The 57,671-nt window shown below is 50.9% G+C and carries 47 protein-coding genes and 1 pseudogene (2 of these 48 running past the window's edge); 18 read left to right on the top strand and 30 right to left on the bottom strand.

Annotated elements, in window-relative coordinates; translation table 11 throughout:
* Positions 1-233, bottom strand: partial view of a bifunctional 23S rRNA (guanine(2069)-N(7))-methyltransferase RlmK/23S rRNA (guanine(2445)-N(2))-methyltransferase RlmL gene (gene rlmKL / locus ACK8NJ_RS15165; protein WP_001086527.1) — the start only. It extends 1,876 nt beyond the left edge of the window; the window shows 233 of its 2,109 coding nt (coding positions 1-233); it begins with the start codon at positions 231-233; its stop codon lies beyond the left edge, outside the window.
* Positions 234-476: 243 nt separating this feature from the next.
* On the opposite strand from rlmKL, the gene ycbX reads away from it, so the two are divergent.
* Positions 477-1,586, top strand: coding sequence for a 6-N-hydroxylaminopurine resistance protein YcbX (gene ycbX / locus ACK8NJ_RS15170; RefSeq protein ID WP_411961766.1), 1,110 nt, complete (start codon positions 477-479; stop codon positions 1,584-1,586).
* Here the strand turns inward: ycbX and zapC are convergent.
* Both zapC and pyrD read right to left on the bottom strand, forming a co-directional pair.
* Positions 1,583-2,125, bottom strand: coding sequence for a cell division protein ZapC (zapC, locus tag ACK8NJ_RS15175; RefSeq protein WP_001295353.1), 543 nt, complete (start codon positions 2,123-2,125; stop codon positions 1,583-1,585). The genes ycbX and zapC overlap by 4 nt on opposite strands.
* Before the next feature lie 173 nt (positions 2,126-2,298).
* Positions 2,299-3,309 (bottom strand): quinone-dependent dihydroorotate dehydrogenase, encoded by a 1,011-nt coding sequence (pyrD, locus tag ACK8NJ_RS15180; RefSeq protein ID WP_001305914.1) that lies wholly within the window; start codon positions 3,307-3,309, stop codon positions 2,299-2,301.
* Positions 3,310-3,545: 236 nt separating this feature from the next.
* On the opposite strand from pyrD, the gene ssuE reads away from it, so the two are divergent.
* The 5 genes from ssuE to ssuB are packed head-to-tail and all read left to right on the top strand — an operon-like array spanning position 3,546 to position 7,781.
* Positions 3,546-4,121, top strand: a complete 576-nt coding sequence (gene ssuE, locus ACK8NJ_RS15185; RefSeq protein ID WP_001263932.1) for an NADPH-dependent FMN reductase — start codon at positions 3,546-3,548, stop codon at positions 4,119-4,121.
* Positions 4,114-5,073: an aliphatic sulfonate ABC transporter substrate-binding protein SsuA gene (ssuA, locus tag ACK8NJ_RS15190; protein WP_411961767.1), complete on the top strand. Its 960-nt coding sequence runs from the start codon at positions 4,114-4,116 to the stop codon at positions 5,071-5,073. The genes ssuE and ssuA overlap by 8 nt, the downstream gene beginning before the upstream one ends.
* Positions 5,070-6,215, top strand: coding sequence for an FMNH2-dependent alkanesulfonate monooxygenase (ssuD, locus tag ACK8NJ_RS15195; protein ID WP_411961768.1), 1,146 nt, complete (start codon positions 5,070-5,072; stop codon positions 6,213-6,215). The genes ssuA and ssuD overlap by 4 nt, the downstream gene beginning before the upstream one ends.
* A 10-nt stretch (positions 6,216-6,225) precedes the next feature.
* Entirely contained in the window at positions 6,226-7,017 is a 792-nt protein-coding gene (gene ssuC, locus ACK8NJ_RS15200; RefSeq protein ID WP_000235203.1) for an aliphatic sulfonate ABC transporter permease SsuC, read from the top strand.
* Complete coding sequence (ssuB, locus tag ACK8NJ_RS15205; RefSeq protein WP_001090509.1) at positions 7,014-7,781, top strand: aliphatic sulfonates ABC transporter ATP-binding protein; 768 nt, start codon at positions 7,014-7,016, stop codon at positions 7,779-7,781. Before ssuC ends, ssuB begins: the two co-directional genes overlap by 4 nt.
* 42 nt (positions 7,782-7,823) lie before the next feature.
* On the opposite strand, the gene pepN is transcribed toward ssuB, so the two are convergent.
* Positions 7,824-10,436 carry an aminopeptidase N gene (pepN, locus tag ACK8NJ_RS15210; protein WP_000193814.1) on the bottom strand — a complete coding sequence of 871 codons (2,613 nt, stop codon included), beginning with the start codon at positions 10,434-10,436 and terminating at the stop codon, positions 7,824-7,826.
* A gap of 265 nt (positions 10,437-10,701) precedes the next feature.
* Between pepN and pncB the strand changes: the two genes are divergently transcribed.
* The 4 genes from pncB (at position 10,702) to aspC (ending at position 16,539) form a co-directional block, all read left to right on the top strand.
* Complete coding sequence (gene pncB / locus ACK8NJ_RS15215) at positions 10,702-11,904, top strand: nicotinate phosphoribosyltransferase (protein ID WP_001305916.1); 1,203 nt, start codon at positions 10,702-10,704, stop codon at positions 11,902-11,904.
* Between the two features lie 168 nt (positions 11,905-12,072).
* Entirely contained in the window at positions 12,073-13,473 is a 1,401-nt protein-coding gene (asnS, locus tag ACK8NJ_RS15220) for an asparagine--tRNA ligase (RefSeq protein WP_000117881.1), read from the top strand.
* 602 nt (positions 13,474-14,075) lie between these two features.
* Entirely contained in the window at positions 14,076-15,164 is a 1,089-nt protein-coding gene (ompF, locus tag ACK8NJ_RS15225) for a porin OmpF (protein WP_000977917.1), read from the top strand.
* A 184-nt stretch (positions 15,165-15,348) separates the two neighbouring features.
* Positions 15,349-16,539: an aspartate transaminase gene (gene aspC, locus ACK8NJ_RS15230; protein WP_000462687.1), complete on the top strand. Its 1,191-nt coding sequence runs from the start codon at positions 15,349-15,351 to the stop codon at positions 16,537-16,539.
* 49 nt (positions 16,540-16,588) lie between these two features.
* On the opposite strand, the gene gloC is transcribed toward aspC, so the two are convergent.
* The 7 genes from gloC to cmoM all read right to left on the bottom strand — a co-directional run bounded on the left by gloC (position 16,589) and on the right by cmoM (position 27,349).
* On the bottom strand, positions 16,589-17,236 hold the full coding sequence (gloC, locus tag ACK8NJ_RS15235) for a hydroxyacylglutathione hydrolase GloC (RefSeq protein WP_001109453.1): 648 nt from the start codon (positions 17,234-17,236) through the stop codon (positions 16,589-16,591).
* A 26-nt stretch (positions 17,237-17,262) separates the two neighbouring features.
* A complete protein-coding gene (locus ACK8NJ_RS15240; protein ID WP_001295932.1) occupies positions 17,263-17,811 on the bottom strand; it encodes a YcbK family protein in 549 nt (182 codons plus the stop codon).
* 180 nt (positions 17,812-17,991) lie between these two features.
* Positions 17,992-19,839, bottom strand: a complete 1,848-nt coding sequence (gene ldtD / locus ACK8NJ_RS15245; RefSeq protein WP_001558916.1) for a L,D-transpeptidase — start codon at positions 19,837-19,839, stop codon at positions 17,992-17,994.
* A 260-nt stretch (positions 19,840-20,099) separates the two neighbouring features.
* Positions 20,100-24,560 carry a chromosome partition protein MukB gene (gene mukB, locus ACK8NJ_RS15250; RefSeq protein ID WP_000572670.1) on the bottom strand — a complete coding sequence of 1,487 codons (4,461 nt, stop codon included), beginning with the start codon at positions 24,558-24,560 and terminating at the stop codon, positions 20,100-20,102.
* A complete protein-coding gene (gene mukE, locus ACK8NJ_RS15255; protein WP_001602111.1) occupies positions 24,560-25,264 on the bottom strand; it encodes a chromosome partition protein MukE in 705 nt (234 codons plus the stop codon). The genes mukB and mukE overlap by 1 nt, the downstream gene beginning before the upstream one ends.
* Entirely contained in the window at positions 25,245-26,567 is a 1,323-nt protein-coding gene (mukF, locus tag ACK8NJ_RS15260; protein WP_001288850.1) for a chromosome partition protein MukF, read from the bottom strand. The genes mukE and mukF overlap by 20 nt, the downstream gene beginning before the upstream one ends.
* Positions 26,564-27,349 carry a tRNA uridine 5-oxyacetic acid(34) methyltransferase CmoM gene (gene cmoM / locus ACK8NJ_RS15265; RefSeq protein WP_001298300.1) on the bottom strand — a complete coding sequence of 262 codons (786 nt, stop codon included), beginning with the start codon at positions 27,347-27,349 and terminating at the stop codon, positions 26,564-26,566. The genes mukF and cmoM overlap by 4 nt, the downstream gene beginning before the upstream one ends.
* Positions 27,350-27,484: 135 nt before the next feature.
* Here cmoM and elyC point away from each other — a divergent pair, with 135 nt between their 5' ends.
* Entirely contained in the window at positions 27,485-28,264 is a 780-nt protein-coding gene (elyC, locus tag ACK8NJ_RS15270) for an envelope biogenesis factor ElyC (protein WP_001558914.1), read from the top strand.
* On the opposite strand, the gene ACK8NJ_RS15275 is transcribed toward elyC, so the two are convergent.
* The 11 genes from ACK8NJ_RS15275 to ycaL all read right to left on the bottom strand — a co-directional run bounded on the left by ACK8NJ_RS15275 (position 28,241) and on the right by ycaL (position 40,621).
* Entirely contained in the window at positions 28,241-29,134 is an 894-nt protein-coding gene (locus tag ACK8NJ_RS15275) for a YcbJ family phosphotransferase (protein WP_000436922.1), read from the bottom strand. The two genes, elyC and ACK8NJ_RS15275, sit on opposite strands and share 24 nt — an antisense overlap.
* A gap of 153 nt (positions 29,135-29,287) precedes the next feature.
* Positions 29,288-30,034: a 3-deoxy-manno-octulosonate cytidylyltransferase gene (kdsB, locus tag ACK8NJ_RS15280; protein ID WP_000011618.1), complete on the bottom strand. Its 747-nt coding sequence runs from the start codon at positions 30,032-30,034 to the stop codon at positions 29,288-29,290.
* On the bottom strand, positions 30,031-30,213 hold the full coding sequence (gene ycaR, locus ACK8NJ_RS15285; protein ID WP_000350058.1) for a protein YcaR: 183 nt from the start codon (positions 30,211-30,213) through the stop codon (positions 30,031-30,033). The genes kdsB and ycaR overlap by 4 nt, the downstream gene beginning before the upstream one ends.
* Before the next feature lie 51 nt (positions 30,214-30,264).
* Positions 30,265-31,497, bottom strand: a complete 1,233-nt coding sequence (gene ycaQ / locus ACK8NJ_RS15290) for a crosslink repair DNA glycosylase YcaQ (RefSeq protein WP_000056536.1) — start codon at positions 31,495-31,497, stop codon at positions 30,265-30,267.
* Between the two features lie 36 nt (positions 31,498-31,533).
* Positions 31,534-32,520 carry a tetraacyldisaccharide 4'-kinase gene (gene lpxK, locus ACK8NJ_RS15295; RefSeq protein ID WP_001558912.1) on the bottom strand — a complete coding sequence of 329 codons (987 nt, stop codon included), beginning with the start codon at positions 32,518-32,520 and terminating at the stop codon, positions 31,534-31,536.
* On the bottom strand, positions 32,517-34,265 hold the full coding sequence (gene msbA, locus ACK8NJ_RS15300; protein ID WP_000551266.1) for a lipid A ABC transporter ATP-binding protein/permease MsbA: 1,749 nt from the start codon (positions 34,263-34,265) through the stop codon (positions 32,517-32,519). Before msbA ends, lpxK begins: the two co-directional genes overlap by 4 nt.
* Positions 34,266-34,301: 36 nt before the next feature.
* Positions 34,302-36,566 (bottom strand): ComEC family protein, encoded by a 2,265-nt coding sequence (locus tag ACK8NJ_RS15305; RefSeq protein ID WP_411961769.1) that lies wholly within the window; start codon positions 36,564-36,566, stop codon positions 34,302-34,304.
* Positions 36,567-36,772: 206 nt separating this feature from the next.
* The gene (ihfB, locus tag ACK8NJ_RS15310) at positions 36,773-37,057 is read right to left on the bottom strand and encodes an integration host factor subunit beta (protein WP_000167336.1); all 285 of its coding nucleotides are present in this window, start codon (positions 37,055-37,057) and stop codon (positions 36,773-36,775) included.
* A 159-nt stretch (positions 37,058-37,216) separates the two neighbouring features.
* The gene (gene rpsA / locus ACK8NJ_RS15315; RefSeq protein WP_000140327.1) at positions 37,217-38,890 is read right to left on the bottom strand and encodes a 30S ribosomal protein S1; all 1,674 of its coding nucleotides are present in this window, start codon (positions 38,888-38,890) and stop codon (positions 37,217-37,219) included.
* Between the two features lie 110 nt (positions 38,891-39,000).
* Positions 39,001-39,684, bottom strand: a complete 684-nt coding sequence (gene cmk / locus ACK8NJ_RS15320; protein WP_000125016.1) for a (d)CMP kinase — start codon at positions 39,682-39,684, stop codon at positions 39,001-39,003.
* 172 nt (positions 39,685-39,856) lie between these two features.
* Positions 39,857-40,621: a metallopeptidase YcaL gene (ycaL, locus tag ACK8NJ_RS15325; protein WP_001353317.1), complete on the bottom strand. Its 765-nt coding sequence runs from the start codon at positions 40,619-40,621 to the stop codon at positions 39,857-39,859.
* Between the two features lie 188 nt (positions 40,622-40,809).
* Between ycaL and ACK8NJ_RS15330 the strand changes: the two genes are divergently transcribed.
* Positions 40,810-42,156, top strand: coding sequence for an IS4-like element IS4 family transposase (locus ACK8NJ_RS15330; RefSeq protein ID WP_024195936.1), 1,347 nt, complete (start codon positions 40,810-40,812; stop codon positions 42,154-42,156).
* A 72-nt stretch (positions 42,157-42,228) separates the two neighbouring features.
* Here the strand turns inward: ACK8NJ_RS15330 and aroA are convergent, their stop codons facing one another.
* The 3 genes from aroA to ACK8NJ_RS15345 all read right to left on the bottom strand — a co-directional run bounded on the left by aroA (position 42,229) and on the right by ACK8NJ_RS15345 (position 45,562).
* Entirely contained in the window at positions 42,229-43,512 is a 1,284-nt protein-coding gene (gene aroA / locus ACK8NJ_RS15335; protein ID WP_411961770.1) for a 3-phosphoshikimate 1-carboxyvinyltransferase, read from the bottom strand.
* Positions 43,513-43,582: 70 nt separating this feature from the next.
* A complete protein-coding gene (serC, locus tag ACK8NJ_RS15340) occupies positions 43,583-44,671 on the bottom strand; it encodes a 3-phosphoserine/phosphohydroxythreonine transaminase (protein WP_134317092.1) in 1,089 nt (362 codons plus the stop codon).
* A 198-nt stretch (positions 44,672-44,869) separates the two neighbouring features.
* Positions 44,870-45,562, bottom strand: coding sequence for a DUF421 domain-containing protein (locus ACK8NJ_RS15345; protein WP_000642849.1), 693 nt, complete (start codon positions 45,560-45,562; stop codon positions 44,870-44,872).
* 129 nt (positions 45,563-45,691) lie between these two features.
* Between ACK8NJ_RS15345 and ycaO the strand changes: the two genes are divergently transcribed.
* The 5 genes and pseudogenes from ycaO to ACK8NJ_RS15370 all read left to right on the top strand — a co-directional run.
* Complete coding sequence (ycaO, locus tag ACK8NJ_RS15350; protein ID WP_411961771.1) at positions 45,692-47,452, top strand: 30S ribosomal protein S12 methylthiotransferase accessory factor YcaO; 1,761 nt, start codon at positions 45,692-45,694, stop codon at positions 47,450-47,452.
* Between the two features lie 405 nt (positions 47,453-47,857).
* The gene (focA, locus tag ACK8NJ_RS15355; RefSeq protein WP_000642546.1) at positions 47,858-48,715 is read left to right on the top strand and encodes a formate transporter FocA; all 858 of its coding nucleotides are present in this window, start codon (positions 47,858-47,860) and stop codon (positions 48,713-48,715) included.
* Between the two features lie 54 nt (positions 48,716-48,769).
* Entirely contained in the window at positions 48,770-51,052 is a 2,283-nt protein-coding gene (gene pflB / locus ACK8NJ_RS15360) for a formate C-acetyltransferase (protein ID WP_001292810.1), read from the top strand.
* A gap of 191 nt (positions 51,053-51,243) precedes the next feature.
* Positions 51,244-51,984, top strand: coding sequence for a pyruvate formate lyase 1-activating protein (pflA, locus tag ACK8NJ_RS15365; protein WP_000111043.1), 741 nt, complete (start codon positions 51,244-51,246; stop codon positions 51,982-51,984).
* A gap of 97 nt (positions 51,985-52,081) precedes the next feature.
* A pseudogene (locus ACK8NJ_RS15370) lies at positions 52,082-52,192 on the top strand (LysR family transcriptional regulator); the annotation flags it as partial.
* Here the strand turns inward: ACK8NJ_RS15370 and ACK8NJ_RS15375 are convergent.
* On the bottom strand, positions 52,193-53,623 hold the full coding sequence (locus tag ACK8NJ_RS15375) for an APC family permease (protein WP_000918506.1): 1,431 nt from the start codon (positions 53,621-53,623) through the stop codon (positions 52,193-52,195).
* Between the two features lie 209 nt (positions 53,624-53,832).
* Positions 53,833-54,981, bottom strand: a complete 1,149-nt coding sequence (locus ACK8NJ_RS15380) for an MFS transporter (RefSeq protein ID WP_411961772.1) — start codon at positions 54,979-54,981, stop codon at positions 53,833-53,835.
* A 314-nt stretch (positions 54,982-55,295) separates the two neighbouring features.
* On the opposite strand from ACK8NJ_RS15380, the gene ycaC reads away from it, so the two are divergent.
* Complete coding sequence (ycaC, locus tag ACK8NJ_RS15385) at positions 55,296-55,922, top strand: isochorismate family cysteine hydrolase YcaC (RefSeq protein ID WP_000165876.1); 627 nt, start codon at positions 55,296-55,298, stop codon at positions 55,920-55,922.
* Positions 55,923-55,956: 34 nt separating this feature from the next.
* Here ycaC and dmsC read toward each other — a convergent pair whose 3' ends face one another.
* The 3 genes in view from dmsC to dmsA are tightly spaced (at most 10 nt apart) and all read right to left on the bottom strand, a layout consistent with a single transcriptional unit that may run on beyond the window.
* Positions 55,957-56,820 carry a dimethyl sulfoxide reductase anchor subunit DmsC gene (gene dmsC / locus ACK8NJ_RS15390; protein WP_000534637.1) on the bottom strand — a complete coding sequence of 288 codons (864 nt, stop codon included), beginning with the start codon at positions 56,818-56,820 and terminating at the stop codon, positions 55,957-55,959.
* 1 nt (position 56,821) lies between these two features.
* On the bottom strand, positions 56,822-57,439 hold the full coding sequence (gene dmsB, locus ACK8NJ_RS15395; protein ID WP_000213098.1) for a dimethylsulfoxide reductase iron-sulfur subunit DmsB: 618 nt from the start codon (positions 57,437-57,439) through the stop codon (positions 56,822-56,824).
* A 10-nt stretch (positions 57,440-57,449) separates the two neighbouring features.
* Positions 57,450-57,671 carry the 3' portion of a dimethylsulfoxide reductase subunit A gene (dmsA, locus tag ACK8NJ_RS15400; RefSeq protein WP_000850305.1) on the bottom strand. The gene runs 2,223 nt beyond the window's last position, so 222 of the gene's 2,445 nt are visible here — the last part of the coding sequence; its start codon lies off the right edge, out of view; it ends in the stop codon at positions 57,450-57,452.

Raw genomic sequence — 57,671 nt, forward strand, 5'->3', positions numbered from 1 at the left:
GCCTGAACACCGAGATAGAGGTCTAAATCGCTGTAAACCTTACACTCGCCCAGCGGCAACATAATACGCGAGGCCAGGCGGCTCCACATCAGGCTCTGGTAAACAAGCCGTGTGTCGCCCTTGAAATGGACCCCACCCTGAACCACCTGGCATTCAACGGCCCCCAGGTTTTCCAGTTCAGTTTTTAACAGCTCTTCCAGCCCACGGGCCGTACTGGCAAACAGAGAATTCATATCGTCACTTTTACTCTAAGAGCCTACCGCAGTAGGCGTAATTGTTGCAGTCAGTCTGGACATGGACAGCGCGGAGAAACCGGAGCGTACACAAGTACGGGAGGATTTCGAGCACTTCCCTGGGCCAAACTGACAAATAAAATAGCCTAATGGGACAGGCGCTAAGAAAATTGTTGCGCATTATAGCTAATAAGCGCGTCATGTCATAAAGTTGAGGGCTTATTTTCATTTGAGGACCGCACCGTGGCGACATTAACCCGGCTTTTTATTCATCCTGTTAAATCGATGCGCGGCATTGGTCTTACACATGCTCTGGCAGATGTCAGTGGTCTGGCCTTCGATCGCATCTTTATGATCACGGAACCTGACGGTACGTTTATTACCGCTCGCCAGTTTCCGCAAATGGTACGGTTTACTCCTTCACCTGTGCATGATGGCTTGCATCTCACCGCACCAGATGGCAGTAGCGCATATGTTCGTTTTGCTGATTTCGCCACACAAGACGCACCAACCGAAGTTTGGGGCACACATTTTACCGCGCGAATTGCACCAGACGCGATCAACAAATGGCTAAGTGGATTTTTCTCCCGCGAAGTGCAGTTGCGCTGGGTGGGGCCACAAATGACGCGGCGCGTGAAACGCCACAACACTGTACCCCTGTCATTTGCTGATGGCTATCCTTACCTTCTTGCTAACGAAGCCTCGTTACGTGATCTCCAACAACGTTGTCCGGCCAGTGTAAAAATGGAGCAATTCCGCCCCAATCTGGTGGTTTCCGGCGCGTCAGCCTGGGAAGAAGATAGCTGGAAAGTGATTCGCATTGGTGATGTGGTGTTTGATATGGTTAAACCTTGTAGCCGCTGTATTTTCACCACCGTCAGTCCAGAAAAAGGGCAAAAACATCCGGCAGGCGAACCATTAAAAACATTGCAATCTTTCCGCACTGCCCAGGATAACGGCGATGTCGATTTTGGTCAGAATTTAATTGCCCGTAATAGCGGCGTAATTCGCGTTGGCGATGAGGTGGAAATTCTGGCAACGGCTCCGGCTAAAATTTACGGCGCAGCCGCCGCTGATGATACCGTCAACATCACGCAACAACCGGACGCAAATGTAGATATTGACTGGCAGGGACAGGCATTTCGTGGAAATAACCAGCAGGTGTTGCTGGAGCAATTAGAAAATCAGGGAATTCGTATCCCTTATTCTTGCCGTGCGGGCATTTGTGGAAGTTGCCGTGTTCAGCTTTTAGAAGGCGAAGTCACGCCGCTGAAAAAATCAGCAATGGGCGATGATGGCACCATTCTTTGCTGTAGCTGTGTACCGAAGACTGCGCTTAAGCTGACGCGTTAGACTGCCTGTTCGAGGCTGAAGCTGTCAACATTAACCTGCGGTTTCAGCCTGTCGTTCATGATTTTGATGGCGTCGCCCAGCTGCATCGCGCGACCCGCAATAACAACGCAGGGTTGTGCCAGCAGGCATAGTGCGGCATTTTCGCCAGATTCAACGACCAGCAAATTGACTTGCTCGTGAGTATCGCTCAACCAAACGCAGGCCGCATCGCCCGGCATGGGCACCCACATTTCTCCATGGGAAACAAAATGCCAGCTTTTCGGCATTTGCGGTTTGAGATAACGAATTGCTACCAGTGCATTCAGCACCAGTTCGGCTTTTTGTTCTTTAGATAAATTAAAATCGCGGCACTTTTCTTCAAACGAGAAATAGAGCGCAGCATCGTCAACGCAAAAGCCTGCGGGAGAAAAGGCATCTGGAGTCAACATTTTGCGCGCAAAACGTGAGCGAAATAGCATACCATTGGCTAAATCGAGCATCATTCGATCGTGCTCTTCATCGTAATACCAACGCCAGTTATCGTCTGGTTTAATTCGCATTTGCCTCTCCCCTACCCTATAAAACCGCAGCAACACAATCCATTGTCGCTTCGCTTAATAACCTCAACAATAAAAGTACAAAATGTCTAAATAAGCAACAGTGATGAATATAAAACAACCAGGGCTTAAAATAAAGCCCTGATTATCTTATAAAGAGGAATTCGAAGAAATAATTAGATATGGGTAACGATTTCTTTAATCAGCGGCGGACCTTTAAAAATAAAACCAGAATAAATTTGCACCAGTGAGGCCCCCGCAGCAATCTTTTCACGCGCAGCGATAACCGAGTCAATGCCGCCAACACCGATGATCGGTAAGCGACCGTTTAATTCCTGTGACAAGCGGCGAATAATTTCTGTGCTTTTTAACTGAAGCGGACGACCACTTAAGCCACCGGTTTGATCACAATTTTTCATTCCCTGAACCAGAGAACGATCGAGCGTGGTATTGGTTGCAATAACGCCATCAATATTATGGCGAACTAAACTATCGGCAACCTGGATCAATTCTTCTTCAGAAAGATCCGGCGCGATCTTCACTGCGATCGGCACATATTTATGGTGCATCGCTTGCAAATCATTTTGCTTATTTTTAATCGCGGTTAAGAGATCATCCAGCGCTTCGCCATATTGCAGTGTGCGTAGTCCTGGGGTATTCGGCGATGAAATATTGATGGCGATATATCCCGCATAAGCATAGATTTTTTCCATACAAATCAGATAGTCATCTTTACCCTGCTCCACCGGCGTATCTTTATTTTTGCCGATGTTAATACCCAGGACGCCATCATAATGGGCTTTTTTTACGTTCTCTACGAGGTTATCAACGCCAAGATTATTAAAGCCCATACGGTTGATCAAACCTTCGGCATCTACCAGACGAAAGAGACGCGGCTTGTCATTACCTGGCTGTGGACGTGGCGTGACGGTACCGATCTCGATCGATCCAAATCCCATCGCGCCTAACGCGTCAATGCACTCCCCGTCTTTATCAAGACCGGCTGCCAGACCAAGCGGATTTTTAAACGTCAGGCCCATGCAGTTAACAGGTTTCGCAGGCACTTTCTGCCGCACCAGTGCTTCAAACGGCGTTCCTGTAATACGGCGTAATTGCTGAAAAGTAAACTCATGAGCGCGCTCTGGATCGAGCTGGAAAAGGGCTTTACGAACGAAGGGGTAGTACATGAACTCTCCTGGATTCCCGGTGTGCAAACCGGGGGCGTATTATGTGCGAGTTCGGACCAAAAGGGAATTGACCTGTGGCAATAAATAGCAAACGTTTTCTTATTGCGCTTTTTTTATGCTTTTTTTGGCTTTTCTTCCTCAGATAAATCATTTCGACTCGCGGGCCACCTCTGTCAGACTGACCGAATTGTTATCAATGTTAACAAAACAAGAACAATTGGTTATAAGGAGAGAGTATGCGTGTCATCACCCTGGCGGGTAGTCCTCGCTTTCCTTCTCGTTCCAGCTCCTTGCTGGAATATGCGCGGGAAAAACTAAATGGCCTGGATGTAGAGGTTTATCACTGGAATCTGCAAAACTTCGCCCCGGAAGATCTGCTTTATGCTCGTTTCGATAGTCCGGCACTCAAGACCTTCACCGAACAACTGCAACAGGCCGATGGACTGATAGTCGCTACACCTGTGTATAAAGCCGCCTATTCCGGCGCGCTGAAAACCCTGCTCGACCTGCTGCCAGAACGCGCTTTGCAAGGCAAAGTGGTACTGCCACTGGCGACGGGCGGCACGGTGGCTCATCTGCTGGCGGTCGATTACGCCCTTAAACCAGTTTTAAGTGCGCTGAAAGCCCAAGAGATCCTGCACGGCGTGTTTGCCGATGACTCGCAAGTAATTGATTACCACCACAAACCCCAGTTCACGCCAAATCTGCAAACCCGTCTTGATACCGCGCTGGAAACTTTCTGGCAGGCATTGCACCGTCGGGATGTTCAGGTTCCTGACCTTCTGTCTCTGCGAGGTAATGCCCATGCTTAAGATCATTCAACTGGCGCTGGCGGGATTACTTAGCGTCTCTACGATTGCGGTTGCTGCAGAATCCTCGCCTGAAGCGTTACGTATAGGCTATCAGAAAGGCAGTATTGGTATGGTGCTGGCAAAAAGCCACCAGTTACTGGAAAAACGCTATCCGCAAACCAAAATCTCCTGGGTGGAGTTCCCCGCTGGCCCACAGATGCTGGAGGCGTTAAACGTTGGCAGTATTGATCTCGGCAGTACCGGAGATATTCCGCCAATCTTTGCCCAGGCTGCCGGAGCTGATTTGGTATATGTGGGCGTCGAGCCGCCGAAGCCCAAAGCCGAAGTGATTCTGGTGGCAGAAAATAGCCCGATCAAAACCGTAGCCGATCTTAAAGGTCACAAAGTTGCCTTTCAAAAAGGTTCCAGTTCGCACAATCTTTTACTACGCGCACTACGCCAGGCCGGGCTTAAGTTTACCGATATACAACCCACTTACCTGACACCCGCTGATGCCCGCGCCGCGTTCCAGCAAGGTAACGTTGACGCTTGGGCTATCTGGGATCCCTACTACTCCGCTGCTTTATTACAGGGCGGCGTGCGGGTGTTGAAAGACGGCACCGATCTCAATCAAACCGGATCGTTTTATCTGGCAGCCCGTCCGTATGCAGAAAAAAACGGCGCAGTTATTCAGGGTGTACTGGCAACCTTTAGTGAGGCCGATGCGTTAACCCGCAGCCAGCGCGAGCAAAGCATCGCCTTATTGGCAAAAACGATGGGCTTACCGGCCCCAGTGATTGCCTCGTATCTGGATCATCGCCCTCCCACCACCATCAAACCGGTTAACGCCGAAGTTGCCGCCTTACAGCAGCAAACGGCAGATCTGTTTTATGAAAACCGTCTGGTGCCGAAAAAAGTCGATATCCGCCAGCGTATCTGGCAGCCCACTCAACTGGAAGGAAAACAATTATGAGTCTGAATATGTTCTGGTTTTTACCGACCCACGGTGACGGGCATTATCTGGGAACGGAAGAAGGTTCACGCCCGGTTGATCACGGTTATCTGCAACAAATTGCGCAAGCGGCGGATCGCCTGGGCTATACCGGTGTGCTGATCCCAACGGGGCGCTCCTGCGAAGATGCGTGGCTGGTTGCCGCGTCGATGATCCCGGTGACGCAACGGCTGAAGTTTCTTGTCGCCCTGCGTCCCAGTGTAACCTCTCCTACCATTGCCGCCCGCCAGGCCGCCACGCTTGACCGTCTCTCGAATGGTCGTGCGTTGTTTAATCTGGTCACAGGCAGCGATCCACAAGAGCTGGCAGGCGACGGCGTGTTCCTCGACCATAGCGAGCGCTACGAAGCCTCGGCGGAATTTACCCAAGTCTGGCGGCGCTTATTGCTGGGGGAAACCGTCAATTTCAACGGTAAACATATTCATGTGCGCGGAGCCAAACTACTCTTCCCGCCGATTCAACAGCCGTATCCTCCGCTTTACTTTGGCGGATCGTCAGATGTCGCCCAGGAGCTGGCGGCAGAACAAGTTGATCTCTACCTCACCTGGGGCGAACCGCCGGAACTTGTTAAAGAGAAAATCGAACAAGTGCGGGCGAAAGCTGCCGCGCATGGACGCAAAATTCGTTTCGGTATTCGTCTGCATGTGATAGTTCGTGAAACTAACGATGAAGCGTGGCAGGCCGCCGAGCGGTTAATCTCGCATCTTGATGATGAGACCATCGCCAAAGCACAAGCCGCATTTGCCCGGACGGATTCCGTAGGACAACAGCGAATGGCGGCGCTACATAACGGCAAGCGCGACAATCTGGAGATCAGCCCCAATTTATGGGCGGGCGTTGGCTTGGTGCGCGGCGGTGCCGGGACGGCGCTGGTAGGCGATGGTCCGACGGTCGCTGCGCGAATCAACGAATACGCCGCGCTTGGCATCGACAGCTTTGTGCTTTCAGGCTACCCGCATCTGGAAGAAGCGTATCGGGTTGGCGAGTTGCTGTTTCCGCATCTGGATGTTGCCATCCCGAAAATACCCCAGCCACAACCGCTGAATCCGCAAGGCGAAGCGGTGGCGAATGATTTTATCCCCCGTAAAGCCGCGCAAAGCTAAGGAATAAATAATGGCAACGCCAGTGAAGAAGTGGTTATTGCGCGTTGCCCCCTGGTTTTTACCGGTGGGCATCGTGGCGGTGTGGCAACTGGCCTCCTCAGTTGGCTGGCTGTCGACGCGTATTTTGCCCTCTCCGGAAGGAGTGGTGACGGCGTTCTGGACGCTCTCCGCCAGCGGCGAATTGTGGCAGCATCTGGCGATCAGCTCCTGGCGGGCGTTGATTGGCTTTTCAATTGGCGGATCGCTGGGGTTGATTCTGGGACTGATAAGCGGACTGTCGCGCTGGGGAGAAAGGCTGCTGGATACCTCAATTCAGATGTTGCGCAACGTGCCACATCTTGCGCTGATCCCGCTGGTGATTTTGTGGTTTGGCATTGATGAATCCGCAAAAATCTTTCTGGTGGCGCTCGGCACGCTATTCCCCATTTATATCAACACCTGGCACGGCATCCGTAATATCGATCGCGGTCTGGTGGAAATGGCGCGTAGCTATGGATTATCCGGCATACCGCTGTTTATCCATGTGATCCTGCCTGGTGCCCTGCCCTCAATTATGGTCGGCGTGCGTTTTGCGTTGGGCCTGATGTGGCTGACGCTGATTGTTGCCGAAACCATTTCTGCCAATTCCGGCATTGGTTATCTGGCGATGAATGCGCGGGAGTTTCTGCAAACGGACGTGGTGGTTGTCGCCATTATTCTTTACGCCCTGCTCGGCAAACTTGCTGACGTCAGTGCGCAACTGTTAGAGCGGCTCTGGTTGCGCTGGAACCCGGCTTATCATTTGAAGGAGGCCACGGTATGAATACTGCTCGTCTGAACCAGGGCACACCATTGTTGCTCAATGCAGTAAGCAAACATTACGCGGAAAATATCGTTCTGAACCAACTGGATTTACATATTCCGGCAGGTCAGTTTGTGGCGGTGGTGGGCCGCAGCGGTGGTGGCAAAAGTACCCTGCTGCGCCTGCTGGCAGGTCTGGAAACGCCAACCGCAGGCGACGTGTTAGCGGGCACCACACCGCTGGCTGAGATTCAGGAAGACACGCGAATGATGTTTCAGGATGCGCGTCTGCTACCGTGGAAATCGGTGATTGATAACGTTGGGTTAGGCCTTAAAGGTCAGTGGCGCGATGCCGCGCGTCGGGCGCTGGCTGCGGTAGGACTGGAGAATCGCGCCGGGGAATGGCCTGCCGCACTTTCTGGCGGGCAGAAACAGCGTGTGGCGCTGGCAAGAGCGTTGATTCATCGACCGGGTTTATTATTGCTTGATGAACCGCTCGGGGCGCTGGACGCCCTGACTCGGCTCGAGATGCAGGATTTGATTGTGTCACTTTGGCAGGAGCACGGCTTTACCGTACTGTTGGTGACGCATGATGTGAGCGAAGCGGTAGCAATGGCTGACCGGGTGTTATTAATTGAAGAGGGAAAAATTGGTCTGGATTTGACAGTGGATATCCCCCGTCCGCGTCGATTAGGGTCGGTGCGATTAGCGGAGCTGGAATCGGAAGTGTTGCAAAGGGTGATGCAGCGTGGTGAATCTGAAACTCGCCTGAGAAAACAGGGGTAAGTTCTCCGAATGGCGGTGCTATTGCCGCCATTCGGTTATTTATCAAGCCAGTGCTTTAGTTATCTTCTCGTACAGATCGCCAGAGAGATTTTCCAGCCCTTTCAACTGCTCCAGCGCCGCGCGCATTTTCTCCTGACGTTTGGCATCGTAACGTTTCAGGCGAATCAGCGGCTCAATCAGGCGTGAAGCCACCTGCGGGTTACGGCTGTTGAGGTCGGTAAGCATTTCCACCAGGAACTGGTAACCGCTGCCATCTTCGGCATGGAACGCTGCCGGGTTGCTGCCCGCAAACGCACCAATCAACGAACGAATACGGTTCGGGTTGCTCATGGTAAATGAGCGATGCTGCAACAGGCCACGCACCGTCTCCAGCACATTCGCCGCCGGGCTGGTGGCTTGCAGGATAAACCATTTATCCATCACCAGACCATCCTGATACCACTTGTCGTCGTACTCCTGCATCAGCGCGTCACGGCAAGGCAGCTGTGCAGCAACCGCCGCAGAAAGCGCTGCCAGCGCATCGGTCATATTGTTTGCTTCATGGTATTGCTTGCTCACCAGCACGTCAGCCAGATGCGTTTCACCAAAAGCAAGGAAGCGCAGGCAGGCATTACGCAGAGTGCGTTTTGCAATATCTTCATGCTCAACACGGTACTCGCTCTGGTAATTCGCGTTGTAAATAGCCAGTAGCTCATCCGCCAGTTCAGTCGCCAGAGTACGAGTGAGTGCTTCGCGTACTTCAGCAATAGCAATCGGGTCGATGATATCGAACAGTTCTGCCATTTCATTGACGGAAGGCAGCGTCAGGATTTCTGCCGCCAGTGCCGGATCAATCTTCTCATCAAGCAGTACCGCGCGGAAAGCATCAGCCACATGCACCGGCAGAGACAGCGGCTGACCTTGCTGATGACGCGCGACGTTCAGCTTGATGTAGGTTGCCAGCAGGCTTTGCGCCGCATCCCAGCGGGAGAAATCATTACGCGCATGACGCATCAGGAAGGTCAGTTGCTGATCGCTCCACTTATATTCCAGTTTCACTGGCGCAGAGAATTCGCACAACAGCGCAGGCACAGGCTGGAAGTAGACATTATCAAAGACAAAGGTCTGTTCCGCCTGGGTGACGTTCAGCACCGAATTGACCGGATGACCGCCTTTCTGCAACGGGATCACTTTGCCTTCGTTATCATACAGTTCGATGGCAAACGGAATATGCAGCGGCTGTTTTTCTGCCTGATCCGGCGTAGCTGGCGTGCGCTGGCTGATGGTCAGGGTGTACTGCTCGGTTTCCGGATTGTAGTCGTCTTTGACGGTCACAACCGGCGTACCGGACTGGCTGTACCAACGGCGGAAATGGGAGAGATCGACATTTGACGCATCTTCCATTGCCTGAACAAAATCGTCGCAGGTTGCCGCGCTGCCATCATGGCGCTCGAAATAGAGCTGCATCCCTTTCTGGAAGTTTTCTTCGCCCAGCAGGGTGTGGATCATGCGAATCACTTCCGCGCCCTTCTCGTAAACGGTCAGGGTGTAGAAGTTGTTCATCTCAATGACCATATCCGGGCGGATCGGGTGCGCCATCGGGCTGGCGTCTTCCGCAAACTGCAATCCGCGCATGGTGCGCACGTTGTTGATACGGTTTACCGCGCGAGAACCAAGGTCAGAGCTGAATTCCTGATCGCGGAAGACGGTTAAACCTTCTTTCAGGCTGAGCTGGAACCAGTCGCGGCAGGTCACACGGTTACCGGTCCAGTTGTGGAAATATTCGTGACCAATAACACGCTCAATATCGAGGTAATCTTTATCGGTGGCGGTGTCGGTACGGGCCAGCACATATTTGGAGTTAAAGATATTCAGACCTTTATTCTCCATTGCGCCCATATTGAAGAAGTCCACCGCGACGATCATATAGATGTCGAGGTCATACTCCAGGCCGAAGCGTTCTTCATCCCATTTCATGGAGTTTTTCAGCGAGGTCATCGCCCACGGCGCGCGGTCGAGGTTGCCGCGATCGACGTACAGCTCCAGCGCCACTTCGCGACCAGAACGCGTGGTGAAGGTGTCGCGCAGCACGTCGAAGTCGCCTGCAACCAGCGCAAACAGGTAGCACGGTTTCGGGAACGGGTCCTGCCACTGTACCCAGTGACGTCCGTTTTCCAGTTCGCCTTGCGCAACGCGGTTACCGTTGGAAAGCAGGAAGGGATATTTGGTTTTATCGGCAATAATTTTGGTGGTAAAACGCGCCAGCACGTCCGGGCGGTCGAGATAATACGTAATATGGCGGAAACCTTCGGCTTCACACTGGGTGCAAAGCGCATCGCCTGACTGATAAAGCCCTTCCAGCGCGGTATTCGTCGCCGGGCTAATTTCATTAACGATCTTAAGCGTAAAACGCTCCGGCAAATTACTGATGACCAGTGCGCCCTCTTCTTCTTTCCAGGCGGTCCACGGCTCATCATTAATATGAACAGAAACCAGTTTAAGATCTTCGCCATCAAGACGAAGCGGAGCATCTGATGCACCATGACGGACAGCCTGGCTGACCGCGGTAACGACCGTTTTTTGCGCGTCCAGGTCAAAGGTCAAGTCAATATCAGTAATCTGGTAATCCGGCGCACGATAATCGTGACGGTATTTGGCTTGTGGCTGTTGAGTCATAAATAACCTTTAGCATCTTTTATAGAGTCTGGTGTTCAGTCTATTCCTGTTGCGTAAATCGCGCTATGCAGAATCTTCATCTTTTCAGGTACAAACGCCTTTATTGCTACATTTTTATAACATGCACCGCGTAATGCCATCGACCAGAAAGGTGGCATATGGTGTGATCGGGGTTCAATAAATTGCGAAACAAGGTATACTCCAGCAGTTCCTGAAGATGTTTATTGTACTAAACGCTCCTGTACGAGGACGCTACTGCGCACCTATGACACAATTCGCTTCTCCTGTTCTGCACTCGTTGCTGGATACAGATGCTTATAAGTTGCATATGCAGCAAGCCGTGTTTCATCACTATTACGATGTGCATGTCGCGGCGGAGTTTCGTTGCCGAGGTGACGATCTGCTGGGTATTTATGCCGATGCTATTCGTGAACAGGTTCAGGCGATGCAGCACCTACGCCTGCAGGATGATGAATATCAATGGCTCTCAGCCCTGCCTTTCTTTAAGGCCGACTATCTTAACTGGCTACGCGAGTTCCGCTTTAACCCGGAACAAGTCACCGTGTCCAACGATAATGGCAAGCTGGATATTCGTTTAAGCGGCCCGTGGCGTGAAGTCATCCTCTGGGAAGTTCCTTTGCTGGCGGTTATCAGTGAAATGGTACATCGCTATCGCTCACCGCAGGCCGACGTTGCGCAAGCCCTCGACACGCTGGAAAGCAAATTAGCCGACTTCTCGGCATTAACCGCCGGTCTTGATATGTCGCGCTTCCATCTGATGGATTTTGGCACCCGCCGACGTTTTTCTCGTGAAGTACAAGAAACCATCGTGAAACGTCTGCAACAGGAATCCTGGTTCGTGGGCACCAGCAACTACGATCTGGCGCGTCGGCTTTCCCTCACGCCAATGGGAACACAAGCACACGAATGGTTCCAGGCGCATCAGCAAATCAGTCCGGATCTTGCCAACAGCCAGCGAGCTGCACTTGCTGCCTGGCTGGAAGAATACCCCGACCAACTTGGCATTGCATTAACCGACTGCATCACTATGGATGCTTTCCTGCGTGATTTCGGTGTCGAGTTCGCCAGCCGCTATCAGGGCTTGCGTCATGACTCCGGCGACCCAGTTGAATGGGGTGAAAAAGCCATTGCACATTATGAGAAGCTGGGAATTGATCCACAGAGTAAAACGCTGGTTTTCTCTGACAATCTGGATTTACGCAAAGCGGTTGAGCTATACCGCCATTTCTCTTCCCGCGTGCAATTAAGTTTTGGTATTGGGACTCGCCTGACCTGCGATATCCCCCAGGTAAAACCCCTGAATATTGTCATTAAGTTGGTTGAGTGTAACGGTAAACCGGTGGCGAAACTTTCTGACAGCCCTGGCAAAACTATCTGCCACGATAAAGCGTTTGTTCGGGCGCTGCGCAAAGCGTTCGACCTTCCGCATATTAAAAAAGCCAGTTAATATCATCAGGGAGCTAATCGGCTCCCTTTTTTTACCTTTAATTCCGAAATCTTTCGCTGCATTTGCGAATTCTGCTTGTCTGATTGCAGATGCCAGGTAACATAGGTATCCCCCCATTTACGGGTGGACAAGTGTTTATTTTTTCCGACTATTAACAGAGAGAATATTATGAGCGTTGTGCCTGTAGCCGACGTACTCCAGGGCCGCGTAGCCGTTGACAGCGAAGTCACCGTGCGCGGATGGGTACGTACCCGCCGAGATTCAAAAGCTGGCATCTCCTTCCTCGCCGTTTATGACGGTTCCTGCTTTGATCCTGTACAGGCTGTCATCAATAATTCTCTGCCCAATTACAATGAAGACGTCTTGCGTCTGACCACCGGCTGCTCGGTCATTGTGACGGGTAAAGTCGTGGCGTCGCCGGGCCAGGGGCAACAATTTGAAATTCAGGCCAGCAAGGTTGAAGTTGCTGGTTGGGTTGAAGATCCAGACACTTACCCGATGGCGGCAAAACGCCACAGCATTGAGTATCTGCGTGAAGTCGCTCACCTGCGTCCGCGCACAAACCTGATTGGTGCCGTCGCGCGCGTTCGCCATACGCTGGCGCAGGCGCTGCATCGCTTCTTTAACGAGCAGGGATTCTTCTGGGTTTCAACGCCACTGATTACTGCGTCTGATACCGAAGGGGCTGGCGAAATGTTCCGCGTTTCTACGCTGGATCTGGAAAACCTGCCGCGTAACGATCAGGGCAAAGTGGATTTCGACAAAGACTTCTTTGGTAAAGAGTCTTTCCTGACCGTATCTGGCCAGTTGAACGGCGAAACCTACGCTTGCGCATTATCCAAAATTTATACCTTCGGCCCGACTTTCCGTGCTGAAAACTCCAACACCAGCCGTCACCTGGCGGAATTCTGGATGCTAGAGCCGGAAGTGGCGTTTGCTAACCTGAACGATATCGCGGGTCTGGCTGAAGCCATGCTGAAATATGTCTTCAAAGCGGTTCTCGAAGAACGCGCTGACGACATGAAATTCTTCGCTGAACGCGTAGATAAAGATGCCGTTTCACGTCTGGAACGCTTCATTGAAGCCGATTTTGCGCAGGTGGATTACACCGACGCAGTGACCATTCTCGAAAACTGTGGCAGGAAGTTTGAAAACCCAGTTTACTGGGGCGTTGATCTCTCTTCTGAGCATGAGCGTTATCTGGCGGAAGAACACTTTAAAGCACCGGTAGTGGTTAAAAACTATCCGAAAGATATTAAAGCGTTCTATATGCGCCTTAACGAAGACGGTAAAACCGTTGCGGCTATGGACGTTCTGGCTCCGGGCATCGGTGAGATCATTGGTGGCTCCCAGCGTGAAGAACGTCTGGACGTGCTGGACGAGCGTATGCTGGAAATGGGCCTGAATAAAGAAGATTACTGGTGGTATCGCGATCTGCGTCGCTACGGTACTGTTCCGCATTCAGGTTTCGGTCTTGGTTTTGAACGCCTGATTGCTTACGTAACTGGTGTGCAAAACGTGCGTGATGTGATTCCGTTCCCACGTACTCCGCGTAACGCCAGCTTCTAATTTAGCGTCTTCAAGAGCCAGCACCCGCTGGCTCTTTTTTTATCCTTTCTGTCAAGTTATCTGTTTGTTAAGTCAAGCAATCTATTTACAACCCCGCCATAACGATCATCCTGTTACGTAATATTACATTGCAACATTTACGCACAAAAAATAACCAGCATTCTTATTGCGGATTAGTTTTTTCTTAGCTGATAGCACAATTTTCATACTATTTTTTGGCATTCTGGATGTCTGAATGAGGATTTAGTGCCAGGTCGATAAAGTTTCCATCAGAAACAAAATTTCCGTTTAGTTAATTTAAATATAAGGAAATCATATAAATAGATAAAAATTGCTGTAAATATCATCACGCCTCTATGGAAATATGACGGTGTTCACAAAGTTCCTTAGTTTTTACTTTTAGTTACATATTTTTTCTTTTTGAAACCAAATCTTTATCTTTGTAGCACTTTCACGGTAGCGAAACGTTAGTTTGAATGGAAAGATGCCTGCAGACACATAAAGACACCAAACTCTCATCAATAGTTCCGTAAATTTTTATTGACAGAACTTATTGACGGCAGTGGCAGGTGTCATAAAAAAAACCATGAAGGTAATAAATAATGATGAAGCGCAATATTCTGGCAGTGATCGTCCCTGCTCTGTTAGTAGCAGGTACTGCAAACGCTGCAGAAATCTATAACAAAGATGGCAACAAAGTAGATCTGTACGGTAAAGCTGTCGGTCTGCATTATTTCTCCAAGGGTAACGGTGAAAACAGTTACGGTGGCAATGGTGACATGACCTATGCCCGTCTTGGTTTTAAAGGGGAAACTCAAATCAATTCCGATCTGACCGGTTATGGTCAGTGGGAATATAACTTCCAGGGTAACAACTCTGAAGGCGCTGACGCTCAAACTGGTAACAAAACGCGTCTGGCATTCGCGGGTCTTAAATACGCTGACGTTGGTTCTTTCGATTACGGCCGTAACTACGGTGTGGTTTATGATGCACTGGGTTACACCGATATGCTGCCAGAATTTGGTGGTGATACTGCATACAGCGATGACTTCTTCGTTGGTCGTGTTGGCGGCGTTGCTACCTATCGTAACTCCAACTTCTTTGGTCTGGTTGATGGCCTGAACTTCGCTGTTCAGTACCTGGGTAAAAACGAGCGTGACACTGCACGCCGCTCTAACGGCGACGGTGTTGGCGGTTCTATCAGCTACGAATACGAAGGCTTTGGTATCGTTGGTGCTTATGGTGCCGCTGACCGTACCAACCTGCAAGAAGCTCAACCTCTTGGCAACGGTAAAAAAGCTGAACAGTGGGCTACTGGTCTGAAGTATGACGCGAACAACATCTACCTGGCAGCGAACTACGGTGAAACCCGTAACGCTACGCCGATCACTAATAAATTTACAAACATCAGCGGCTTCGCCAACAAAACGCAAGACGTTCTGTTAGTTGCGCAATACCAGTTCGATTTCGGTCTGCGTCCGTCCATCGCTTACACCAAATCTAAAGCGAAAGACGTAGAAGGTATCGGTGATGTTGATCTGGTGAACTACTTTGAAGTGGGCGCAACCTACTACTTCAACAAAAACATGTCCACCTATGTTGACTACATCATCAACCAGATCGATTCTGACAACAAACTGGGCGTAGGTTCTGACGACACCGTTGCTGTGGGTATCGTTTACCAGTTCTAATAGCACACCTCTTTGTTAAATGCCGAAAAAACAGGACTTTGGTCCTGTTTTTTATATGCCTTCCAGAGCAATCTCACGTCTTGCAAAAACAGCCTGCGTTTTCATCAGTAATAGTTGGAATTTTGTAAATCTCCCGTTACCCTGATAGCGGACTTCCCTTCTGTAACCATAATGGAACCTCGTCATGTTTGAGAACATTACCGCCGCTCCTGCCGACCCGATTCTGGGCCTGGCCGATCTGTTTCGTGCCGATGAACGTCCCGGCAAAATTAACCTCGGGATTGGTGTCTATAAAGATGAGACGGGCAAAACCCCGGTACTGACCAGTGTGAAAAAGGCTGAACAGTATCTGCTCGAAAATGAAACCACCAAAAATTACCTCGGCATTGACGGCATCCCTGAATTTGGTCGCTGCACTCAGGAACTGCTGTTTGGTAAAGGTAGCGCCCTGATCAATGACAAACGTGCTCGCACGGCACAGACTCCGGGTGGCACTGGCGCACTACGCGTGGCTGCCGATTTCCTGGCAAAAAATACCAGCGTTAAGCGTGTGTGGGTGAGCAACCCAAGCTGGCCAAACCATAAGAGCGTCTTTAACTCTGCAGGTCTGGAAGTTCGTGAATACGCTTATTATGATGCGGAAAATCACACCCTTGACTTCGATGCACTGATTAACAGCCTGAACGAAGCTCAGGCTGGCGACGTGGTGCTGTTCCATGGCTGCTGCCATAACCCAACCGGTATCGACCCTACGCTGGAACAATGGCAGACACTGGCACAACTTTCCGTTGAGAAAGGCTGGTTACCGCTGTTTGACTTCGCTTACCAGGGGTTTGCCCGTGGTCTGGAAGAAGATGCTGAAGGACTGCGCGCTTTCGCGGCTATGCATAAAGAGCTGATTGTTGCCAGTTCCTACTCTAAAAACTTTGGCCTGTACAACGAGCGTGTTGGCGCTTGTACTCTGGTTGCTGCTGACAGTGAAACCGTTGATCGCGCATTCAGCCAAATGAAAGCGGCGATTCGCGCTAACTACTCTAACCCACCAGCACACGGCGCTTCTGTTGTTGCCACCATCCTGAGCAACGATGCATTACGTGCGATTTGGGAACAAGAGCTGACTGATATGCGCCAGCGTATTCAGCGTATGCGTCAGTTGTTCGTCAATACGCTGCAGGAAAAAGGCGCAAACCGCGACTTCAGCTTTATCATCAAACAGAACGGCATGTTCTCCTTCAGTGGCCTGACAAAAGAACAAGTGCTGCGTCTGCGCGAAGAGTTTGGCGTGTATGCTGTTGCTTCTGGTCGCGTAAACGTGGCCGGGATGACACCAGATAATATGGCTCCGCTGTGCGAAGCGATTGTGGCAGTGCTGTAAGCGTTAAAAACAATGAAGCCCGCTGAAAAGCGGGCTTTTTTATGCGCCTTTACCAGACGGGCATTTCGTCTTGCAGGAAGGGATTATGCAGGCGTTCATAACCAAGTGTGGATAATGGTCCGTGACCCGGAATAAATGTCACGTCATCCCCCAGTGGCAGCAATTTATCTTTGATTGAAGAAATCAGTTGATTATGATCGCCACGCGGGAAGTCACTGCGCCCTACTCCGCCTTTGAAAATAACATCGCCAGAAATCAGCAGCTTTGCCCGATCATCAAAAAACACGACATGACCCGGCGTATGCCCAGGGCAATGTAACACCTGTAAAGTCACATTCCCTATGCTGATGGTATCGCCTTCGTTCAGCCAACGATCTGGCGTCAGCGGCTGGCACTCTTCCAGACCAAACATACGACTTTGCGCAGGCAAGCCTTGCAGCCAAAACTCATCTTCTTTTTCCGGGCCAAAAACCGGCACGCCGTAATGTTGCGCCAGTTCCGCCGCTGCGCCAACGTGGTCCAGATGACCATGCGTCAGCAGGATCTGCATCAGTGTCAGGCCGCTGGCGTCAACTTCCTGTTTGATTTTTTCCGCATCGCCGCCAGGATCGACCAGTGCGGCCAGACGGGTTTGTTCACACCAGATCAATGAACAGTTCTGGGAGAATGCGGTGACCGGAATAATACGATAGTTCATACTGCCCCTGTTTCGTTAAGCGATTGCTACCAGTGCCGTGCTGGCCCGGTATCAATATGCACAAAGTTACTACGTGGGTAATATCCTACACCACCTGCGCGCATAGATAACGCGGCTTTGCGAATATTGCTTAACGCGATACCTTCAATATGGAAATCCATCGCCTGCCCTTTCGTGTGATAGCTTTTCTTCGCTACTCCACGGCTGCGGGCGCGTAGTTCATTGTTGGTATCAATGGAACGATAACCGGAAATGAGTTGCACCGGTTTGCGGGTACCTAATAACCCTTGCAGGCGATACAACTGATCGAATAATCCTGGGTCGATGGACTTTATTTTGTTCGCGCGGTAATCGCGGAAAAAATGGTTAAGTTTTGCCAATTCTTCCTGAATATAGCCTCTGCCATCGAAAAACTCCGCTTTGATTGACTCTCCGGTATGAAGATTATTGAGTGTCAAAATGCGCGGGCGTGGGGTAGAGAGTGTTGCAAACGCAGGGGTCGGCAGGATGGCGGCACCGAGTGCAACGCCACCAAGCGCCAGCAGTTTGCGGCGATTAGCGTCGAATTTGTCCATGATAATCAAGTCTACAGGTCAATGTTATCGTTTATATGCACTTCTGGCGCACAAGAGGCACCTTAACCGCCCGTAAAGCAGACGTCAAGATGACTCAACCCCAGCAGTGACGGGGGCTGCAGAGAATTGCCCCCAATCATGCTAATTATTACGACAACTGATTTCCCCGAACTGCTTCATTTACCTGATTAATTGTTCCGCTTTCGATACGATTTGCGAGCTGGATCGCGCAGGCAGATCATAATTGTAAATATCTGTACGATACTGGGTACGACCATCTGCACCAACAAATGCCGTCAGGTAGTAGAGATTTACCGGAATCGACTGCCGAATATTGACGTAACGCGTATCACCCTGCTTCAGCGCATCAGAAATACGTTTGTCATTCCAGCCTGCATCCTGCAACAGCATATTCGCCAGATCGGAAGCTTTATTCACTCGTACACAGCCTGAGCTCAATGCGCGTGTATCACGCTTGAACAGATTGTGGTTCGGCGTGTCATGCAAATAAATGGCCTCTGAACTCGGCATATTGAATTTATAGCGCCCCAGCGAGTTCCGTGGGCCTGGAGCCTGCTGGAAGCGGAACGGTAAATTCGAGGCCGTGATTGTAGACCAGTCAACCTGCCATGGGTCAATCGCTTCTCTGCTGTTCCAGCCGCGCATCACCGTATAGCCATGGCTTTCGAGATATCCCGGATCGTTGCGCACTTTCGGCAGAATATCTTTGCGTGCCAGAGTTGGTGGTACGTTCCACGGCGGGTTTACCACTACGTTGTTAAGTGCACTGCTCATCATCGGCGTTTTGCGATCGGGGCGACCGACAATGACTCGCGAATCCAGCACCTGATTGCCGTTCTGATAGTAGACCAGCGAATAGGCCGGAATGTTAACCATGATCCCGGTAGAAAGCTCTGTTGGCAGCAAGCGCAATCGCTGGATGTTGAGTGCCAACACGCCAGCACGCTGGGCGGGCGTTACGTTTAACCAGTCACGCGTTGCCGGGCCAATAGCGCCATCTGCTCCCAATCCTTGCCATGCCTGAAAACGTTTAACGGCTTCCACCAGTTCATTATCGTAGGCGGCACGAACGGCAGGCGCAGGTTTACTACGAGACGTCGTTTGCTTGTCCATCGGCTTAGTTTCTGCTGTTTCAACAGTAACAGCGGATGGGCTGACTACTGCGTCAGTTGGCGTGTCATCGCCAGGGAGAGTAATTTTTGGCCCCCCGTCCAACATGCCTGTGCGTTGCAATATTTCGCGCAACGCCGGTACGTCGTTACTCCACTGCCCTGGGCGCAACGTTGCTTTGCCGGTCAGTTGGGGCCACGGTTTGGTGTCACTGAGTAAGGCCAGTAACGATTCATGCATCGCCGCATATTGCGGATGCTGCGGTGCCAGTCCTGCAACAAACGTAGGCAATTGACCTTTATCCAGCGCCTGCTGCCATTGGTTAATCACCGAAAGCGGCGGCGTTGAAAGCGCATAAGGTTTACTGCTATATAGCCAGCGAGTGCCTTTGACCGGAATATTTGCAATGAAATGGAGATAGCCCATCATCGCATCAGAGAGCACGACGTCGCGTGCCATCCCGTTAACACCAGGATCGGTCAGTAACTCTACCCATTTATTAAACTGCGGCTGGAAACCGGCAATCGCCACCTCTGCCAGCTGTTGCTGGAAGGCTTTAACAGCATCACGGTTTTCCCACATGGGTTGCATATCGCGTGCGGCATACAACAGTTGAAGCTGGTTAAGATAAACCGGCTTATAACCTGCGGGTAATTGAGATTCGATTTGCGTGCGGGCCTTTTCTGCCGCACCTTCAGGCAATGGCTGGATCCCCGCCATTATTGCCGTGGCTTGCGCCTGCGGCAGTGCCTCGCCCTGTTCACTGACAGCCACCGGGCTGTCGCCAGGGATTACTTCAGGCTCATCGGCCTGCGCATTGAACAGTGGAGCGAATGTTACGGCCAGGCACAAACTGATTGCCGACAGCCGACGACCACACATCATATTAAGCAACATCCCTTGCCCCCTGTTTTTATCATACTCTGAATAGCCAGGCTGTTATTTTACGACTTGCCTGTACAACGCCAATACTCACGAAAGTATGACGAGCAAGCCTGTTACTCATCAGGCTTATCTTCAGTATATAAACGCCGATACGTTTTTACATAACCTAATGTAAAGAAGTTTAAAGAAAAGCGCGCCGTAATGTGCCACTTTTTTAGTGCAGAAACGGAGTTTTCGGAAAAAGAAAAGGCGGCATTGCTGCCGCCTTAAACCTAGCTCGCCTGGGAAGGCGCTTCGTCAGTTCCTGGAAGCGTTTCAGGGAGTTGCGGCGCAAAGCCACGCAGGCCGACGACGTGTACGTGTTCGGTATTCTGGAAGACTTTACGCACCAGTTTATAGGTGGTGCCTTTCTCCGGGCTGATATTTTCCGGCGCTGCGATGATGAGCTGCATTTGCAAACGCTCACACAATTCAAACAGCGTGGCGATAGAACGAGCATCCAGTCGCGCTGCTTCATCGAGGAACAGCAGGCGGCAAGGAGAGATATCTTTACCGCGCAGGCGGCGAGATTCATCTTCCCAGCTTTGTACCACCATCACCAGAATCGACATACCGGTACCAATCGCCTCACCGGTCGACAATGCACCAGACTCTGCGCGCAACCAGCCATCGGAACCACGGTTAACCTCAACTTCCATTTCCAGATAGTTGCGGTAATCCAGCAGTTCTTCGCCAATGGTCTGCGGCGTGCGCTGCCCCATATCAATCTGCGGATTAAGACGCTGATACAATTTCGCCAGCGCTTCCGAGAAGGTCAGACGGTTGCTGTTAAACAGATCCTGATGCTGCTCGTGCTGTTCAGAGAGCACATCCAGCAGCATGGCGTGCGTTTCACGTACGTTCACGTTCAGACGTACGCTGTTTACCTGACCGAACGATACGTTCTGCAAACCCTGGTTGAGCATACGGATACGGTTTTGCTCGCGCTGAATGGTTTTGCGAATAATGTTCGCCACGCTGCGGGAACTGATCGCCAGTTTCTGTTCGCGGGAGGTTAACTCTTCGGTCAGACGGCTAAGTTCGATCTCCATCTGTTCGATAGCTTCCACCGGATCATCGGTACGAATAATATCCTGACGAATACGTTCACGCAGATGCTGATAAACCGCCACGAAGAACTGAATTTTACGTTCCGGACGTTTTGGATCTTCCGACATGCGCAGCACATCGCGCAGATGTTCGTTATCTGCCACTGCCAGACGCAGCGCACCTAACGCCTTATCCGACATGGAACGCAAATCATCAGCGGAGAGATAAGCCAGCTCACGACGGTGTAAGCGGCGCTCAACGCCGTTATCTTTCACCATGCGCATGACTGCACACCAGCCCGCTTTCGCGGTCACTACCTGCTCGCGCATCTCAAAGTAATCCCGCTCCAGCTTGCGCAGTTTGCGGGTCAGGTTGTCCATCTCTGCTTCGCAGAAGGTAAGCGCTTTTTCCAGTTGATTGCGGCGTGAACGGTTATTGCTCAGTTGCGCGTGCAACTCGTCACGGCGAATACGCGCCCGCTCTTCTGCCCCGCTATCAGCACGCACGCCGATATCCTGCAATTCACGTTGCAGGTCGTTAAGCAGCTCTTTTTTGGTGTCGTAAGAACTTTTCAGCGAAGCCAGCACCTGGTTGTACTGACTCAACTGCGCTGCGTGTCCGCGCAACGCTTCACGAGCGCGGGTACGCTCCGCTTCCGCCTGTTCCAGACGTTCACGCAGTTTTTCGTTGAGATCGCTGTTACCGCTAAGCATTTCTGCCGAGTCAGAGTAGCTAAAGTGCGCACGACGCTGCACCACTTCCGTCAGGGCAAACGCCTGCTGACGGGCATCGCGCTGCATCTGCTGAGAGTACGCGTAATCTTCTTTTAACTGTTCGAACTGTTCCGGGTCACTCTGCAATACCGAAACGATCGGTTCCAGTTTCGCCAGTTGATTACCGAACTGCTGAACAAAACGCGCGGCTTCCTGGGCTTCATCCAGACGTTCGCGGATTTCATCGACGCGATCTGCCAGGCTGTCATCAGCCAACAGGTTGAGACGCGGCAGAATGCGGTTCAGCGCCGTAACGCCCTCTTTCGCCTGCTCAAATTGAATACGCTGCTGCTGGTTATCATTTTCATGATTACTCAGCGCCCGCTCCAGTTCGACGCGACGGCTGTTCAGTTGACGGATTTCTGCTTCCGGATCAGACTCAAACGCCACCGCCAGATGACTGCCGATAAAGCGGCTGAACGCCTGATGCAGACGCTGGGTTTTCTGTACATCAAAGGAGAGCGTGGCGAAGCGTTCGGAAAGCACTTCACGCTCGGCATGGAGGCTTTCAATACGGCTTTCACGCGCAGCACGACCAAACAGCGGCACTTCCGGGAAACGTGAATAACGCCACTGACGATCGGCGATTTTCACCACCACCGCTTTTTCCAGCTCATCAACGCTGAACACGCTGTCATCGAATGACTGCGGATCCCCTTCGATCAGATAGAGATCTTCCGGGCAATCGGTCAAGCCTTCCAGGTGCTCGGTTACCTGTGACAGATCTGGCACCACGATGGCGTGGCGTGACGGGCCATACAGCGCCGAGAAGTACGGCGCATCTTCCAGGCTAACGTCATCATAAATTTCTGACAGCAGCACGCCGCCAAAACGCTCCGCCAGCGCGTTCAGACGCTGATCTTCAGAGCCGCCAGGCTGGCTTAAACGTTCGATCTCTTCATCGACGGCGTTTTTACGCGCGCCTACTTCATCGCGTTCAACAATCGCCTCGCGCTCACGCTCCAGCAACTGTTGCAGATATTCAGTGACGTCCTGGCTGGAGGTGAACTCTTCGCCGCACTGTTCGCTCAACTGGTTGAGACTGTTTTGCGCTGCCAGCCAAACCGGCGCACGCTGCATCAAACTCTGAATGCGAGACTGCAGCTGTTCCTGTTCCTGGCGCAGTGCCATGCGCTCTTCGCGGGCGTTAGACACGCTATCGGAAAGAGAGGCAATGCGTGCTTCCAGCTCCTGATGCAGAGCTTCCAGTTCATCAATATCAAAATTCTTGCCCTGACGTTTGCAGAAATCTGCCAGCAGGCGTTCGGCTTCTTGCTGCTCGCGCAGACGCTGTTCCAGTTCGCTTAAGCGCATCCGCAACGGTTGAACCTGCTCTGCCAGGTGACGCTGATCGACCCCTTCGCGCAATAGTTCGCGAGCGACATCCCACGCCTCGTTACGCGCCAGCGGGCCATTAATTGCCACCACCAGCTGATAAGCCTGCTCAAACTGGCTGTGCGCGGTTTGCGCCATGCTCATTTTCTGCTCAAGAGAGAGCATTTTTTCAGTCGCTTCCAGCTCTTTCGCCTGGAAGGTTTCCAGCCATTCGGCGGCGCTGTCGGCGGTTAAGTCCGGCAGATGGCACAGTTCTTTGGCACGATTAAGCGCAGCAATCGCCTGGTTATACTGGATCGCGCGCGTTTGCTGGACGTCCAGCGCCTGCTGATAGTCAGCAAGCTGGCTTTTCAGCTCGTCCACTTCCAGTTCGGCAGCTTCCGCACGAGCCTCGTTCTCTTCCTGGCGTTCGATGGCTTCTGCCACCACTTCGTTTTGCTCTTCCAGACGGATCTGCAGCTCATCGAGATCCGCTTCGTAACGTTCGATCTTCTCCTGCTGACGCAGTGCGGTTTGCACCAGGTTCAGGTGATCGCTGGCCGCCTGATAATCTGCTTCCAGATCGCCTTCGGCACCGTTGTGCTCTGCCAGCTCACGCGCCATATCGACGTGTTTGTACTGCTCAGCCGCCAGTTGCTGACGCGAAGTGTGTAGCTCGCGACGAAATTCCAGGGCTTTGTCGAGATGGACACGGCGCTCGTTGGCGTGACGCATGTAGTCCGCCGCCACGTAGTTGGTGGCTTCGCTGATCAGATGCTTAAACAGGTCACGGTCCGACTGGGTGACACGAATCGCTTCCAGCGTCATGCGGTTTTCGCGCAGCGCCGCTTCCATGTCCTGGAACGCTTTACGCACGCCGCTGTTTTCCGGCAACAGGTAGTCGCGCAGAGAGCGCGTAATGGCGCTGGAGATCCCGCCGTACAGCGAAGCTTCGATCAGACGATAGAATTTGCTACGGTCAGATGCGGAGCGCAGACGACGCGCGATGATGCCCAGATCGAACATCAGCGAGTGGTAATCGGTAATGGAGTTGAACTGTTTAAACTGCACGCCTTCCATCGCCTCGAGCTTGTCTTTCAGCTCGTTAAGCGGCAGCACGCGCGCCTGACGTTCGTTCAGAGTTTCGGTCACCAGTTGTGTCGGCTGCACCGACATCGGCAAGCCCTGAATGGCAAACGGTTTGATATCCACTTTACGATCGCGTCCGGCAACCTGTTGCAGACGCACACCGACCACCACGCGCTGGTGGCGCGAGTTAATGGTGTCGAGCATTGAATAACAGACACCCGCTTTCAGCTTACCGTGCAGACCTTTATCGCGCGAACCGCTGGTGGCCCCGGCTTCCGTGGTGTTACGGAAATGCAGCAGGGTCAGGTCGGGGATCAGTGCCGTAACGAACGCCGCCATGGTGGTGGATTTACCCGCCCCGTTACCGCCGGAGAGCGTCGTAACCAGCTCATCGAGGTCAAAAGTTCGGGCAAAAAAGCCGTTCCAGTTAATCAGCGTCAGTGAGCGAAATTTACCGCGTTCAATCATTATTCTTCCTCTCCGCTATCTGGCTGACTCTCTTCGGTTTCATCGTTGAGTTGCAGATGATTTTCAATCGGCATTGCTTCGCCATCACGAATCAGGCGACGCTGTGCTTCACGGGGATCGTCGCCAGCACGCACATCGGCTCCGAAGCGGAACACCGATTCGGTAATGCGGAACTTGCTGCTGTCGTGGCCCATAAACCACACCATACCCAAACGACGCAGACGGTTGAGCGAAGAACGTACTTTTTCCTGCAACTTCTGGCGGTCAACGTCTGAACCGGTTGAACGGTTGTTCACCAGTTTCAGCAGTTTCGCTTCATCGGCCAGGGTGAGCAGTTCGTCGTACAGTTCCTGCTGGGTGAAAATCCCCTCGTTCGCCAGCCGTTCCGGGCTGAGATAGAGATAACAGAGGATTTTCCCGACCATCATATCCAGTTCCGACAAGACAGAACGAGGGATAATAGTGGTGGAACGTGGGCGTAAATAGAAGAACCCTTCCGGTGCGCGAATAAGCTCAACGTTATAACGCGCGTAAAACTCTTCCAGATATTCCTGAAAATCCATCAGGAATGCATGATTATCCAGTTCGTCGAGGCCAATATGGCGGCCTGAACGTAAGGCGCTATCCAGCGCCGGAAATAACGGATTCGCCAGCGCCTGCGCCAGCTTAACCGGCATCACTTGTTCAATATTTGTCGATGACATGCGCCTGTACCTTGGCTCCGTAATCATTAATCGGCTGCCATTTCGCTGGCAGTCCGGTGAAATCTGCTTGCGCTACGCCAAGACGTACCGCCTGATCAATAACAATGCGCGCAACGTCAAAGTGACGTGCACGCGGATACTGTGACAGATATTCGCGTACCACCAGACCAAGATCCAGCGGCACTTGTCTGGTTTTGTACACGGCGAGTTGTTCTTCGATGATCGCCGCCAGCTGTTCGCGGATCTCGTTAAACTCTTCGTACTCCAGATCCTCAGGAAGTTCCCCAGTCACTTCTTCATCGCGCAGTGCCATCTCTTCGTCACGCATATCCAGCAGACGATCGGCATTGGCATAAGTTAGCGCCCACGGCTCATCAAAATAGGTTTGTACCGACTGACGTAACCGCTGAGCAAAGACGCGGTTTTTATCCATATCGATCGCAGTACGAATAAATTTGTGTACGTGGCGGTCGTAGCCAATCCACAAGTCGATGGATTGCTGGCCCCAGCTGATAATACGGTCGAGTTTGCTCTGCAGATCGAACACCAAACGATCGACAAAGTGCAGATCGTCATGGGTCATCGTCGCATCCTGAATGCGCAACAGATTAGCCTGCAATTTGTCGCCTGCCGCTTCCAGCGTATCCTGCAATTCACGCAGCGTGCCGGAAGTTTCTGAAAGCAACAATTCACAGCTGGAAATCGCTGCCCGCCAGTCTTTGTTCAGCAACTGGGCGATATCGTCCTTCACCTGCTGCTGCTGTTCGTCCATCAGACGTTGCGTCAGGTCGATACTGTCGAAAATTTCTGCTACCGAATATTTCAGTGGCGCATAGACATTACGGTGCCAGTGAAATTCATCACCGCCCTCTTCGGCGGCATCTGCTGCGCGTTTGAGCTCACCCGCCACAATCGACAACTGCATAGAAAGGCGCAGCGTAGAAAACTCGCGCTGACGGATGTAATAGTCAGTAATGCCGATGCCGAGCGGCGTCAGACGGTAAATTGCGTTCCCTTCCGCCTGCTCGCTGGTAAAGCGGTTCAGCAGACGTTGACGCACCATGTCGTTGATCGCGTTGTTGGCGCGCACGCCGATGGTTTCGCTGGTTTGCTCAAACGCATCACTCACATGGCGGAATGCATCCACCAGCTCGCCTTCACTCATCTCACCATCCAGACGCTCGCCGTTCAGCGTGGCAACCGCCAGCAGAAAAGAGAGTCGGTCTACCGGCAGCGAGATGGAGAAGTCATTTTTTCTGGCCCAGGCAACCAGTTCGGGGACTGTCTGGGAAAATTCACTCATACTTTATCCTTGCTCTGCGGTTTGCGCGCGGTGACATGAATATAACGCCCCAGGGTAATATACGGTTCCTGACGGCAATAACGCGTTTCTAATTCAAGTAATGCTTCATAGCAGTCGCGCTGCTGGTGCTTCTCGCGCAGATAATCATGAAACACACGAACGCCTGTCTTACCCATAATTTGCCAACCAGCTTCTTCCAGCCACAGATAAACCTGCGCCGGGTCGCGTGGATAATCTGGCGAAAGCGTCCGTTTTTTCTTTTTCGGCATTCCCGCCTGCACGTAATCAAAATTCCCGGCGACCATGTTATGCATCAGCAAGCCATGCGCATTGTAGAACATTAACGACAACACACCGCCTGGACGCAACACTGACCACAGGGTCTGTAATACGCTGCGGGGATCGGCCACCCACTCGAGCACCGCATGGAACAATATCAGATCAACGGGCGTTTCCAAATGCGAAGCAACATCCTGAGCGGCGCAATGTATAAATTGCATGTTGTCGCTCACACCTTTTGCTTCTGCCGCCTGTTTTGCGCGGTCGATCATCTGCGCAGAAAGATCGCATAAAATGACCTGATGCCCGCGCTCAGCCATTTTGATTGCGGTCTGCCCTTCTCCACCGCCAGCATCCAGCACACGCAGTTTTTGCGGGCCCATTTCCGCCAGCACGCGATCGAGATCCTGCCACAGAATAGCCTGTCGAAGCTGCCCTTTGGTGGTGCCGTAAATGTTACGGGAAAACTTTTCCGCAATATCATCAAAATTGCGATCCTGCATTGCTTTCTCCACCGGTTGGCTAAGACGTTTTCTGATAAAGACGCTATTTTGTCACAGCCACGGCGAGAATGAACCCGTCTGGTGTAATATCGCTGGCGATCCCTTGCTATATGGTTAAAAAAGGAACCAGAAAGGATGCTTTTTACACTGAAAAAAGTGATTGGCAATATGTTGCTGCCACTTCCGCTGATGTTGTTGATTATTGGCGCTGGCCTGGCGCTGCTGTGGTTTAGCCGTTTTCAAAAAACCGGGAAGATTTTTATTAGCATTGGGTGGCTGGCGCTCTTGTTATTGAGTTTGCAACCGGTAGCCGACCGCCTGCTGCGTCCCATCGAAAGCACCTATCCGACATGGAATAATTCGCAAAAAGTGGACTATATCGTGGTGCTCGGAGGTGGTTATACCTGGAACCCGCGGTGGGCACCAAGCTCGAATTTAATCAATAACAGTCTGCCCCGCCTGAATGAAGGTATTCGCTTATGGCGCGAAAATCCGGGATCAAAACTGATCTTCACGGGAGGCGTAGCAAAAACCAATACGGTGAGTACAGCCGAAGTAGGTGCCCGAGTTGCGCAATCGCTGGGCGTGCCGCGCGAGCAAATTATCACTCTGGATTTGCCAAAAGATACCGAAGAAGAAGCTGCGGCAGTGAAACAGGCGATTGGTGACGCCCCTTTCCTGCTGGTGACCTCCGCATCACATCTGCCGCGGGCGATGATCTTTTTTCAGCAGGAAGGGCTAAATCCGCTGCCAGCCCCGGCGAATCAGTTGGCCATCGACTCGCCGCTTAATCCGTGGGAACGGGCAATCCCTTCTCCGGTCTGGCTGATGCATAGCGATCGTGTTGGCTATGAAACGCTTGGCCGCATCTGGCAGTGGCTGAAAGGTCCGTCAGGCGAGCCACGGCAAGAGTGATTTTGATGCCAGATCGAAGTTGCGCCGACTAAATCGTCCGGTATTAACCAGTTGCGCAACTTCATCCCATAACACATACAACCAACGCCGCCAGATGAACGACTCCGCCACTGGCGCGCGTTGCAGGTAACTCCAGAGCAAATCTTCCGCCAGAGAATTATCCATTAGTCGGAACAGTTCGTATTCTCGCGGTGCCCAAAGCATTAGTCCCGGCCCGACCATCGCCAGTAACTGATCGCTGCGCGAATCTTTCAGCATGCTGCGTAAACAGAAGTTACCGTGAATCAGCACACAATTGTCGTTAAAGCCTTCAAATAATGCCGGGAGACATTCGCGAGTACGAAACAGGATCCGCTTATCCTGCATCGTTAGACCGGTGTTATTGAACTGATTGAGCGTGGTCCATAGCACTTCAACATGTTGCCGGTACCATGAGGGCCAGAAATTTTCCTGAGTATTGTCGACCGCGCCGACGCAACCGCGACTGTCCTGACGGTGCCAGGCCAGTAAGGCTTCAACGATTTGGTCTTTGAGTTGTTCCCAGCGTTCTGGTGTTCGGGCTGGTGCCTCCACCGAAACACCACGCATCCGCTCCAGTAGTAGGACATCGGGGCCGGGGTGTTCTTCATGCGTCATCACACCATAAATAGTCGGCATACGGACAGTCCCACTTCTTGCCAGCATGGTGGTTTTCCATGCCAGTTGTCGGGCTTTTCCGGGCGTACTAAAGCTTCTTGCCATTAACGGCATTGGGTTTCCCTGGCTGTCATACAAAGCCCACAACGCCGTATCCGCTTTTTCATTGACGCACTCAATACGACTGAGTTTTTCGCCCAGTAAATGGCTTAATTCGGCACGCAGCTGTTCCATTCAGATTACCCTCATAAAAGCTACTGCTTTCATAATGAGCGCCAATATAAAAGATGTCACCTGAATGAGATCAATTGTTGAAAAGAAAAATTGAGGAAAATCGTAACGGTACGACACTCCTCCCAAAATTGGCTGGAGTGTCGTGAAGTGAAATTAGCGCATTTCAGCGCGAACGCGCTCGAGATCTTCAGGGGTATCCACACCTGTGCCAGGAACTTCCTGGGCGACAGCAACATGGATTTTTTCGCCGTACCACAGAACACGAAGCTGCTCTAACATTTCGATGTGTTCTAACGGACTTGGCTGCCAGTTGACGTAACGACGGATAAAGCCTGCACGGTAGCCATAAATACCAAGATGACGCAGGAAGTTATCGCCAACGGTTTCAAGGCCTTTTGCAAAACGATCACGATCCCAAGGAATGGTGGCGCGAGAGAAGTACAGTGCATACCCTTCAGCGTCGAGAACCACTTTCACCGCATTCGGGTTAAACGCTTCCTCTGCATTGTGGATTGGCACCGCCAGAGTCGCCATACCCACCTGACGCTGGGCGAGATTATCAGCAACCTGACGAATGATTGTCGCAGGGATCATCGGTTCATCCCCCTGCACATTAACGATCACCGTGTCTTCGCTGAATGCGCATTTTTCGACAACTTCCGCCAGACGTTCTGTTCCTGACTGATGATCGGCGCGCGTCATACATACTTCACCGCCAGCGGCTTCAACAGCGCGGGCAACATCCTCATGATCGGTTGCCACGATGATGCGCTCGGCACCTGATTCGCGCGCGCGTTCAAGAACATGAACAATCATGGGTTTGCCGTTAATATCAACCAATGGTTTACCGGGCAGACGCGTGGACGCGTAGCGCGCGGGAATAATGACCACAAAACTCATGATTTACTCTCATCAGCAGTCAGCACGCGGGCTTCCGTTTCCAGCAACACTGGAATGCCATCGCGCAGCGGGAAAGCCAGGTTGTCCAGTTTGCAAATAAGTTCTTGTTTTTCCTGGTTATACCAAAGTTTTCCGTTGCAAACCGGGCAGGCAATGATTTCAAGCAGACGATGATCCATAGTTCCTCCAGATGGATCGGGTTATGAATGCATAAATCTTATCATAATCATTTATGCGACGGGGTCTATTTCCCAGCCGGTGCGGCAATCAGTAAAGAGGCCTTGCGGGCAGCGTCCTAATGTCACCCGCGTTGCCTGCTGCCAGTTAGCGAAATCAGTAATCGCCTGACGTAACCCTTTTTGCAGCGTTGTCGTTGGTTTAATGCCTTCTTGTAACCACAGAGAGATAACTTCAAGGATGCCTGTCTGGCGATGCATTTTGGCATCCATTCGCCCAACTAATTGCCCACGATGTAATAACGGCAGAACAAAATAGCCATACTGGCGTTTCGGCGCTGGGGTATAGCACTCCAGCCGGTAGCTAAAATCAAAAAGCTGCTCTGCGCGTTTGCGATCCCAGACAACAGGATCAAAAGGCGAAAGTACCGCGCTGTGCGTTGCAGTGAGCTTTCCGGCCAGCGCACGCTCGAGTAGCGGCAGCAAATCAGCATGCAGCCAAAGATTGCCCAATTTTTCAACATGCACAGCAATGATTTGCTGCTGTTCAGCCCTCGCTTCGCGCCAAGCCGCCAGTGCCGGACGTTTCAGCCGATAGTAATCTGCCAGCCACTGTTCGCGGAATATGCCCAGGCTACGCGCACTGTTATCCAGCATGATGATTTCTGCTTCTGTTTGCGAAACGAGATCGCGCTCATCATCCCAGTCAGGCATGACACGATGGGTTAAATCATAAACGCGCTGGAAGTTGCGCCGTTCAATCACCATCACCTTTCCGGCAGTAAATAAACCTTCCAGATGCCGTTTATGCGGCTTCCATTCCCACCAGCCGCTTGCACCTTTACGAGGATGCTCAAAATCGGCTGAACGTACCGGCCCCTTATCATGAATATGCTGAATTAACTGTGCAATTTCCGCCTCATGTTCCTGCATCCAGGCGTCTTTGTATTTCCAGCCCATTTTTTCAGGTGCCAGCATGCGGTGGCGAATAAGACGAAAGTCGCTACGCGGCATAAAGCAGGCTTCATGCGCCCAGTATTCCATTAATTCGCCACGCGCCAGAGACTCATCCAGCCACTGGGCAGGATAATTTCCCAGACGACTGAAAAGCACCAGATATGGACTACGGGCAACAATATTAATGGTATCGATTTGCAGCAAGGACATGCGGGAGATCGTTGCCGGAATATCCTCCAACGATGCTCGACGGCGGGGTTTGTTTAACAGGCCTTGCGCGGCGAGGTGAAGATTACGCGCATCAGCAAGAGAGAGGTGCGGCAGCGACATTCATGACTCCATCAATCGAACGCTGCCGCGGCGTAACTAGTTGCCAGAAGCCAGCGAGGTTAGTTGCGCAAGCAGTTTCGCTGGTTCATCACCTGAAAGCTGTGCGTCTACAGGCAAATACCACCAATTTTCTTCTGCAAAGGCCCGGCATTTCACCGCATCTTTTTCAGTCATTACCAGCGTTTGCCCGGCGTTTACCAACGCGCTGACATCCGCATGGTTCAAAGACTGATGATCGGCCAGCGGTACACATTTTTCCGGTTGTACGCCACACATCTTCAGCGTGGCAAAAAAGCGCGGCGGATGTCCAATCCCCGCCATCGCCACTACATGTTCAAGCTGAGCAACGTCACAACGCGTACCGGTACGTAAATTCACCGCCTGACCCGGCAGCAGATGCATGGGGATTTCACCGCTGCGGGGGACACCACCGTTGACGATTACCGCATCAACCGACTTTAAGCGCCCCGCTCGCTCACGCATTGGCCCCGCCGGCAACCACCAGCCATTGCCAAAGCGACGCACACCATCAATAACGACAATTTCCACATCACGCGCCAGACGGTAATGCTGTAAACCGTCGTCGGTTACGATGATCTGCACATCAGGGTGTTGCGCCAGAATGGCTTTTACCGCATCAGAACGCACGGGAGAAACCGCAACAGGCGCATCAGTGCGTTGATAAATCAACACCGGTTCATCACCCGCCTGTGCTGTGGTGGTATCTGCCGACAATAACAGCGGATAAGATTCAGCCTTACCACCATATCCCCGCGATACGACCCCCACGCGAATACCGCGCTGTTGCAACTGTTCCACCAGCCAGACAACGACCGGGGTTTTTCCGTTGCCGCCTGCGGTGAGATTACCAACCACGACAACCGGTACGGGGGCACGCCAGGCGCGCTTCAGTTTTAGTTTATAGCAAAGACGGATCGCGCCACTCACCAGGCCATACAACCAGGAGAGTGGCAGCAATAGCCGCCACAAAGGGGATTCACCAGACCAGATTTTTTCGATCATTGACCAAACTGCATTTTGTGAAGTTGCGCGTAAACGCCACGGTGCTCAAGCAAATCGTTATGCGTACCGCGTTCCACAATGACACCATCCTCGACGACCACGATTTCGTCTGCCTTTTCAATGGTAGACAAGCGGTGGGCAATCACCAGAGAGGTACGGTTTTTCTGCAACTCATCCAGTGCCGCCTGAATCGCACGTTCGGATTCGGTATCCAACGCCGAGGTAGCTTCGTCCAGAATCAGAATCGGGCTATCACGCAACAAGGCTCGAGCGATAGCAATACGCTGACGCTGACCGCCAGAGAGCAGCACGCCGTTTTCACCAATCACTGTATCGAGACCGTTATCCATCTTATTGATGAAGTCCATGGCGTAGGCCATACGCGCCGCTTCTTCAATTTGCTCACGGCTGTACTGTTCAGTCCGTGCGTAAGCAATGTTGTTAGCAACCGTATCGTTAAACAGATGGACATTCTGCGACACCAGAGCAACCTGGTTACGTAACGACGCCAGGGTATACTCGCGCAGATCGTGACCATCCATCAGGATTTCGCCTTCATCAATATCGTAAAAACGCGTGATCAGGCTGGCGATGGTTGATTTACCTGAACCAGAGCGTCCAACCAGAGCAACCGTCTTCCCTGCCGGAATTTTCAGGTTGATGTTACGCAATGCGGGTACGTCACGTCCCGGATAAGTAAAGGTGACGTTGCGGAATTCCACGTCGCCAGTCGCACGCTCGATCACGCGCTTACCTTCGTCTTTCTCCTGCTCACTGTCCAGAATGGTAAACAGCGTCTGACAAGCCGCCATACCGCGCTGGAACTGGGCGTTAACGTTGGTCAGCGATTTCAGTGGACGCATCAGTGCAATCATTGAAGAGAAAACAACGGTAATCGTACCGGCAGTCAGGTTATCCATAACACTTGGGAAGCTCGCCGCATACAGAACAAACGCCAGCGCCAAAGAGGCGATCAGCTGAATGATCGGATCAGAGATGGAAGAGGCTGAAACCATTTTCATCCCCTGAAGACGCATTCGGTTGCTGACTTTATCGAAGCGTTTCGTTTCCACTTCCTGACCACCGAAAATCAATACTTCTTTATGGCCTTTCAGCATTTGTTCGGCGCTGGTGGTCACCTGCCCCATGGTGTTCTGCATGTTTTTACTGATATTGCGAAAACGCTTCGATACAACGCGAATCGCAATCGAAACAATCGGTGCCAGCACAATCAAAATAATCGACAGTTGCCAACTGTAATAGAACATCATGATGAACAGGCCGATGATCGACGCACCTTCACGCACAACAGTAATCAGTGCGCCGGAAGAAGAAGAAGCAACCTGTTCGGAATCGTAGGTGATACGTGACAACAGCGTACCCGTTGACTGTTTGTCAAAAAATGAAACAGGCATTCCCATCATGTGACCAAACAGGCGGCGACGCATAGTCATTACCACCTTTCCTGATACCCAGGAGATACAGTAGCTGGAGACATAGCTGGTGATACCACGTAAAATCATCAGCCCGATCACCACCAGCGGCATCCACACCAGCACGGAGCGATCTGTTTTACCAAAGCCATCATCAAGAAGTGGCTTAAGGAGCGATAACATGAAGGTATCGCTGGCTGCGTTGAGGATTAACGCTACGCCCGCCACGATCAGACCCGCTTTAAAAGGCGCAATGGTTGGCCACAGTCGGCGGAATGTCTGCCACGTAGAGAGATCTTTGTCGTTATGCATTCAAAAAACCAGCATTTGTTGAAATAGCCGCATATTCTACCCGTTATCCACTGGCACGCCAAACCACTGATGATACCAACGAGGTAAAATTTGCTCCCTGAGGCTGCTAATCCGCCAGCCTTGCGCTGAAAAATTGACCGTTATTTGCCCCTGATGAGGAGTATCAAGCCACGTATAACCCTGTTGTTGATAGCGATGTTTAACTTTGCTTGAGGGCAATCGCCATGCGTTATAGCGCGATGCCGATGCGAGTGCCACTTTTCCATTCACTCGCTGAATTAATGGTAACGATGATGAGGTATTACTGCCATGATGAGGTACCTGAAGTAATGTTGCCTGCATTTGCTGCCAGTAACGGCTTAGCATCTTTTGTTCAGCAGGGGCTTCAATATCACCGGTTAGAAGAATGCTATTCGTCCCGTCATCAACCTTAACCACACAGGAATGGTTATTTCCTTTATCGTTGCTACCTTGTAAAGGCCAGTGCGCGCTGAAACGCAATCCTTGCCATTGCCACGCTTCGCCACGCACACAGGGCTGATGATGTTCCCAGTTTAACGGACTTCTGATCCATAACATCGGCCATATATGCAATATTGAATCCAGCCCTCCCCGGTGATCCAGATGTTCATGGCTCAGAATAACGCCTTCCGGTTCAAGATTATACCAGTGGAGCCAGGGGATAATCAGTTGTTGCCCACTATCTCCTTCAGGCCAGGCCAGTCCCGTGTCATAGAGAATCGCTTTGCCGTTTCTGGCTATCACCATTGCCAGCCCTTGCCCGACATCAAGCATGTACACTTGCCACTCGTCAGGTCGAGGTTTTTGCCACAGCGGCCAGCACATCAGCAAGCCTACAGCCACACACATTGCTGGCAACGTTCGCCAGGCGTTTAATCGCCATACCACCAGTAAGAACCATGGGGAAAATGTTAGCCATTGCCAACGTTCAGCAATGTTGATCCACCCTTCCGGCAAACTCATTAACCCCCAGAAAAGTAAAGCCAAAGACCGGTCGGCAAGAAACCATAATCCCTCTTCCAGGATTAACGGCCCGCTTAAATGCACAACCATAGCGGCGAGGATCAACGGAACCGTGATAAATGTCACCAAGGGAATTGCAAATAGATTTGCAATAAACGAGGTCAGACTAATGCCATGAAATATGACGATTTGCACGGGCATAAGCAGGAGGGTGATTCCCAGCTGCAGATGGATGAGGGAAACAACCGCGCGCAATACCGGCGGCAGTTGCCACTCCGGACAGGGAAACCACTGATACCAAAAAATCAGTGCCGCGACCGCAGCGGCAGAGAGCCATAAACTTTGCGAGAGAATAGCAACAGGATCCATCAGCAAAATTGCCGCCAGACAACATATCCATACATCCCAGCCACTCCACTGTCGCCCACTTAACTTAAGCATTCCCCACGTAGCAAGCGCCACCACGGTACGAAATGCAGGAGGTTGCATTCCCGTCAGCCAGGCATAAAAAGCAGCACAGCAGATTCCGCCAATTAATGGCATTTGCCAGTGGATCCAGCGCCCAGGCAGAAAAATTTGTCCACTGCGAATGAGTCCGGCAGCCAGCAACGCCGCAAAAGCGATATGCAATCCCGATATCGCCATTAAATGCGCCGTTCCAGTATCGCGCATGATATTTTTGATTTCTTTGGGAACGGATAACCGTTCCCCCATACCTAAACCAAGAATAACCGCATTCCACGGATAGGGTTGCAGCGTTGTTTGTAATGACGCCAGATACTGTGCACGCAGGCTACAATTCGGTTCAATGACACTTGCCTGCAGAAAGCGGCCGGTCAGCGGCTGATGCTGGGCAATGGCATAACGCTGGCTATCAAAGCCGCCATCATTAAGTTGGCCATGAACTGCACGAACTTTGAGTTTCATTGACCACAGTTGTCCAGCACAAACCGCTTGCGGAAGATATTCGCCATACAGCACGAGGCCTGGCGCAGGGAATATACGTTGACCTTGTAGATGAGTAATTTGACCGTAATGAGTGGTCATACCGTCAGTAGCAGTGATCTCAACAATTGCATCCTGCGTCGCGCCAGTTAAGGTTTCTCCTGCCCACAAAATTTGCTTTGCTGCTAATATGCCCCAAACGAAAAACAGCAACGTCAGCGCGATATAACGGACAGTTTTAAAAGGGATAAATACCAGTACGCAGGCGAAGACGGTCAGAGACGCAAGGGTTAATGTCCCAGGCAATTGTGGCAAAACCAGCAACGGAAAAATTCCGCAAATTATGCATACGCCGACTGTCGTTATTTTCATGCACCCCTCCCTGTTTATGGAAAGTGTGCAACTTTGTTGAGCGGTTGTCTGGTGGGAGTTTTGCGTTCCCCGAGGCACGTTCAGAAGAATTTAACGAGAGGGTGAAAACTGTTCAAAACTCTGCGAGGCAGCTTCCAGTTCCAGATTAGAGAAATGAAAAAAGCACCCGACAGGTGCTTTTCTCGCGTTCAAGTTTGAGTAAAAACTTAACCGTAAATATTGGCGCGATCGCGCAGTTCTTTACCTGGTTTAAAGTGAGGAACGTATTTTCCTTCCAGTTCTACTTTATCGCCAGTCTTCGGATTACGTCCGGTACGTGGTGCGCGGTAGTGCAAAGAGAAACTGCCGAAACCGCGGATTTCAATACGCTCGCCCTGCGCAAGAGTCGAGGCCATATGCTCCAGCATCTCTTTTACTGCATCTTCAACCGTCTTGGCGGGAATGTGCGATTGCTGGGTGGCAAGTCTTTCTATCAATTCTGACTTGGTCATGATTCCTCCGGTTCCTTAAAGGCAAATTTAGCGGCTGCTGTTGCTGCATTGATTAAGGGCGGCCGTAGCCGCCCTTAGTGCTTGATTACAGGACGAAACCTGCAATCTGTCAAGTAAACTCAACAAACTTCGGAATAAAAATCCCGAAGAGTCAGAGAATTACTCGCCTTTAGCTGCTTTGAAAGCTTCAGCCATTGCGTTGTTGGAGAAGTTTGCATCTTCCTGTTTGTTAACAGTTGCGATTGCATCTTTCTCGTCAGCTTCGTCTTTCGCACGAACAGACAGGCTGATTGCGCGGTTTTTACGATCAACGCCGGTGAATTTAGCTTCAACTTCGTCGCCAACGCTCAGAACCAGGGTAGCGTCTTCAACGCGGTCACGGGATGCTTCAGAAGCACGCAGGTAACCTTCAACGCCGTCAGCCAGTTCTACGGTTGCGCCTTTAGCGTCAACTGCAGTTACTTTACCGGTTACGATAGCGCCTTTCTTGTTCAGAGCAACCCAGTTGTTGAACGGATCTTCTGCGAGCTGTTTAACGCCCAGGGAGATACGTTCACGTTCTGCGTCAACCTGCAGAACAACTGCAGCGATTTCGTCGCCTTTTTTGTATTCACGAACTGCTTCTTCGCCTGCAACGTTCCAGGAGATGTCAGACAGGTGAACCAGGCCGTCGATGCCGCCGTCCAGGCCGATGAAGATACCGAAGTCAGTGATAGACTTGATTTTACCTTCAACACGGTCACCCTTGTTGTGGGTTTCCGCGAACTGCTGCCACGGGTTAGCTTTGCACTGTTTCAGACCCAGGGAGATACGACGACGTTCTTCGTCGATATCCAGAACCATAACTTCCACTACATCGCCAACGTTAACAACTTTGGACGGGTGGATGTTTTTGTTGGTCCAATCCATTTCGGAAACGTGTACCAGGCCTTCAACGCCTTCTTCGATTTCAACGAAGCAGCCGTAGTCGGTCAGGTTGGTCACGCGACCAGTCAGTTTGGTACCTTCCGGATAACGTTTAGCGATAGCTACCCACGGATCTTCGCCCAGCTGTTTCAGGCCCAGGGATACACGGGTACGTTCGCGGTCGAACTTCAGCACTTTAACAGTGATTTCGTCGCCCACGTTGACGATTTCGCTCGGATGCTTAACGCGTTTCCAGGCCATGTCAGTGATGTGCAGCAGGCCGTCAACGCCGCCCAGATCAACGAATGCACCGTAGTCAGTGAGGTTCTTAACGATACCTTTAACTTCCATGCCTTCCTGCAGGTTTTCCAGCAGCTGATCGCGCTCTGCGCTGTTTTCGGATTCGATAACGGCACGACGAGAAACAACAACGTTGTTGCGCTTCTGATCCAGCTTGATTACTTTGAATTCAAGCTCTTTGCCTTCCAGGTGCAGAGTGTCACGCACCGGACGAACGTCTACCAGAGAACCTGGCAGGAACGCACGAATACCGTTCAGCTCAACAGTGAAGCCGCCCTTAACTTTGCCGTTGATAACACCGGTAACAGTTTCAGCATCTTCGTAAGCTTTTTCCAGCGTGATCCAGGCTTCGTGACGTTTAGCTTTCTCACGGGACAGCAGAGTTTCACCGAAGCCGTCTTCTACTGCGTCCAGAGCAACGTCAACTTCGTCACCTACCTGGATTTCCAGCTCGCCCTGGGCGTTTTTGAACTGCTCAGCCGGGATGGCGGACTCAGATTTCAGACCAGCGTCAACCAGTACTACGTCTTTGTCGATAGCAACAACAACGCCACGAACGATAGAACCCGGGCGGGTTTCGATTTCTTTTAAGGACTCTTCAAAGAGTTGAGCAAAAGATTCAGTCATGTTTAATCTTCAGGTTTATATTTAACGTCCACCTGGCTCCATGCCGGATGGGGTTGTTTAACATACCCGCTGTCATTCCATTGCAACGGGGGTACTGCAAATTCGGTCGCTTATGCGAGAGCCAATTTCTGGCGCGCGTATTGTAGCGCTTTTTCAATCACTTGCTCAATGCTTAAGGTGGTGGAATCCAACACTAAAGCATCGGCTGCCGGAACCAGTGGCGCTACCGCTCGGTTACGATCGCGGTCGTCGCGTTCTTTGATCTCGGCCAAAAGGCGCTCAAAGTTAACACTAAAGCCCTTCTCCTGCAACTGTAGCATGCGGCGATGCGCACGTTCTTCCGAGGAGGCGTCAAGGAAAATTTTCACTGGCGCATCAGGGAATACCACCGTTCCCATGTCGCGGCCATCGGCAATCAAGCCTGGTAATTCGCGAAACGCGCGTTGGCGACGCAATAATGCTTCACGAACGCGTGGGAATGCCGCGACTTGTGAAGCAGCATTCGCCACTTCCTGAGTACGAATTTCGCCACTGACATCTTCCCCTTCGAGGATCACTTCCAGATTGCCATTGGTCGACACAAAACGTACATCCAGATGGGATGCCAGCGGCACAAGCGCATCTTCCGATGCAACATCAACATGGTGATGTAATGCCGCCAGTGCCAGTACGCGATAAATTGCACCCGAGTCCAGCAGATGCCATTGCAACGCTTCCGCCATAGCCTTACACAAGGTGCCTTTCCCTGCACCGCTTGGGCCATCAATGGTAATAACCGGGGCAATTGCCGTCATCTTTATCTCCTTAAAACAGGCGTACCGTTAACATAACCGCGCGCATTATACGCGCCGACGCCACAAATCGTTAACGTTGTGTGCAAAAACCAGTTTTGTCTGTATTCAGATGGGGATTTATTGCGCAATTATAGCGGGCTGGCAGAAGACCAGCCCGAAAGATGACAATGATTTACTTACCAGAGGCGATACGATCACGGATGTGTTGCGCACGCTCTGTTGATGGTGGGTGAGAGTCAAACATGGACTGGGTACGACCGCCATCCAGGCTGGCCAATTTTTCAAAGCTGCCAACCAGCCCCTGGGTGCTGATGCCACGTTTCTTCAACAGATCAAAGGAGAAATCATCTGCTTCGGACTCTTTATCGCGGGAGTATTTAGCATTGATCGCGCCTTCTGCGATATCACCTAATTGTGAGCGAGAAAGCTGGGAAGCCACACCGCTGGTAGCGGAAATCGCATCACGTGCGGCAACGATCGCATAAGAAGCTTTCATTTCAGCCAGCGAGTGACCCAACGCGACGTGGCCCAGTTCATGACCCAGAACGCCTTCAATTTCGTTGTCGTTCATCATGTCCATCAGGCCACTGTAGACACGAACACAGCCGTTCGCCATCGCCCATGCGTTGACGTCGCTGGTCATATAAACCTTATAGTTGACCGGCGTGCCATTAATATTGTTACCCAATGCTTTGGCGATTTTTGCCAGACGTTTACCGTACTTGCTGGATTTACTTGCGACTTGATTGCCGCTGTCCATTTCGGCACAGCCCTGATTGGCAATCGCTTTTGCATCAGCATCGCTTAACGTTGCTGCTTTATAGGCATTTAAACCTGAGCTGATAGCCATATTGGTATCAATACCGTGGGTATTTTGACACCCTGTCAGTAATGCTGCAGAGGCCGCAATCGCCAGCAGTAATTTAGTATTCTTCATGTGAATCATCCGTTGATTAATCATATATAAATATTATGTATCAATAACTTACATTGACAAACGACGCTACCATTAATCAAAATGACTCACAAGGTCCGAAAAAAAACGCCGGCAATGTGCCGTAATGCCGATCAGTTAAGGATCAGTTGACCGATCCAGTGGCTGTGTAAGAATCCGGAAACGCTCACTTGTTTCCGGATTTTTTTATGCACATTGGACAGGCTCTTGATCTGGTATCCCGTTACGATTCTCTGCGTAACCCACTGACTTCTCTGGGGGATTACCTCGACCCCGAACTCATCTCTCGTTGCCTTGCCGAATCAGGTACTGTAACGCTACGCAAGCGCCGTCTTCCCCTCGAAATGATGGTCTGGTGTATTGTTGGCATGGCGCTTGAGCGTAAAGAACCTCTTCACCAGATTGTGAATCGCCTGGACATCATGCTGCCAGGCAATCGCCCCTTCGTTGCCCCCAGTGCCGTTATTCAGGCCCGCCAGCGCCTGGGAAGTGAGGCTGTCCGCCGCGTGTTCACGAAAACAGCGCAGCTCTGGCATAACGCCACGCCGCATCCGCACTGGTGCGGCCTGACCCTGCTGGCCATCGATGGTGTGTTCTGGCGCACACCGGATACACCAGAGAACGATGCAGCCTTCCCCCGCCAGACACATGCCGGGAACCCGGCGCTCTACCCGCAGGTCAAAATGGTCTGCCAGATGGAACTGACCAGCCATCTGCTGACGGCTGCAGCCTTCGGCACGATGAAGAACAGCGAAAATGAGCTTGCTGAGCAACTTATAGAACAAACCGGCGATAACACTCTGACGTTAATGGATAAAGGTTATTACTCACTGGGACTGTTAAATGCCTGGAGCCTGGCGGGAGAACACCGCCACTGGATGATACCTCTCAGAAAGGGAGCGCAATATGAAGAGATCAGAAAACTGGGTAAAGGCGATCATCTGGTGAAGCTGAAAACCAGCCCGCAGGCACGAAAAAAGTGGCCGGGACTGGGAAATGAAGTAACAGCCCGCCTGCTGACCGTGACGCGCAAAGGAAAAGTCTGCCATCTGCTGACGTCGATGACGGACGCCATGCGCTTCCCCGGAGGAGAAATGGGGGATCTGTACAGTCATCGCTGGGAAATCGAACTGGGATACAGGGAGATAAAACAGACGATGCAACTGAGCAGGCTGACGCTGAGAAGTAAAAAGCCGGAGCTTGTGGAGCAAGAGCTGTGGGGTGTCTTACTGGCTTATAATCTGGTGAGATATCAGATGATTAAAATGGCGGAACATCTGAAAGGTTACTGGCCGAATCAACTGAGTTTCTCAGAATCATGCGGAATGGTGATGAGAATGCTGATGACATTGCAGGGCGCTTCACCGGGACGTATACCGGAGCTGATGCGCGATCTTGCAAGTATGGGACAACTTGTGAAATTACCGACAAGAAGGGAAAGGGCCTTCCCGAGAGTGGTAAAAGAGAGGCCCTGGAAATACCCCACAGCCCCGAAAAAGAGCCAGTCAGTTGCTTAACTGACTGGCATTACGGCAATGTGCCGACGTTTTGATAAAGAAAGATTTGGCTATTTATTGCACGTTGTTCATTCAGGCTGCCTGGCTAATCCGCGCCAGCTGCTCGAAATAATCCGGAAATGTTTTGGCCGTACATTTGGGATCAAGAATCGTCACTGGTGTATCTGACAACGCCACCAGCGAGAAACACATCGCCATCCGGTGATCATTGTATGTTGCGATCTCGGCAAAGTTCAGTTTTTCCGGTGGAGTGATACGAATGTAATCGTGCCCCTCTTCTACTTCCGCACCAACTTTACGCAGTTCTGTTGCCATCGCAAACAGGCGATCGGTCTCTTTAACACGCCAGTTATAGATATTGCGCAGCGTGGTGGTGCCTTTTGCAAATAACGCCGCCGTGGCAATGGTCATCGCCGCATCAGGAATATGGTTCATATCCATATCAATAGCGTTCAGTTCACCCCGCGTGCAGGAAATATAATCATCGCCCCAGCAAATGGTCGCGCCCATTTTTTCCAGCACATCAGCAAAGCGAATATCACCCTGCATACTGTTGCGTCCAATGCCGGTCACTTTTACAGTGCCGCCTTTGATTGCTGCTGCTGCCAGGAAGTAAGAAGCCGAAGATGCATCGCCTTCGACCAAATAAGTACCCGGAGACTGATAAGACTGCCCGCCTTTTACGACAAATTGTTGATAGTGCTGATTTTCAATTTCAACACCAAACGTCTTCATCAGATTGAGTGTGATGTCGATATAAGGTTTAGAAACCAGATCGCCTTTAATACGAATCACCGTATCTTCCGGTGCAAGAGGCGCAGTCATTAACAGTGCGGTGAGGAACTGGCTGGAAACGGAGCCATCAACGTCAACGTTGCCGCCAGTAAAGCCGCCCTGTAAACGCAATGGTGGATAATTTTCTTGTTCCAGGTAAGTGATCTTCGCCCCGCCCAGGCGCAACGCATCCACCAGATGACCAATGGGGCGTTCTTTCATACGCGGTTCACCGGTCAGCACAATATCATTGCTACCCAGACAAAGAGCTGCCGCCAGCGGACGCATTGCCGTTCCGGCGTTACCGAGGAACAACTCCAGGGCACTTTTTGCGTGTAATGGACCGCCGTTACCGATGATTTCGCAACGCGTACGATCGGCTGAAAGCGTATAGCTTACCCCTAATGCCTTTAACGCATTAAGCATATAGCGAACATCATCGCTATCCAGCAGATTAGTTAATACTGTTTTACCGTGTGCCAAAGCCGCCAGCAATAAAGCGCGGTTAGAAACGCTCTTGGAACCGGGCAGATTAATAGTGCCATCGACACGGGCGATGGGTTGTAACGTCAGGGATTCCATGAACTCAACTCTCTACAACAGAAATAAAAACCCCACAGGCTGGCTGTGGGGATTAAGCAAAATTTCGGCATTAGCCGTGACGGCGTTCGAACTCAATCATGAAGTCTGTCAGCGCTTTAACGCCTTCCAGTGGCATGGCGTTATAAATGGACGCACGCATTCCGCCGACCACACGGTGACCTTTCAGTGCATGAAGGCCAGCAGCAAAAGACTCTTCAAGGAACAATTTGTCAAGCGCACTGTCCGCCAACTGGAACGGCACGTTCATCCGCGAACGGTTAGCTTTCGCCACGTCATTGCGGTAGAAATCGCTGTTATCAATCACCCCATACAGCAGTTCTGCTTTTTGCTGATTGATTTTATCCATTTCAGCTACACCGCCGTTCGCTTTCAGCCATTTAAAGACCAGACCAGACAGATACCAGGCAAATGTCGGCGGCGTGTTAAACATGGAGCCGTTATCGTTGAGGATGGAATAATCCAGAATCGACGGACACGCGATATTCGCTTTGCCCAGCAAATCTTCACGAACGATGACGATTGTCAGGCCAGCCGGGCCGATATTTTTCTGCGCGCCAGCGTAAATTACACCATAACGGCTGACGTCAATCGGACGGGAAAGAATGGTTGAAGAGAAGTCGGCGGCGACCACCACATCTTTGCCGAAGTCTGGCGTTTCGTCAATAGCGATACCGTCGATGGTTTCATTCGGGCAGTAATGCATATAAGCAGCATTATCAGAGAGTTGCCATTCGCGCATTGGCTTAACCGCGCGCAGACCATCAACAGTCACTTTGGCGTCGAAGACATTAGGCGTGCAGTATTTTTTCGCTTCTTTAATGGCACTTGCCGCCCAGTAACCGGCATCAACATAATCTGCGGTGGTTTTATCACCGAGAATATTCAGCGGAACAGCAGCAAACTGACCGCGACCGCCGCCATGGCAGAACAATACTTTGTAGTTGGAGGGGATGTTAAGAAGATCGCGAAAATCCTTCTCGGCTTCCTCTGCAACCTGAATGAACTCTTTGCCACGGTGACTCACTTCCATCACCGACGTACCAAGACCGTTCCAGTCGCGCAGTTCCTGTTGAGCCTGTTTAAGCACCTCTGCCGGTAGCATTGCCGGACCAGAACTAAAATTGAAGATTTGAGCCATTTCCCCTCACCACGTTGCGTTGCTATTAACCCGCGGTCAATCGATTGCGACCACAGGTAATACATTATTCCTGTGGCTATCGGTTTTATCATTCAGTGACACACATCGCAATGAGTAAAACCGTTGAGGGCAAAAATGTGGCTTGCATCACACAAAAGAATCTCTCGGATTATTAGCAAAAAGCCGATGTTTTTACTGTCAGGTCACCCGTTTTGCCCGACTTGCCTTCGTCCATTCTGGATTTGCACAGCGCGGACATAATTGTTTTTCCCCCGCTTTCATATGAATGATTTCACTGCAACGAATACAGGCATAGTCCGCCGACTCGGGTACCACTTTGTAACGCTGCGTACAATCACTGGGTAAAATAAGTAAACCCGGTTTCACCTTGTCATCTTCAAAGAAATAGACACTGATTTGCCCGTTGGTTTCGAGAATCGCCAGACGTACTTGCCCCAACTGCTCTACACCGCGCAATCGTAGCTCCATAAAGAACTCAAATTCCGTCATGTTGGAGTTATTGAGTTTTGACCAGGCCAGCTCGCCATCTTCAATAATGACAACCGGCTTGCCTTCCAGAAGATCTTCCAGTTTTTCACTGTGCGCCATCAACCACATTACCAGGCGGTATAACAACGCCAGAGTAATAAAGACGATAAGTACCGGGACCATCGGCACATCATCATAAAACGCCACATCTCCCGCCGCTGATCCCAGCGTCAGAATGATTAACACTTCAAAAAGCGACATCTGCCGCACACCGCGTCTTCCGGTCATTTTGAGGAACAAAAAAACCAGTACAAAGGTATAAAGACTACGTAGTGCCACTTCGCCAAGGAAATCAAAAGGCACTTTATCAAATGCCATACGGTGGAGATCGAACGCCTTCATTTTTATGCTCTTATCGTGGTTTATCCACTAAAAGCATAGTCAACAGTTCATCGGCATGGCGGCGGTGATAGCGCCTTTGAGATAAAACCCGTATTATTGCGCGCTTTCCGTACGACTAAAGTGATTTTCATGACGCAAACATTTATCCCCGGCAAAGATGCCGCACTGGAAGATTCCATCGCTCGCTTCCAGCAAAAACTTTCAGACCTCGGCTTTCAGATTGAAGAGGCCTCCTGGCTGAATCCGGTGCCTAACGTCTGGTCTGTACATATTCGCGACAAAGAGTGCGCACTGTGTTTTACCAACGGTAAAGGCGCAACCAAAAAAGCGGCGCTGGCTTCTGCACTCGGTGAATATTTCGAGCGTCTCTCAACCAACTACTTTTTTGCTGATTTCTGGCTGGGCGAAACCATCGCCAACGGTCCGTTCGTGCATTATCCCAACGAAAAATGGTTCCCACTGAGCGAAAATGACGATGTGCCAGAAGGGCTGCTCGATGACCGTCTGCGCGCATTTTACGATCCGGAGAATGAACTGGCCGGCAGTATGCTGATTGACCTGCAATCCGGTAACGAAGATCGTGGTATTTGCGGTCTGCCGTTTACGCGTCAGTCTGATAATCAGACCGTTTATATTCCGATGAATATCATTGGTAACCTGTATGTTTCTAACGGTATGTCCGCTGGCAATACCCGTAACGAAGCACGCGTTCAGGGGTTGTCCGAAGTTTTCGAACGCTACGTGAAAAACCGCATTATTGCTGAAAGCATCAGCTTGCCGGAAATCCCGGCAGACGTGCTGGCGCGTTACCCAGCGGTGGTTGAAGCCATCGAAACGCTGGAAGCAGAAGGTTTCCCAATCTTTGCTTATGATGGTTCGCTTGGCGGTCAGTATCCGGTGATTTGCGTGGTACTGTTCAATCCTGCTAACGGTACCTGCTTTGCCTCTTTCGGTGCGCATCCTGATTTTGGCGTAGCACTGGAACGTACCGTGACCGAGCTGCTGCAAGGTCGTGGCCTGAAAGATTTGGATGTGTTTACTCCGCCAACCTTCGATGATGAAGAAGTTGCTGAACATACCAACCTCGAAACGCACTTTATCGATTCCAGCGGTTTAATCTCCTGGGACCTGTTTAAGCAGGATGCCGATTATCCGTTTGTGGACTGGAATTTCTCCGGCACTACGGAAGAAGAGTTTGCTACGCTGATGGCTATCTTCAACAAAGAAGATAAAGAAGTTTATATTGCCGATTACGAGCATCTGGGCGTTTATGCTTGCCGTATTATCGTGCCTGGCATGTCCGATATTTATCCGGCTGAAGATCTGTGGCTGGCGAATAACAGTATGGGCAGCCATTTACGTGAAACGATTCTTTCGTTACCAGGCAGCGAGTGGGAAAAAGAAGATTACCTGAACCTTATCGAGCAACTGGATGAAGAAGGTTTTGATGACTTTACTCGCGTGCGTGAGCTGTTGGGTCTGGCGACCGGGTCGGATAACGGTTGGTACACCCTGCGTATCGGAGAATTAAAAGCCATGCTGGCGCTGGCTGGTGGCGATCTGGAACAGGCTCTGGTCTGGACCGAATGGACGATGGAGTTTAACTCATCGGTATTCAGCCCGGAACGCGCCAACTATTATCGCTGCCTGCAAACGTTGTTATTACTGGCGCAGGAAGAAGATCGCCAGCCGCTGCAATATCTGAATGCGTTTCTTCGCATGTACGGCGCAGATGCCGTGGAAGCCGCCAGTGCGGCAATGAGCGGCGAAGCGGCGTTTTATGGCTTGCAACCAGTAGATAGCGATCTGCACGCGTTTGCTGCACATCAGTCGTTGTTGAAGGCCTACGAAAAGCTGCAGCGCGCCAAAGCAGCATTCTGGGCAAAATAAAATCAAATAGCCTACGCAATGTAGGCTTAATGATTCGTCTGAGTTATATTACGGGGCGTTTTTTTAATGCCCCGCTTTACATATATTTGCATTAATAAAATAATTGTAATTATAAAGTTAAATATCGGTAATTCGTATTTAATAAATACGATCGATATTGTTACTTTATTCGCCTGGTGCTCCCTTTTAATTAACTGTTTTAGCGGAGGATGCGGAAAAAATTCAACTCATTTGTTAATTTTTAAAATTTATTTTCATTTGGATAATCAAATATTTACTCCGTATTTGCATAAAAACCATGCGAGTTACGGGCCTATAAGCCAGGCGAGATATGATCTATATCAATTTCTCATCTATAATGCTTTGTTAGTATCTCGTCGCCGACTTAATAAAGAGAGAGTTAGTGTGAAAGCTGACAACCCTTTTGATCTTTTACTTCCTGCAGCAATGGCCAAAGTGGCCGAAGAGGCAGGTGTCTATAAAGCAACGAAACATCCGCTTAAGACTTTCTATCTGGCGATTACCGCCGGTGTTTTCATCTCAATCGCATTCGTCTTCTATATCACAGCAACCACTGGCACAGGAACAATGCCCTTCGGCATGGCAAAACTGGTTGGCGGCATTTGCTTCTCTCTGGGGCTGATTCTTTGTGTTGTCTGCGGAGCCGATCTCTTTACTTCCACAGTGTTGATTGTTGTTGCTAAGGCGAGTGGGCGCATCACCTGGGGTCAGTTGGCGAAAAACTGGCTAAATGTCTATTTTGGCAACCTGGTCGGCGCACTGCTGTTTGTACTTTTAATGTGGCTTTCCGGCGAGTATATGACCGCGAATGGTCAATGGGGACTAAACGTCCTACAAACCGCCGACCACAAAGTGCACCATACTTTTATTGAGGCCGTCTGTCTTGGTATCCTGGCAAACCTGATGGTATGTCTGGCAGTATGGATGAGTTATTCTGGCCGCAGCCTGATGGATAAAGCGTTCATTATGGTGCTGCCGGTCGCGATGTTTGTTGCCAGCGGTTTTGAGCACAGTATCGCAAACATGTTTATGATCCCGATGGGTATTGTAATCCGCGACTTCGCATCTCCGGAATTCTGGACCGCTGTCGGTTCTGCACCGGAAAATTTTTCTCACCTGACCGTGATGAACTTCATCACTGATAACCTGATTCCGGTTACGATCGGTAATATTATCGGCGGTGGTTTGTTGGTTGGGTTGACATACTGGGTCATTTATCTGCGTGAAAACGATCACCATTAATGGTTGTCGAAGTACGCAGTAAATAAAAAATCCACTTAAGAAGGTAGGTGTTACATGTCCGAGCTTAATGAAAAGTTAGCCACAGCCTGGGAAGGTTTTACCAAAGGTGACTGGCAGAATGAAGTAAACGTCCGTGACTTCATTCAGAAAAACTACACTCCGTACGAGGGTGACGAGTCCTTCCTGGCTGGCGCTACTGAAGCGACCACCACCCTGTGGGACAAAGTAATGGAAGGCGTTAAACTGGAAAACCGCACTCACGCGCCAGTTGACTTTGACACCGCTGTTGCTTCCACCATCACCTCTCACGACGCTGGCTACATCAACAAAGCGTTGGAAAAAGTTGTTGGTCTGCAGACTGAAGCTCCGCTGAAACGTGCTCTTATCCCGTTCGGTGGTATCAAAATGATCGAAGGTTCCTGCAAAGCGTACAACCGCGAACTGGACCCGATGATCAAAAAAATCTTCACTGAATACCGTAAAACTCACAACCAGGGCGTGTTCGACGTTTACACTCCGGACATCCTGCGTTGCCGTAAATCCGGTGTTCTGACCGGTCTGCCAGATGCTTATGGCCGTGGTCGTATCATCGGTGACTACCGTCGCGTTGCGCTGTACGGTATCGACTACCTGATGAAAGACAAACTTGCACAGTTCACCTCTCTGCAGGCTGATCTGGAAAACGGCGTAAACCTGGAACAGACTATCCGTCTGCGCGAAGAAATCGCTGAACAGCACCGCGCTCTGGGTCAGATGAAAGAAATGGCTGCGAAATACGGCTACGACATCTCTGGTCCGGCTACCAACGCTCAGGAAGCTATCCAGTGGACTTACTTTGGCTACCTGGCTGCTGTTAAGTCTCAGAACGGTGCTGCAATGTCCTTCGGTCGTACCTCCACCTTCCTGGATGTGTACATCGAACGTGACCTGAAAGCTGGCAAGATCACCGAACAAGAAGCGCAGGAAATGGTTGACCACTTGGTCATGAAACTGCGTATGGTTCGCTTCCTGCGTACTCCGGAATACGATGAACTGTTCTCTGGCGACCCGATCTGGGCAACCGAATCTATCGGTGGTATGGGCCTCGACGGTCGTACCCTGGTTACCAAAAACAGCTTCCGTTTCCTGAACACCCTGTACACCATGGGTCCGTCTCCGGAACCGAACATGACCATTCTGTGGTCTGAAAAACTGCCGCTGAACTTCAAGAAATTCGCCGCTAAAGTGTCCATCGACACCTCTTCTCTGCAGTATGAGAACGATGACCTGATGCGTCCGGACTTCAACAACGATGACTACGCTATCGCTTGCTGCGTAAGCCCGATGATCGTTGGTAAACAAATGCAGTTCTTCGGTGCGCGTGCAAACCTGGCGAAAACCATGCTGTACGCAATCAACGGTGGCGTTGACGAAAAACTGAAAATGCAGGTTGGTCCGAAATCTGAGCCGATCAAAGGCGATGTCCTGAACTATGATGAAGTGATGGAGCGCATGGATCACTTCATGGACTGGCTGGCTAAACAGTACATCACTGCACTGAACATCATCCACTACATGCACGACAAGTACAGCTACGAAGCCTCTCTGATGGCGCTGCACGACCGTGACGTTATCCGCACCATGGCGTGTGGTATCGCTGGTCTGTCCGTTGCTGCTGACTCCCTGTCTGCAATCAAATATGCGAAAGTTAAACCGATTCGTGACGAAGACGGTCTGGCTATCGACTTCGAAATCGAAGGCGAATACCCGCAGTTTGGTAACAACGATCCGCGTGTAGATGACCTGGCTGTTGACCTGGTAGAACGTTTCATGAAGAAAATTCAGAAACTGCACACCTACCGTGACGCTATCCCGACTCAGTCTGTTCTGACCATCACTTCTAACGTTGTGTATGGTAAGAAAACTGGTAACACCCCAGACGGTCGTCGTGCTGGCGCGCCGTTCGGACCGGGTGCTAACCCGATGCACGGTCGTGACCAGAAAGGTGCAGTAGCCTCTCTGACTTCCGTTGCTAAACTGCCGTTTGCTTACGCTAAAGATGGTATCTCCTATACCTTCTCTATCGTTCCGAACGCACTGGGTAAAGACGACGAAGTTCGTAAGACCAACCTGGCTGGTCTGATGGATGGTTACTTCCACCACGAAGCATCCATCGAAGGTGGTCAGCACCTGAACGTTAACGTGATGAACCGTGAAATGCTGCTCGACGCGATGGAAAACCCGGAAAAATATCCGCAGCTGACCATCCGTGTATCTGGCTACGCAGTACGTTTCAACTCGCTGACTAAAGAACAGCAGCAGGACGTTATTACTCGTACCTTCACTCAATCTATGTAATTAGATTTGACTGAAATCGTACAGTAAAAAGCGTACAATAAAGGCTCCACGAAAGTGGGGCCTTTTTTAGCACGAGAGCCTTTTTTGTCAGCTATCTATACTTTAAGGTGACTGCCAAAACAGACTCGACGTAGCCTTCGAGCTGCGCACCAACACGGCCTCAGATGGGCCACATCTGGAGAAACACCGCAATGTCAGTTATTGGTCGCATTCACTCCTTTGAATCCTGTGGAACCGTAGACGGCCCGGGTATTCGCTTTATCACCTTTTTCCAGGGCTGCCTGATGCGCTGCCTGTATTGTCATAACCGCGACACCTGGGACACGCATGGCGGTAAAGAAGTTACCGTTGAAGATTTAATGAAAGAGGTGGTGACCTATCGCCACTTTATGAACGCTTCCGGCGGCGGCGTTACCGCATCCGGCGGTGAAGCAATCCTGCAAGCTGAGTTTGTTCGTGACTGGTTCCGCGCCTGCAAAAAAGAAGGCATTCATACCTGTCTGGATACCAACGGTTTTGTTCGTCGTTACGATCCGGTGATTGATGAACTGCTGGAAGTAACCGACCTGGTAATGCTCGATCTCAAACAGATGAACGACGAGATCCACCAAAATCTGGTTGGAGTTTCCAACCACCGCACGCTGGAGTTTGCTAAATATCTGGCGAATAAAAATGTGAAGGTGTGGATCCGCTACGTTGTTGTCCCAGGCTGGTCTGACGATGACGATTCAGCGCATCGCCTCGGTGAATTTACCCGTGATATGGGCAACGTTGAGAAAATCGAGCTTCTCCCCTACCACGAGCTGGGCAAACACAAATGGGTGGCGATGGGTGAAGAATACAAACTCGATGGTGTTAAACCACCGAAGAAAGAGACCATGGAACGCGTGAAAGGCATTCTTGAGCAGTACGGTCATAAGGTAATGTTCTAATTTCCCCGTAAAGCGGCAACTTTATTGAGTTGCCGCTTTTTTATTCCGCGCTGCATAATAATTCAGAGCTCTATTTCTAACGCCCTTACAGCACAGCTTCCAAATGTATTACCCAAACCGCCAGTATATGTCCTGCGGCTTGCGCGCATTTCTCGATTATGTAAAAACGGGTCAGATCTGCCAGAGTCAGCGTCACCGACCACAATAATTATTTGCTATTCGCTTTACGCGCCAGCAGCGGGAATATCAGCCCTAATCCTACCAGCACAAACGGCGTTGCAACATTCAGCGCCAACTGGAATGTCCACTCTGCGGTGAAGGCTTCCATTTTCGGGAAAATACCAGTCAGGCAGGCAAAAGCGGTAAAGGCAAAACACCAAATTCCGACGGTCATTGCCAGCGGCTTATTACGAATAAAGACATATTCCGGCTTATATTTCTGCGCCAGGCGAACAACTGCAATAAATGCAACAAATACCCATAAATAACGCAGCGGCATCACTACCGAGTTAAGATTCAACAGCCATTTATAGAGATTGTTCATATCACCAATGCCGAGAGTCGGTAGCATTATCAGGATCGCCACCAGCACCAGGGTCAGAAAATAGCCATTAACGGGCGTACCAGAAGCGTTGGTACGACATAAACTGGCTGGAATATATTTGCTGTCAGCATCGCCTAATAACACTTTAAGCGGCGCATCAATCGAGAATACCAGCGCAGCTACTTGTCCCAGGGTATTCGCAATGGCATAAATCACCATTAAAGTATTACCCATGTTGTAATACTCGCCCAGCTTCTGAAAGGCGTAATACTGACCGTTAGTCATTAAGTCATCCGGGATATTACGCGAGTCAAACATCATCCCCATCGCCAGTGAGCCCAGAATGGCACAAACCGCAACCATCACCGCCAGGCATAACATCCCTTTTGGAAATTCTTTTCCTGGGTTGCGCGTTTGATTAACGTAAGGAGAAATCTTCTCTGCTCCGCCAACCGCGAAAACCAGCATTGAAATAGTGGTAATGTAGGTAAAGTCGATATGAGGAATGAACGTTTCCCAGGTAATGTTTGTGGTCGCAATATGCACTTCAGTAATCGCAGGCGCGGTTACCGCCATCGCCACATACAGGAGCGACATAACAAACATCGCAATCCCTGCCACAGAACCGACGATTTTCAGCGATTTCATACCGCGTGAAGCAACCCACATAAAGAAGATAAACAGCACCAGCGTTAACCCCTGTAACGCTACGACTGAATATTCTTTGATTAACGAACCGTCGCCTTTCATCGCCCAACCGAGCGCAATCAGTATTGCCTGGGGTTTTTGTGCCAGATAGGGAATATGCACTACCCAGTAGGTCCACGCGGCGAGGTAAGCCAGTCCGGGTCCCATCGTGTGTTTAATCCAGGTACTGACCCCGCCCTTCCCATCTTTGAAGGTCGAGCCTAACTGACCAACAATTAGCGCATAAGGTGTGAAATAGAGCGCAAAGATAAACACCCATGAAAAAACAACCACCAGCCCCTGGTTGGCGTAGTTATTAACAACGTTGCCAAAACCCCAGACAGTGATAAAAGACATCAGCGCAATGTTGTACCATCGCAGCTGTTTTTCCTGAACATTCCCAGCCATAGACAAATCCTTCGCCAAAATTAAAGGGGCATCTGTAAAACGAGGGATTATGCGCGGCAAATAAGAAGTGCGGAAATAGCGAAATGCAAAATTATAACCTGCTGCACATTTTATTTTTAAACGAATAAAATTTGGAATAAAGCAAGTCAGATAGAAGAAACAAAAAAGCAGAGTGTGAAACAGTAAGTTCACACTCTGCTTGAATTCATTTACACGTGAGCAACGGGTTTCGGCGTATGACCGGCGTTGCGAAGCAGCATCAGCAAATAGATAAACGATACGCTGGCGATCATGATAAACAATAAATTATCGGAGAAATTCTGCATTAGCATAGCGGTAAATGACGGGCCAAGCAGACTTCCCACGGTATAGCTCAACAGTAAGGCCTGGTTGATCGCCACCAGTTGATGATGTTCAACTTTCTCGCAAGCCCAGGCCATCGCCACCGGATATAGCGTAAAGCCAGCGGCACCGAGGATGAATAACGCTGGGGCCATCGCCGCCTGGCTAAGCATCGCGATACTGCCGAGAATGACGACAAAGACCTGAACACGCAACACCAGCAGTCGACCAAACTTATCCGCCAGACGTCCAATCGGCCATTGTCCAAGGATACCCGCACTGACCAGTACCGCCATCCAGAAACCAATGCTGGCATTGCTCACCCCTTTGTGATTGAGGTACAGCGGCATCAGGCCATATAGAGATCCCAGAACGATTCCTGAGATAATGCAGCCATTCACGCCAAGCCGCGCCTGACGGAGTTTTAGCATTGACGTAATTGACGTCGAATCATGGTTTTCAGCCTGCTGATTCAGCACACGCGTAAACAACAGCGGTAAGATCCCTGCCAACGTCAAACCTGTAACCCACGGCAATACGGACATCAGCTCGGTTGAAACTTTGCTGACCAGTAACTGGCCTAAAAACGTTCCCACGTAATAAACCATCATATACGCAGCAAGCAAACGCCCACGGTTACGTGACGTCCCACTGCACATCAGCGCGCTCTCAACAACCACCCAAATCATGGCACAGCCGACGCCGGCGACAAAACGCCAAGCCAACCAGCTCCAGAATCCAATCATCAGGCCAAGGCCGGCACAGCCAGCGGCAAAAATGAAGGAGGCCAGATAATAGCTGCGGTTAAAGCCAATGCGCTTAATGACATACCCTGTCAGCAATGTACCGACCAGGTTGCCGGTAAAATAGGATGAGCTGACAACGCCTACCTGCCATGTGGACATGTGTTCCTGGGCGAGCCAAAGCGGCACGAGTGTATTTAACACTGCGATCGCCAGAGTCAACAAAAGCAGGCCAGACAGCAAAAGCATGACAGGCCGGGTATACGTGGACATGAATTAAAACCGTGAGGAAGTTCAAATTTCATGCGCATCATGCCACCGCCAAAAACATTGTCAATGGGTGAAAATACGCGCATATCGCAGCGGAGGTATTATCGATTTATATTACTCATTCATAACACTAATGCTGGAGAGACGATTAATCTCATCTGATTGTTTTTATTGATCTAACACAAATTTCATACGCTTCGTTCAGTCGAAAAATTTCATGGTCAAAGCAAACTCATATTTCCCGTCTATGCTTTCAGAGCAATGCATCGCGTCTGACCGATTTCAGACGTACCACTGACTCTCGAAAGGAGAAGAGGATGACCAAACCGTATGTTCGTCTTGATAAAAATGATGCTGCCGTTTTGCTTGTTGATCACCAGGCTGGTTTACTTTCCCTTGTACGGGATATCGAACCCGATAAGTTTAAAAATAACGTGCTGGCGCTGGGCGACCTGGCTAAGTATTTCAACTTACCTACTATTCTTACCACCAGTTTTGAAACCGGTCCTAACGGCCCATTAGTTCCAGAACTGAAAGCACAATTCCCCGATGCACCTTACATTGCTCGCCCGGGCAATATTAACGCCTGGGATAACGAAGATTTTGTAAAAGCAGTCAAAGCGACAGGTAAAAAACAGTTAATTATTGCCGGTGTGGTAACCGAAGTTTGCGTGGCATTCCCGGCGCTTTCAGCCATTGAAGAAGGGTTTGACGTCTTTGTCGTGACTGACGCGTCAGGGACCTTTAATGAAATTACCCGGCATTCGGCATGGGATCGCATGTCGCAAGCTGGTGCGCAATTGATGACATGGTTCGGCGTGGCGTGCGAGCTGCATCGCGACTGGCGTAATGATATTGAAGGACTGGCGACGTTGTTCTCTAACCATATTCCTGATTATCGTAATTTGATGACCAGTTATGACACGTTAACGAAGCAGAAATAAAAGAGAACCGGGGCCGAAACCCCGGTTGTTATGATTAGCTTGCGACGGCCATCCCCACGGTCATATGCAAACCATAGAATACGCCACGACCGATTAATTCCCCTGCCAGAAGCAGAATGAATGATACGGAAAGTAGCGGAACCGCAGGCTGATAACCTTTTAGCTGTGGTGCAATCCACAAGCACAGGGCAACGGCCAAAAGCACGATCCGCCAGGACATCAGCGCACCATAGTCCGGCACCAGCGCTGCGGCCTGCTGCACAGAGCTATGAATAGTCGCCAGCTCTGCGCCCTGCATCACTGACACCACGCCACTCACTACCAGGGCCAGTACAGAAATGGCTGGCAGCAGACGCATCGCCCAGCCATCGACGCCAGCCAGACTCAGCAACAGGTAACCCAGTAACGGGCCGCCCATAAACATCGTCAGGAAGAAGCCCATCGGCGTCCAGATGCTGTACCAGGTCGGAACGGTATCAATGCTGTTATACACACGCACCATCATCCAGACAAAGATGACGCCAAGAACCATCGTCACTATCAGCCACAGCGTACGCAATGCCGGTGACAGCTTTTTCAGCATTGCCAGCAACCAGCCGATGCCACCAACAGCAAAAAAGATCGAACCGCTGGCGATTTCGTTACTGAGTGCTGAAGCCCCTACCCGGTTGAGCGAGTTAAAGGCGCGCATCGGTGAACCAAGATGAAGCATAGAGGCGATAAAGCCAATGCCCATCAGCACCCATAAACCAAACATGCAGGCAATAACACGCTGCTGGGCTTCTGCTCGCAGGTCGCCTTTGAGCAGCGCCAAAGCCAGAACGATAAAACCACCCGCTACACATTGCCCGAAGACCGTGAAGATCATCAGCGGCCATTCATGCCATCCACTTCCCATCTCACACCTCCTTCGGGTTTGCCAGATAGCCAGTGGTATCCCCGGTCGGGCGGCTGTTGGCATTGGGTTTGATCACAATATTCGGTTTGGTAAAGTGAGCTCGCGGCAACGGCGCAACGGCCGCCAGATCGCCATGTTTTTTACGCAGCTCGTCGATAGGGCCGAAATCCAGCGCCCGCAGCGGGCAAGATTCAACACAGATCGGCTTTTTCCCCTCCGCAACACGGTCATAACAACCATCGCATTTGGTCATATGGCCTTTCGTTTCGTTATATTGCGGTGCGCCATACGGGCAAGCCATATGGCAGTAGCGGCAGCCAATGCACACATCTTCATCGACTACAACAAAACCATCTTCACGTTTATGCATCGCACCACTCGGGCAGACTTTAGTACAAGCCGGATCTTCGCAGTGGTTACATGAAATCGACAGATAGTAGGCAAACACGTTCTGATGCCAGACACCGTTATCTTCCTGCCAGTCACCGCCAGCATATTCATAAATGCGGCGGAAGCTGACTTCCGGCGTCAGATCTTTATAGTCTTTACAGGCCAGCTCGCAGGTTTTGCAACCGGTGCAACGGCTGGAATCAATAAAAAATCCATACTGGGTTGTCATCGGTTACTCCTTACACCTTTTCAACCTGAACAAGGTTTGTATGTGACGGATTCCCCTTAGCGAGAGGAGACGGACGTTGAGTGGTCAGTACGTTGATACAACCGCCCTTATCGACACGTTTTGCATCCGGGTCATACCAGGCACCTTCACCCAGTGCGACCACACCCGGCATCATTCGTGGCGTCACTTTCGCCTCAATATGAACCTCACCACGATCGTTAAAGATCCTGAC

Source organism: Escherichia sp. F1, from assembly GCF_046764225.1.
Taxonomy (GTDB): Bacteria; Pseudomonadota; Gammaproteobacteria; order Enterobacterales; family Enterobacteriaceae; genus Escherichia; species Escherichia coli.

Excerpts from the sequence above, each read along its gene's own strand:
- zapC (WP_001295353.1), bottom strand. The coding sequence starts at position 2,125 with ATGCGAATTAAACCAGACGATAACTGGCGTTGGTATTACGATGAAGAG.
- pyrD (WP_001305914.1), bottom strand. The coding sequence starts at position 3,309 with ATGTACTACCCCTTCGTTCGTAAAGCCCTTTTCCAGCTCGATCCAGAG.
- ssuE (WP_001263932.1), top strand. The coding sequence starts at position 3,546 with ATGCGTGTCATCACCCTGGCGGGTAGTCCTCGCTTTCCTTCTCGTTCC.
- ssuA (WP_411961767.1), top strand. The coding sequence starts at position 4,114 with ATGCTTAAGATCATTCAACTGGCGCTGGCGGGATTACTTAGCGTCTCT.
- ssuD (WP_411961768.1), top strand. The coding sequence starts at position 5,070 with ATGAGTCTGAATATGTTCTGGTTTTTACCGACCCACGGTGACGGGCAT.
- ssuC (WP_000235203.1), top strand. The coding sequence starts at position 6,226 with ATGGCAACGCCAGTGAAGAAGTGGTTATTGCGCGTTGCCCCCTGGTTT.
- ssuB (WP_001090509.1), top strand. The coding sequence starts at position 7,014 with ATGAATACTGCTCGTCTGAACCAGGGCACACCATTGTTGCTCAATGCA.
- pepN (WP_000193814.1), bottom strand. The coding sequence starts at position 10,436 with ATGACTCAACAGCCACAAGCCAAATACCGTCACGATTATCGTGCGCCG.
- pncB (WP_001305916.1), top strand. The coding sequence starts at position 10,702 with ATGACACAATTCGCTTCTCCTGTTCTGCACTCGTTGCTGGATACAGAT.
- asnS (WP_000117881.1), top strand. The coding sequence starts at position 12,073 with ATGAGCGTTGTGCCTGTAGCCGACGTACTCCAGGGCCGCGTAGCCGTT.
- ompF (WP_000977917.1), top strand. The coding sequence starts at position 14,076 with ATGATGAAGCGCAATATTCTGGCAGTGATCGTCCCTGCTCTGTTAGTA.
- aspC (WP_000462687.1), top strand. The coding sequence starts at position 15,349 with ATGTTTGAGAACATTACCGCCGCTCCTGCCGACCCGATTCTGGGCCTG.
- gloC (WP_001109453.1), bottom strand. The coding sequence starts at position 17,236 with ATGAACTATCGTATTATTCCGGTCACCGCATTCTCCCAGAACTGTTCA.
- ACK8NJ_RS15240 (WP_001295932.1), bottom strand. The coding sequence starts at position 17,811 with ATGGACAAATTCGACGCTAATCGCCGCAAACTGCTGGCGCTTGGTGGC.
- ldtD (WP_001558916.1), bottom strand. The coding sequence starts at position 19,839 with ATGTTGCTTAATATGATGTGTGGTCGTCGGCTGTCGGCAATCAGTTTG.
- mukB (WP_000572670.1), bottom strand. The coding sequence starts at position 24,560 with ATGATTGAACGCGGTAAATTTCGCTCACTGACGCTGATTAACTGGAAC.
- mukE (WP_001602111.1), bottom strand. The coding sequence starts at position 25,264 with ATGTCATCGACAAATATTGAACAAGTGATGCCGGTTAAGCTGGCGCAG.
- mukF (WP_001288850.1), bottom strand. The coding sequence starts at position 26,567 with ATGAGTGAATTTTCCCAGACAGTCCCCGAACTGGTTGCCTGGGCCAGA.
- cmoM (WP_001298300.1), bottom strand. The coding sequence starts at position 27,349 with ATGCAGGATCGCAATTTTGATGATATTGCGGAAAAGTTTTCCCGTAAC.
- elyC (WP_001558914.1), top strand. The coding sequence starts at position 27,485 with ATGCTTTTTACACTGAAAAAAGTGATTGGCAATATGTTGCTGCCACTT.
- ACK8NJ_RS15275 (WP_000436922.1), bottom strand. The coding sequence starts at position 29,134 with ATGGAACAGCTGCGTGCCGAATTAAGCCATTTACTGGGCGAAAAACTC.
- kdsB (WP_000011618.1), bottom strand. The coding sequence starts at position 30,034 with ATGAGTTTTGTGGTCATTATTCCCGCGCGCTACGCGTCCACGCGTCTG.
- ycaR (WP_000350058.1), bottom strand. The coding sequence starts at position 30,213 with ATGGATCATCGTCTGCTTGAAATCATTGCCTGCCCGGTTTGCAACGGA.
- ycaQ (WP_000056536.1), bottom strand. The coding sequence starts at position 31,497 with ATGTCGCTGCCGCACCTCTCTCTTGCTGATGCGCGTAATCTTCACCTC.
- lpxK (WP_001558912.1), bottom strand. The coding sequence starts at position 32,520 with ATGATCGAAAAAATCTGGTCTGGTGAATCCCCTTTGTGGCGGCTATTG.
- msbA (WP_000551266.1), bottom strand. The coding sequence starts at position 34,265 with ATGCATAACGACAAAGATCTCTCTACGTGGCAGACATTCCGCCGACTG.
- ACK8NJ_RS15305 (WP_411961769.1), bottom strand. The coding sequence starts at position 36,566 with ATGAAAATAACGACAGTCGGCGTATGCATAATTTGCGGAATTTTTCCG.
- ihfB (WP_000167336.1), bottom strand. The coding sequence starts at position 37,057 with ATGACCAAGTCAGAATTGATAGAAAGACTTGCCACCCAGCAATCGCAC.
- rpsA (WP_000140327.1), bottom strand. The coding sequence starts at position 38,890 with ATGACTGAATCTTTTGCTCAACTCTTTGAAGAGTCCTTAAAAGAAATC.
- cmk (WP_000125016.1), bottom strand. The coding sequence starts at position 39,684 with ATGACGGCAATTGCCCCGGTTATTACCATTGATGGCCCAAGCGGTGCA.
- ycaL (WP_001353317.1), bottom strand. The coding sequence starts at position 40,621 with ATGAAGAATACTAAATTACTGCTGGCGATTGCGGCCTCTGCAGCATTA.
- aroA (WP_411961770.1), bottom strand. The coding sequence starts at position 43,512 with ATGGAATCCCTGACGTTACAACCCATCGCCCGTGTCGATGGCACTATT.
- serC (WP_134317092.1), bottom strand. The coding sequence starts at position 44,671 with ATGGCTCAAATCTTCAATTTTAGTTCTGGTCCGGCAATGCTACCGGCA.
- ACK8NJ_RS15345 (WP_000642849.1), bottom strand. The coding sequence starts at position 45,562 with ATGAAGGCGTTCGATCTCCACCGTATGGCATTTGATAAAGTGCCTTTT.
- ycaO (WP_411961771.1), top strand. The coding sequence starts at position 45,692 with ATGACGCAAACATTTATCCCCGGCAAAGATGCCGCACTGGAAGATTCC.
- pflB (WP_001292810.1), top strand. The coding sequence starts at position 48,770 with ATGTCCGAGCTTAATGAAAAGTTAGCCACAGCCTGGGAAGGTTTTACC.
- pflA (WP_000111043.1), top strand. The coding sequence starts at position 51,244 with ATGTCAGTTATTGGTCGCATTCACTCCTTTGAATCCTGTGGAACCGTA.
- ACK8NJ_RS15375 (WP_000918506.1), bottom strand. The coding sequence starts at position 53,623 with ATGGCTGGGAATGTTCAGGAAAAACAGCTGCGATGGTACAACATTGCG.
- ACK8NJ_RS15380 (WP_411961772.1), bottom strand. The coding sequence starts at position 54,981 with ATGTCCACGTATACCCGGCCTGTCATGCTTTTGCTGTCTGGCCTGCTT.
- ycaC (WP_000165876.1), top strand. The coding sequence starts at position 55,296 with ATGACCAAACCGTATGTTCGTCTTGATAAAAATGATGCTGCCGTTTTG.
- dmsC (WP_000534637.1), bottom strand. The coding sequence starts at position 56,820 with ATGGGAAGTGGATGGCATGAATGGCCGCTGATGATCTTCACGGTCTTC.
- dmsB (WP_000213098.1), bottom strand. The coding sequence starts at position 57,439 with ATGACAACCCAGTATGGATTTTTTATTGATTCCAGCCGTTGCACCGGT.